The 56779-nt window shown below is 68.8% G+C and carries 61 protein-coding genes (2 of these 61 only partly in view); 39 read left to right on the forward strand and 22 right to left on the reverse strand.

What is annotated here, in order from left to right:
• Positions 1–177 carry the 3' end of a crotonase/enoyl-CoA hydratase family protein gene (locus tag HUN07_RS03430; RefSeq protein ID WP_114723453.1) on the forward strand. It extends 654 nt beyond the left edge of the window, so 177 of the gene's 831 nt are visible here — the last part of the coding sequence; its start codon lies beyond the left edge, outside the window; the stop codon is at positions 175–177.
• 52 nt (positions 178–229) lie between these two features.
• A complete protein-coding gene (locus HUN07_RS03435; RefSeq protein WP_174907939.1) occupies positions 230–1927 on the forward strand; it encodes an MDR family MFS transporter in 1698 nt (565 codons plus the stop codon).
• On the opposite strand, the gene HUN07_RS03440 is transcribed toward HUN07_RS03435, so the two are convergent.
• The 5 genes from HUN07_RS03440 to HUN07_RS03460 form a co-directional block, all read right to left on the reverse strand.
• Positions 1885–2385, reverse strand: a complete 501-nt coding sequence (locus tag HUN07_RS03440) for a hypothetical protein (protein WP_174907140.1) — start codon at positions 2383–2385, stop codon at positions 1885–1887. The two genes, HUN07_RS03435 and HUN07_RS03440, sit on opposite strands and share 43 nt — an antisense overlap.
• Positions 2386–2611: 226 nt before the next feature.
• Complete coding sequence (locus HUN07_RS03445) at positions 2612–3637, reverse strand: hypothetical protein (protein ID WP_254622778.1); 1026 nt, start codon at positions 3635–3637, stop codon at positions 2612–2614.
• Positions 3638–3847: 210 nt separating this feature from the next.
• Positions 3848–5047, reverse strand: coding sequence for an RCC1 domain-containing protein (locus HUN07_RS03450; protein ID WP_174907941.1), 1200 nt, complete (start codon positions 5045–5047; stop codon positions 3848–3850).
• 198 nt (positions 5048–5245) lie between these two features.
• Positions 5246–5908, reverse strand: a complete 663-nt coding sequence (lexA, locus tag HUN07_RS03455; protein ID WP_114723449.1) for a transcriptional repressor LexA — start codon at positions 5906–5908, stop codon at positions 5246–5248.
• A gap of 92 nt (positions 5909–6000) precedes the next feature.
• A complete protein-coding gene (locus HUN07_RS03460) occupies positions 6001–6492 on the reverse strand; it encodes an inorganic diphosphatase (protein ID WP_114723448.1) in 492 nt (163 codons plus the stop codon).
• Between the two features lie 166 nt (positions 6493–6658).
• Here HUN07_RS03460 and dacB point away from each other — a divergent pair, with 166 nt between their 5' ends.
• The 4 genes from dacB to hpt are packed head-to-tail and all read left to right on the forward strand — an operon-like array spanning position 6659 to position 10691.
• On the forward strand, positions 6659–8071 hold the full coding sequence (gene dacB / locus HUN07_RS03465; RefSeq protein WP_114723447.1) for a D-alanyl-D-alanine carboxypeptidase/D-alanyl-D-alanine endopeptidase: 1413 nt from the start codon (positions 6659–6661) through the stop codon (positions 8069–8071).
• 23 nt (positions 8072–8094) lie between these two features.
• Complete coding sequence (locus HUN07_RS03470) at positions 8095–9147, forward strand: zinc-dependent metalloprotease (protein ID WP_174907943.1); 1053 nt, start codon at positions 8095–8097, stop codon at positions 9145–9147.
• A 2-nt stretch (positions 9148–9149) separates the two neighbouring features.
• Positions 9150–10124, forward strand: a complete 975-nt coding sequence (gene tilS / locus HUN07_RS03475) for a tRNA lysidine(34) synthetase TilS (RefSeq protein WP_174914399.1) — start codon at positions 9150–9152, stop codon at positions 10122–10124.
• A 12-nt stretch (positions 10125–10136) separates the two neighbouring features.
• Positions 10137–10691 carry a hypoxanthine phosphoribosyltransferase gene (gene hpt / locus HUN07_RS03480; RefSeq protein WP_174907945.1) on the forward strand — a complete coding sequence of 185 codons (555 nt, stop codon included), beginning with the start codon at positions 10137–10139 and terminating at the stop codon, positions 10689–10691.
• Here hpt and HUN07_RS03485 read toward each other — a convergent pair.
• On the reverse strand, positions 10652–13000 hold the full coding sequence (locus HUN07_RS03485) for a serine/threonine-protein kinase (RefSeq protein ID WP_174907947.1): 2349 nt from the start codon (positions 12998–13000) through the stop codon (positions 10652–10654). The two genes, hpt and HUN07_RS03485, sit on opposite strands and share 40 nt — an antisense overlap.
• A gap of 101 nt (positions 13001–13101) precedes the next feature.
• Between HUN07_RS03485 and HUN07_RS03490 the strand changes: the two genes are divergently transcribed.
• The 14 genes from HUN07_RS03490 (at position 13102) to HUN07_RS03555 (ending at position 25649) form a co-directional block, all read left to right on the forward strand.
• Complete coding sequence (locus tag HUN07_RS03490) at positions 13102–14454, forward strand: amidase (protein ID WP_174907949.1); 1353 nt, start codon at positions 13102–13104, stop codon at positions 14452–14454.
• Between the two features lie 259 nt (positions 14455–14713).
• Positions 14714–17059, forward strand: coding sequence for an ATP-dependent zinc metalloprotease FtsH (gene ftsH / locus HUN07_RS03495; RefSeq protein WP_174907950.1), 2346 nt, complete (start codon positions 14714–14716; stop codon positions 17057–17059).
• Positions 17060–17144: 85 nt separating this feature from the next.
• Complete coding sequence (gene folE / locus HUN07_RS03500) at positions 17145–17762, forward strand: GTP cyclohydrolase I FolE (RefSeq protein ID WP_114723442.1); 618 nt, start codon at positions 17145–17147, stop codon at positions 17760–17762.
• Between the two features lie 32 nt (positions 17763–17794).
• Entirely contained in the window at positions 17795–18643 is an 849-nt protein-coding gene (folP, locus tag HUN07_RS03505) for a dihydropteroate synthase (RefSeq protein ID WP_114723441.1), read from the forward strand.
• A complete protein-coding gene (folB, locus tag HUN07_RS03510; RefSeq protein WP_254622779.1) occupies positions 18636–19037 on the forward strand; it encodes a dihydroneopterin aldolase in 402 nt (133 codons plus the stop codon). Before folP ends, folB begins: the two co-directional genes overlap by 8 nt.
• Complete coding sequence (gene folK, locus HUN07_RS03515; RefSeq protein ID WP_174907952.1) at positions 19034–19540, forward strand: 2-amino-4-hydroxy-6-hydroxymethyldihydropteridine diphosphokinase; 507 nt, start codon at positions 19034–19036, stop codon at positions 19538–19540. Before folB ends, folK begins: the two co-directional genes overlap by 4 nt.
• 5 nt (positions 19541–19545) lie before the next feature.
• Entirely contained in the window at positions 19546–20013 is a 468-nt protein-coding gene (locus HUN07_RS03520; protein WP_114723478.1) for a DUF3180 domain-containing protein, read from the forward strand.
• Positions 20014–20094: 81 nt separating this feature from the next.
• Positions 20095–21210 carry a DUF6779 domain-containing protein gene (locus HUN07_RS03525; protein WP_217487179.1) on the forward strand — a complete coding sequence of 372 codons (1116 nt, stop codon included), beginning with the start codon at positions 20095–20097 and terminating at the stop codon, positions 21208–21210.
• Between the two features lie 145 nt (positions 21211–21355).
• Entirely contained in the window at positions 21356–22282 is a 927-nt protein-coding gene (locus HUN07_RS03530) for a Rossmann-like and DUF2520 domain-containing protein (protein ID WP_174907954.1), read from the forward strand.
• Positions 22283–22289: 7 nt separating this feature from the next.
• A complete protein-coding gene (gene panC / locus HUN07_RS03535) occupies positions 22290–23240 on the forward strand; it encodes a pantoate--beta-alanine ligase (protein ID WP_114723436.1) in 951 nt (316 codons plus the stop codon).
• A 16-nt stretch (positions 23241–23256) separates the two neighbouring features.
• Complete coding sequence (gene panD / locus HUN07_RS03540) at positions 23257–23679, forward strand: aspartate 1-decarboxylase (protein WP_114723435.1); 423 nt, start codon at positions 23257–23259, stop codon at positions 23677–23679.
• Between the two features lie 3 nt (positions 23680–23682).
• The gene (locus HUN07_RS03545; RefSeq protein WP_174907956.1) at positions 23683–24492 is read left to right on the forward strand and encodes a type III pantothenate kinase; all 810 of its coding nucleotides are present in this window, start codon (positions 23683–23685) and stop codon (positions 24490–24492) included.
• 234 nt (positions 24493–24726) lie between these two features.
• Positions 24727–25230: a cysteine dioxygenase gene (locus tag HUN07_RS03550; RefSeq protein ID WP_254622939.1), complete on the forward strand. Its 504-nt coding sequence runs from the start codon at positions 24727–24729 to the stop codon at positions 25228–25230.
• Positions 25227–25649 carry a rhodanese-like domain-containing protein gene (locus HUN07_RS03555; protein WP_174907960.1) on the forward strand — a complete coding sequence of 141 codons (423 nt, stop codon included), beginning with the start codon at positions 25227–25229 and terminating at the stop codon, positions 25647–25649. Before HUN07_RS03550 ends, HUN07_RS03555 begins: the two co-directional genes overlap by 4 nt.
• A 34-nt stretch (positions 25650–25683) precedes the next feature.
• Here the strand turns inward: HUN07_RS03555 and HUN07_RS03560 are convergent, their stop codons facing one another.
• Positions 25684–26640: an AraC family transcriptional regulator gene (locus HUN07_RS03560; RefSeq protein WP_174907962.1), complete on the reverse strand. Its 957-nt coding sequence runs from the start codon at positions 26638–26640 to the stop codon at positions 25684–25686.
• Positions 26641–26721: 81 nt separating this feature from the next.
• On the opposite strand from HUN07_RS03560, the gene HUN07_RS03565 reads away from it, so the two are divergent.
• The 6 genes from HUN07_RS03565 to HUN07_RS03590 all read left to right on the forward strand — a co-directional run bounded on the left by HUN07_RS03565 (position 26722) and on the right by HUN07_RS03590 (position 35831).
• Entirely contained in the window at positions 26722–27249 is a 528-nt protein-coding gene (locus tag HUN07_RS03565; RefSeq protein ID WP_174907964.1) for an anthrone oxygenase family protein, read from the forward strand.
• A gap of 11 nt (positions 27250–27260) precedes the next feature.
• Positions 27261–28772, forward strand: coding sequence for a lysine--tRNA ligase (gene lysS, locus HUN07_RS03570; RefSeq protein WP_114723477.1), 1512 nt, complete (start codon positions 27261–27263; stop codon positions 28770–28772).
• A gap of 131 nt (positions 28773–28903) precedes the next feature.
• The gene (locus HUN07_RS03575) at positions 28904–29257 is read left to right on the forward strand and encodes a histone-like nucleoid-structuring protein Lsr2 (protein WP_114723429.1); all 354 of its coding nucleotides are present in this window, start codon (positions 28904–28906) and stop codon (positions 29255–29257) included.
• Positions 29258–29852: 595 nt separating this feature from the next.
• Positions 29853–31730: a hypothetical protein gene (locus tag HUN07_RS03580; protein WP_254622780.1), complete on the forward strand. Its 1878-nt coding sequence runs from the start codon at positions 29853–29855 to the stop codon at positions 31728–31730.
• A complete protein-coding gene (locus HUN07_RS03585) occupies positions 31727–32932 on the forward strand; it encodes an acyltransferase family protein (protein ID WP_254622781.1) in 1206 nt (401 codons plus the stop codon). Before HUN07_RS03580 ends, HUN07_RS03585 begins: the two co-directional genes overlap by 4 nt.
• Positions 32933–33278: 346 nt before the next feature.
• A complete protein-coding gene (locus tag HUN07_RS03590) occupies positions 33279–35831 on the forward strand; it encodes an ATP-dependent Clp protease ATP-binding subunit (protein ID WP_114723425.1) in 2553 nt (850 codons plus the stop codon).
• Positions 35832–35886: 55 nt separating this feature from the next.
• On the opposite strand, the gene HUN07_RS03595 is transcribed toward HUN07_RS03590, so the two are convergent.
• Positions 35887–36486, reverse strand: coding sequence for a TIGR03086 family metal-binding protein (locus tag HUN07_RS03595; RefSeq protein WP_174907966.1), 600 nt, complete (start codon positions 36484–36486; stop codon positions 35887–35889).
• Positions 36487–36583: 97 nt separating this feature from the next.
• Here HUN07_RS03595 and HUN07_RS03600 point away from each other — a divergent pair, with 97 nt between their 5' ends.
• Positions 36584–37555: a helix-turn-helix transcriptional regulator gene (locus HUN07_RS03600; protein WP_174907968.1), complete on the forward strand. Its 972-nt coding sequence runs from the start codon at positions 36584–36586 to the stop codon at positions 37553–37555.
• A gap of 5 nt (positions 37556–37560) precedes the next feature.
• Here the strand turns inward: HUN07_RS03600 and HUN07_RS03605 are convergent, their stop codons facing one another.
• Positions 37561–38166 (reverse strand): hypothetical protein, encoded by a 606-nt coding sequence (locus HUN07_RS03605; RefSeq protein ID WP_254622782.1) that lies wholly within the window; start codon positions 38164–38166, stop codon positions 37561–37563.
• Between the two features lie 165 nt (positions 38167–38331).
• Here HUN07_RS03605 and HUN07_RS03610 point away from each other — a divergent pair, with 165 nt between their 5' ends.
• Positions 38332–39918: an MFS transporter gene (locus tag HUN07_RS03610; RefSeq protein ID WP_174907972.1), complete on the forward strand. Its 1587-nt coding sequence runs from the start codon at positions 38332–38334 to the stop codon at positions 39916–39918.
• A gap of 82 nt (positions 39919–40000) precedes the next feature.
• Complete coding sequence (locus HUN07_RS03615) at positions 40001–40435, forward strand: OsmC family protein (protein ID WP_174907973.1); 435 nt, start codon at positions 40001–40003, stop codon at positions 40433–40435.
• A gap of 58 nt (positions 40436–40493) precedes the next feature.
• On the opposite strand, the gene HUN07_RS03620 is transcribed toward HUN07_RS03615, so the two are convergent.
• The 6 genes from HUN07_RS03620 to HUN07_RS03645 form a co-directional block, all read right to left on the reverse strand.
• On the reverse strand, positions 40494–40826 hold the full coding sequence (locus tag HUN07_RS03620; RefSeq protein ID WP_174907975.1) for an SH3-like domain-containing protein: 333 nt from the start codon (positions 40824–40826) through the stop codon (positions 40494–40496).
• Positions 40823–41530, reverse strand: coding sequence for a thiocyanate hydrolase subunit gamma (gene scnC, locus HUN07_RS03625; RefSeq protein WP_254622783.1), 708 nt, complete (start codon positions 41528–41530; stop codon positions 40823–40825). The genes HUN07_RS03620 and scnC overlap by 4 nt, the downstream gene beginning before the upstream one ends.
• 8 nt (positions 41531–41538) lie before the next feature.
• Positions 41539–41835: an SH3-like domain-containing protein gene (locus HUN07_RS27360; protein WP_368077029.1), complete on the reverse strand. Its 297-nt coding sequence runs from the start codon at positions 41833–41835 to the stop codon at positions 41539–41541.
• Positions 41835–42224, reverse strand: coding sequence for an SH3-like domain-containing protein (locus HUN07_RS27365; RefSeq protein WP_217487204.1), 390 nt, complete (start codon positions 42222–42224; stop codon positions 41835–41837). The genes HUN07_RS27360 and HUN07_RS27365 overlap by 1 nt, the downstream gene beginning before the upstream one ends.
• A 106-nt stretch (positions 42225–42330) precedes the next feature.
• On the reverse strand, positions 42331–42876 hold the full coding sequence (locus HUN07_RS03640; protein WP_174907980.1) for a CbtA family protein: 546 nt from the start codon (positions 42874–42876) through the stop codon (positions 42331–42333).
• Positions 42867–43061 (reverse strand): CbtB domain-containing protein, encoded by a 195-nt coding sequence (locus HUN07_RS03645; protein WP_107984711.1) that lies wholly within the window; start codon positions 43059–43061, stop codon positions 42867–42869. Before HUN07_RS03645 ends, HUN07_RS03640 begins: the two co-directional genes overlap by 10 nt.
• Positions 43062–43396: 335 nt before the next feature.
• Here HUN07_RS03645 and HUN07_RS03650 point away from each other — a divergent pair, with 335 nt between their 5' ends.
• From HUN07_RS03650 to HUN07_RS03660, 3 genes are all read left to right on the forward strand, one after another.
• On the forward strand, positions 43397–43870 hold the full coding sequence (locus HUN07_RS03650; RefSeq protein WP_174907982.1) for a winged helix-turn-helix transcriptional regulator: 474 nt from the start codon (positions 43397–43399) through the stop codon (positions 43868–43870).
• A gap of 269 nt (positions 43871–44139) precedes the next feature.
• Positions 44140–45627 (forward strand): class I adenylate-forming enzyme family protein, encoded by a 1488-nt coding sequence (locus tag HUN07_RS03655; RefSeq protein ID WP_254622784.1) that lies wholly within the window; start codon positions 44140–44142, stop codon positions 45625–45627.
• A 59-nt stretch (positions 45628–45686) separates the two neighbouring features.
• A complete protein-coding gene (locus tag HUN07_RS03660) occupies positions 45687–46424 on the forward strand; it encodes a DsbA family oxidoreductase (RefSeq protein ID WP_254622940.1) in 738 nt (245 codons plus the stop codon).
• A 1-nt stretch (position 46425) separates the two neighbouring features.
• On the opposite strand, the gene HUN07_RS03665 is transcribed toward HUN07_RS03660, so the two are convergent.
• The 3 genes from HUN07_RS03665 to mhuD all read right to left on the reverse strand — a co-directional run bounded on the left by HUN07_RS03665 (position 46426) and on the right by mhuD (position 47810).
• Positions 46426–47229 carry a CbtA family protein gene (locus HUN07_RS03665; protein ID WP_174907984.1) on the reverse strand — a complete coding sequence of 268 codons (804 nt, stop codon included), beginning with the start codon at positions 47227–47229 and terminating at the stop codon, positions 46426–46428.
• Complete coding sequence (locus HUN07_RS03670; RefSeq protein WP_254622941.1) at positions 47220–47369, reverse strand: CbtB domain-containing protein; 150 nt, start codon at positions 47367–47369, stop codon at positions 47220–47222. Before HUN07_RS03670 ends, HUN07_RS03665 begins: the two co-directional genes overlap by 10 nt.
• 126 nt (positions 47370–47495) lie before the next feature.
• Entirely contained in the window at positions 47496–47810 is a 315-nt protein-coding gene (mhuD, locus tag HUN07_RS03675; protein WP_114723411.1) for a mycobilin-forming heme oxygenase MhuD, read from the reverse strand.
• Positions 47811–47853: 43 nt separating this feature from the next.
• On the opposite strand from mhuD, the gene HUN07_RS03680 reads away from it, so the two are divergent.
• On the forward strand, positions 47854–48594 hold the full coding sequence (locus tag HUN07_RS03680) for an alpha/beta fold hydrolase (RefSeq protein WP_174907986.1): 741 nt from the start codon (positions 47854–47856) through the stop codon (positions 48592–48594).
• Positions 48595–48597: 3 nt separating this feature from the next.
• Here the strand turns inward: HUN07_RS03680 and HUN07_RS03685 are convergent, their stop codons facing one another.
• Positions 48598–49476, reverse strand: a complete 879-nt coding sequence (locus HUN07_RS03685) for an A/G-specific adenine glycosylase (RefSeq protein WP_174914412.1) — start codon at positions 49474–49476, stop codon at positions 48598–48600.
• Between the two features lie 99 nt (positions 49477–49575).
• Between HUN07_RS03685 and HUN07_RS03690 the strand changes: the two genes are divergently transcribed.
• Both HUN07_RS03690 and HUN07_RS03695 read left to right on the forward strand, forming a co-directional pair.
• Positions 49576–50202 (forward strand): carbonic anhydrase, encoded by a 627-nt coding sequence (locus HUN07_RS03690; RefSeq protein ID WP_114723408.1) that lies wholly within the window; start codon positions 49576–49578, stop codon positions 50200–50202.
• Positions 50203–50306: 104 nt separating this feature from the next.
• Positions 50307–50990 (forward strand): hypothetical protein, encoded by a 684-nt coding sequence (locus HUN07_RS03695; protein WP_174907987.1) that lies wholly within the window; start codon positions 50307–50309, stop codon positions 50988–50990.
• A gap of 9 nt (positions 50991–50999) precedes the next feature.
• On the opposite strand, the gene disA is transcribed toward HUN07_RS03695, so the two are convergent.
• A complete protein-coding gene (gene disA, locus HUN07_RS03700) occupies positions 51000–52085 on the reverse strand; it encodes a DNA integrity scanning diadenylate cyclase DisA (RefSeq protein ID WP_114723406.1) in 1086 nt (361 codons plus the stop codon).
• A 140-nt stretch (positions 52086–52225) separates the two neighbouring features.
• Here disA and HUN07_RS03705 point away from each other — a divergent pair, with 140 nt between their 5' ends.
• Positions 52226–52786: a PaaI family thioesterase gene (locus tag HUN07_RS03705; protein WP_174907989.1), complete on the forward strand. Its 561-nt coding sequence runs from the start codon at positions 52226–52228 to the stop codon at positions 52784–52786.
• 3 nt (positions 52787–52789) lie between these two features.
• On the opposite strand, the gene radA is transcribed toward HUN07_RS03705, so the two are convergent.
• Positions 52790–54178: a DNA repair protein RadA gene (gene radA, locus HUN07_RS03710; RefSeq protein ID WP_174907991.1), complete on the reverse strand. Its 1389-nt coding sequence runs from the start codon at positions 54176–54178 to the stop codon at positions 52790–52792.
• A gap of 87 nt (positions 54179–54265) precedes the next feature.
• Positions 54266–54865 (reverse strand): hypothetical protein, encoded by a 600-nt coding sequence (locus tag HUN07_RS03715; protein ID WP_174907993.1) that lies wholly within the window; start codon positions 54863–54865, stop codon positions 54266–54268.
• Between the two features lie 297 nt (positions 54866–55162).
• On the opposite strand from HUN07_RS03715, the gene carD reads away from it, so the two are divergent.
• The 3 genes in view from carD to ispF are tightly spaced (at most 47 nt apart) and all read left to right on the forward strand, a layout consistent with a single transcriptional unit that may run on beyond the window.
• Positions 55163–55651: an RNA polymerase-binding transcription factor CarD gene (gene carD / locus HUN07_RS03720; RefSeq protein WP_005515676.1), complete on the forward strand. Its 489-nt coding sequence runs from the start codon at positions 55163–55165 to the stop codon at positions 55649–55651.
• A 2-nt stretch (positions 55652–55653) separates the two neighbouring features.
• Positions 55654–56346 carry a 2-C-methyl-D-erythritol 4-phosphate cytidylyltransferase gene (gene ispD / locus HUN07_RS03725; RefSeq protein ID WP_174907995.1) on the forward strand — a complete coding sequence of 231 codons (693 nt, stop codon included), beginning with the start codon at positions 55654–55656 and terminating at the stop codon, positions 56344–56346.
• 47 nt (positions 56347–56393) lie between these two features.
• Positions 56394–56779 carry the 5' portion of a 2-C-methyl-D-erythritol 2,4-cyclodiphosphate synthase gene (ispF, locus tag HUN07_RS03730; protein WP_114723401.1) on the forward strand. It continues 91 nt past the right edge of the window, so only the first 386 of its 477 coding nucleotides appear in the window; the start codon lies at positions 56394–56396; its stop codon lies beyond the right edge, outside the window.

Genomic DNA, 56779 nt, shown 5'->3' on the forward strand with positions numbered 1-56779 from the left:
CCGCCGCTCGTGGTGCACGGCGTCAAGGACGTGCTCGACCACGGCCGTTCCGCGGCGGTGAACGACAGCCTGCGTTACGTGGCCGCGTGGAATGCGGCCTTCCTGCCGTCGGAAGACTTGACCGAGGCCATCACGGCGGTGTTCCAGAAGCGTCCGCCCGAGTTCAAGGGTCGCTAGGCTCGAAAGGCGTTTGCCACTGCAGTTGTGAGAGCGACGGCGAGGGACCGACATGGCCGAGGAACCTCAGGATTCTGATCGGGACGTCGAGTCCGCCGTCGCGCCGGAGGGTTCCGGGCAGCAGGTCACGTTCACGCACCGCCAGATCCTGGCGATCCTCAGTGGCCTGCTGCTCGGAATGTTCCTCGCGGCGCTCGACCAGACCGTGGTCGCCACCGCGATGCGCACCATCGCCGACGACCTCGACGGGTATGCGCTGCAGGCGTGGGTGACCACCGCCTATCTCATCACCGCGACCCTGGTCACCCCGCTGTACGGGAAGCTCTCCGACATCCACGGGCGCAAGCCGTACTTCATGGCCGCGATCGTTCTGTTCGTGATCGGGTCGATCCTGTGCACGTTCGCGCAGTCGATGTACATGCTGGCGGTGTTCCGGGCAATTCAGGGACTCGGTGCCGGCGGCCTGTTCTCGCTGGCGCTGGCCATCGTCGGCGACATCGTCCCACCGCGCGAACGCGCGAAATACCAGGGCTACTTCCTGGCGGTGTTCGGCACGTCGAGCGTGCTCGGGCCGGTGATCGGCGGCGTGCTCGCGGGGCAGGACGAGATCCTCGGGATCGCGGGCTGGCGGTGGGTGTTCCTGGTCAACGTGCCGATCGGACTGGTCGCGCTCGCGGTGGTGTGGCGGGTCCTGCACCTGCCACCCGTGCACCGCATGATGCGGATCGACTGGTGGGGTGCGCTGGTCCTCGCGATCGGGCTGGTGCCGCTGCTGGTGGTCGCCGAGCAGGGGCGCACCTGGGGCTGGAGCAGCGAGAAGGCCCTGATCTGTTACGGAATCGGCGTCGTCGGCGTACTCGGATTCGTCGCCGTCGAATACGCCATGCGCGACGCTGCGCTGTTCCCGCTGCACTTCTTTCGCGGCCAGACCTTCGCCCTCGGCGTGCTCATCAGCTTCCTGGTCGGTGCCGTGATGTTCGGTGCCATCACCGTGATCCCGCAGTTCCTGCAGGTGGTGAAGGGGTCGAGTCCGACGATGGCCGGCTTCCAGATGCTGCCCGCCGTGCTGGGCATAGCGCTCGGATCGATCCTGTCCGGTCAGCTGATCGCCAGAACCGGCCGCTACCGGATCTTCACGATCGTCGGCGCCGTGCTGATCGCCGTCGCAGCCCTGCTGCTGCACACCGTGACCGCGCAGACCAGCCTGCCGGTGTTCATGGTGTTCATCTTCGTGCTCGGCCTGGGCCTCGGTAATCTGCTGCAGCCGCTGACCCTCGCGATCCAGAATGCGTTGCCGCCCAAGGACATGGGCGTCTCGACCGCAGCCGCCACGTTCTTCCGACAGATCGGCGGCACACTGGGCGTCGCGCTGTTCCTGTCGATCCTGTTCGCCCAACTGACGCCGGCGATCACCACCCAACTGCACGACGCTGCCCAGTCGCCCGAGTTCCAGCAGGCCGTCGCGGCCGGGGTGAACAGTGCCAACCCCGTCGAAGCCGGGATCGCGCGCGGCCTCATGAGCGGAGACCCGACCGCCGCACAAGCCGCGATGAACGACACGTCGTTCATCGAGCAACTGAATCCGACGCTCGCCGCACCGTTCAAGGACGGCTTCGCGACCGCGTTCGAGACGGTCTACCCGCCGATCGTCGTCCTCGCCGTCGCGTCGCTGGTGCTGATCCTGATCTGGCGCGAGGTGCCGCTGCGTCAGAAGTCGGGCATCGACGAGGCACGATCCGACATCGGCTGACGTGTGCCCATGACGTCCGCGGCATCTGCATCCACCAGATCGCTGGACAGCAGGCCCGGCGACCGACAGGGACTTGTGCGTAATCGAGTTCGATACGGTTGGACCGATATCGGGCGTAACAACGAATTCGACTCGCCGACAAAGGGTTCTGCGCTCGACATGCCGACCGCAAGCTGGGCTGGATGGATGACCTCACCGTCGTCGTGGAAGTTGTGTGCGGTGCGTCCCAGAACTGATGCGTTCCAGTGAGAGCCGGCGAGATCACGGAAACCTGCCAGCACTCCTTCGTTCATGAACGCTGCAGGAATCTCAGATAGAACGCCGTGAACACCAGGACGATCCCGACATTCACCATCAACCGCCCCCAGAAATGGTGCCTGAAGAACAGGACGTCCACTAACAACCACTACGGCTACCAGCGCGAGCACGTAGAGCACGACGGTTGCCTGTCTTCCCACCTGTCCTTTCTACTCTCCGAGTTCTCCTGCACAGACTGTCGTGTTCGACGCTCGCTGACCGAGGTCGAAGAACGAACGATATCTTTAGCCTGCGGCGGCACTGGTCCGTTGAGCTGCGCTCTTGGGTCATGGACGATGTCCACAACGGGGTGTTGGCCAGGGATTCGCTGCTGATTTCGCGGAGCCCTTTGTTATCGAGTCGATACTGTGGGATGGCGAAGTCAGATCACTCATCGTCGAGGGAAGGTTCTTCCAGTTCGAGTAGTGCGGCATCGTCCGGGTGGAGGTTCTCGTTCGGTTGCACCGAGCGGGTCAGCGAATCGTCCCGCTCGACATCGTCGGGAGTCTGGACGATCTGCAATCCCCGTTCCAGGACGTTTATTCGCTCGAGATCGTCGCCGGACGAACCCGCGAAGAAGGCAGCGGCAACCGCGTCACGGACCAGCGCCTCCGCGAGGTCCCAGTCCTGGATGTAGTCCGCGACGGGAACCGACGGGTCCCGCCGCATCGCGGCATCGCTGCTGCACTCCTGGAAGTAGACCCCGACCAGTTCCTGGGACCGGTCCCATTGCTCCTTCAGACCGGACGCGACGGCCTTGACCCGCAACTGCGAACGGAGGTCGAGGGCAGCGGCGGACCTCATCGGCGGGGAGGCGCGAACCTGGTCGACGTAGTCGTCGAACCCGATAGCCGCGACATCCCCGACCGTGTTGACGATCGCCGGCCAGTTCTGCCCCAGATGGTCGAGGAGATCACCGTCCGTGATGGTCGTCGACTCGATGTGTCGAACGATCGTCTCAAGCGATCTGTTCGGGTCGTCGTACACACCGTCCCGCTGTGCTTGACGAAGCCATTCCATCTCCACGGCCGTTGCATCACCTGGAACCGATGCCGCGAGCTCGAACGCCTCGCTGGCGGACAATTGTGTACCGGTAGCGACCTGCCGTCCCCACGCGGCGCCGCGGACGCGCAGCAACTCTCCTGCGCGCTGCATGACGTCCGTCAATCGCTGCGCTGTGCCGGCGGCTGCGGGTCCATCGCCTTCGGAGGCGCCGGGGGCACATGCCCTGCGTGGTTCAGCGCTCGCCGCGGGGTGATTGATCTGCGCCGCGGGGTGGTTGATCTGTTTGTTGGTGGCGGTGGACGTGTCCTTGGACTGGTACTTCCACGCTCCGATCGTCACGGCGGTGAGGACCACGACTGCCGCAACGACCACGAGAGTTGTCAGCCCCTGCTTCCGTGGCGACTGCACGCTCACCGTCCCTTCAACACCGTCTCCGTGGATTGGTCTGGAGAAACTGGAAACCAATGCGAACGCTACCGGGCAGGCGGTTTCGCTGATCGGCCGATGGGAAGTTGCTTGTCGGTGAATGTCTTCGAGGTCACTCGCTGTTTGTGACACTCGTGGCCGCCCACCCCGCAGGGTGGGCGGCCACAGAGTTGGTGGTGTGGTGGGAGCCGGTCAGGATCCGAAGATCGGGCCGAGGGAGCCGGTTGCCGAGGATTCGGAGGTGACCGACGCGAGCGCGAGGGAATGGAAGCCGCCGGCGGCGACGGCGGTGTAGGTCTGCCCGATAGGCGGCGCCGGCACGACGGACACCTCGTAGGCGTTGTTTCCCCAGCCGATCACCTGTCCGGCGGAGGTCAACGCGACGGAATGGGCGCGGCCAGCGGCGATCGCGGTGTAGGTCTGCCCGGCCGGCGGGGCCGGCACGGCGGTCTGCTTGAATTCGTTGCTTCCCCAGGCGATCACCTGTCCGGCGGAGGTCAACGCGAGGGAATGGGAGCGGCCGGCGGCGATCGCGGTGTAGGTCTGCCCGGCCGGCGGCGCCGGCACGGCGGTCTGACCCTCGTAGTTGTATCCCCAGGCGATCACCTGCCCGGCGGAGGTCAGTGCCAGCGAATGGGAGTAGCCGGCGGCGATCGCGGTGTAGGTCTGCCCGGCCGGCGGCGCCGGCACGGCGGTCTGACCCTCGTTGGTGTATCCCCAGGCGATCACCTGTCCGGCGGAGGTCAGTGCGAGGGAATGGAAGCCGCCGGCGGCGATCGCGGTGTAGGTCTGCCCGGCCGGCGGGGCCGGCACGGCGGTCTGACCCTTGTAGTCTCCCCAGGCGATCACCTGACCGGCGGAGGTCAACGCGAGGGAATGGGAGCCGCCGGCGGCGACGGCGGTGTAGGTCTGCCCGGCCGGCGGGGCCGGCACGGCGTTCTGACCGTTGTCGCCCTCGGGGGCCACCTGCCCGTTGTCGTTGTTTCCCCAGGCGGCCACCTGCCCGGCGGAGGTCAACGCGAGGGAATGGTAGAGGCCGGCGGCGATCGCGGTGTAGGTCTGCCCGGTAGGCGGCGTCGGCACGGCGGTCTGCCCGTCGTAGTTGTATCCCCAGGCGATCACCTGGCCGCCGGGCGGGACCGGGACCCCGACCGGGGCCGCGGCCGCGGGAGCGGCCAGCGCCACGGCGATACCGGTCGCGGCGAGAGCCGTCAGGACCGTACGCCGGAATCGGGGCGCGCGGCGGCCGGTCGAGTGTCGGGGCGGAGCGTCCCCACCGTGTGGTGAGGCCGGGGCGGCGAGCAGCATCGAGATCGGTTCCTTCGTATGAGAGTGGTGAACGGTGACCACCAGCAGGCGGACGTAGCGGCGGCACCACTCGGAAGCAGGCAAAACCGGATAGTCGGCCCACTGCAAATTCGCACCATAACAGGGCAAATCGGAGGGCATAAGTGGCAATCAGGAGAGATAGCCGAAAGTGGCCAAATACCGAGGGCGCATCCGGGACGTCGGCCGCAACTCGCGGTCGAGATTTGCGAGCGCAGCGCGCGAAGTCGAGCCGAGGGACGTTCGTTCGCGTGCGTAGCGGGATCAGATCCGCCGCATCACCGACACCACCTTGCCGAGGATGACGGCCTCGTCGCCGTCGATGACCTCGTAGGCGGGGTTGCGGGGCTCGAGGTACACGTGGCCGTTCCGTCGGCGCAGCACTTTCACTGTGGCCTCGCCGTCGATCATCGCGGCGACGATCTCGCCGGAATGGGCCTCGTCCTGGCGGCGCACCACGACGGTGTCGCCGTCGCAGATCGCGGCGTCGACCATGGACTCGCCGCGCACCCGCAGCGCGAACACGGTGCCGGAGCCGACGAGCTCACGCGGCAGGGCCAGTACCTCGTCGGCGTGCTCCTCCGCGAGAATCGGTGCGCCGGCCGCGATGTCACCGACGACGGGAACCGCCACCGTGTTCTCCGTCGCCCGTCCCGGCGCGGAACCGGCGAGGAAGGGGCGCACGTCCAGCTGGCGGGTCATCGCCCCGCCGCGGCGCAGGAAACCGCTGTCCTCGAGGATCCGCAGATGCTTGGACACCGTCGACGTCGAACGCAGTCCCACCGCGTCCGCGATCTCACGGGTACTCGGCGGGCACCCGTACGCGTCGACCCAGTCCCGGATCGTCAGCAGGATCCGTTGCCGGCGGGGCGGCAGGGTGGAGGCGTCGAGGCCACCGAACATGTCGAGATCGTCGTAACCGGTCACCCGGCGAATGGTAGTGGGGGCCGGGGACACCCCCGGAAACAGCGAAGGTGTGGGACCACGAACGTGATCCCACACCTTCACCGGTGGTTACTTCAGTGTCCGCCGTTCGCCTTCAGACGCTCGACGGCCTCCGCGATGACCTTCTCCGCCTCGGCGCGACCGACCCAGTCGGCGCCCGTGACGTGCTTGTTCGGCTCGAGATCCTTGTAGTGCACGAAGAAGTGCTTGATCGCGTCCAGTTCGAACTGCGCGACGTCGGCCAGGTCCTGGATGTGATCCCAGCGCGGGTCACCCGCGGGGACACACAGCACCTTGTCGTCGCCGCCGGCCTCGTCGACCATCTTGAACATGCCGACCGGGCGAGCCTCGACGATGACGCCGGGGAACACGGACTCGGGCAGCAGCACCATCGCGTCCAGCGGATCGCCGTCCTCGCCAAGGGTGTTCTCGATGTAGCCGTAGTCGGCGGGGTAGCCGAAGGAGGTGTAGAGGTAGCGGTCCAGCTTCACGCGGCCGGTCTCGTGATCGACCTCGTACTTGTTGCGCTGGCCCTTGGGGATTTCGATGGTGACGTCGAACTCCACGTCTTGTCCTCACTGTCCTGTCTGCGGCTGCCGCCTCGGTAGACGGTTCGGGAAAAGGGTAGCGGGTCGGCGATACTGTGTTGTGCAGGTGCCGGGCACTTGGTCGGCCCCTCGCGCGAAACGGTCTGAGTAGTCCGAGAAGTCGGTGGAGCGAGAACCCGGAGGGATGTTGGCGGGCGAGGGAAAGAAGAAGATCGGCACCCTGGCGGGGCGTCGACGCCGAAATATCCGGATCCTGATGGCCTTGGCGGCTGTGCTCGTCCTCGCCGCCGCCGGCACCACGATCGTGGTGATGCAGCGCGGGACCGCCACCGCCGCCGAGGACGTGGTCGCCGCGCCCCCGGAGCCGTCGCCCATCAGCGCGACACCGCAGGTGGCGCCGCTGTCCGACGACGCCCCGATGCCGACGCCGCAGGCACTGGCGGCGGCCCTCGCGCCGGTCGTGGCCAACCCCGCGCTCGGCGCGTTCACCGGTTCCGTCGCCGACGCCCTCACCGGCAACGTGCTGTGGAGCCAGAACCCGGACACCCCGATGACGCCGGCATCGACCACCAAGATCCTCACCGCGGCCGCCGCGATGCTCGCGCTGCCCGCCGACCACCGGGTCGCGACGCAGGTGGTGCAGGGCTCGCGGCCCGGTGAGATCGTCCTCGTCGGCGACGGCGACCCGACGCTCACCGCGCAGCCGGCAGGGCAGCCGGGCTACTACCCGGGGGCACCGCGCATCGCGGACCTCGTCGAGCAGATCCAGCGCGCGGGCGCGCCGGTGGACAGCATCGTCGTCGACACCAGCGCGTACACCGGCCCGACGATGGCACAGGGCTGGATGCCCGACGACGTCGCCGCCGGCTACATCGCGCCCACCGAACCGCTCATGATCGACGGTGGCCGGATCTCGCCGCTCGCCGACGAGTCGCCGCGCAGCGCCACCCCCGCGCTCGACGCCGGCCGCGTCCTGGCGCAGGCCCTCGGCATCGACCCCGCCCGTGTCACCCTCGGCAAGGCCGAATCCGGTGCCGCCCCCGTCGCGAGCGTGCTGTCGGCGCCGCTGCGCGACCGGCTCGGTCAGATGATGCGCAAGTCGGACAACGTGCTCGCCGAGGCCATCGCCCGCGAGGTCGCGGGCGCGAAGAACGCCGAACGATCGTTCGCGGGTGCCACCGCGTCCATCTCGCAGACGCTGTACGACGCCGGTTTCGGGATGGACGGGCTCACCCTGCACGACGGCAGCGGCCTGTCCGTCGACAACCGCATTCCCGCCCGGCTCCTCAACGAGACGCTCACGGCCGCGGCCGGCGACACCAAGCCGCAGTTGCGGCCCATGCTCGACGACCTGCCCGTCGCCGGCGCCACCGGCACGCTCTCGGACCGGTACGCCTCGGGGGACCGGACCGGCGCGGGTTGGGTGCGGGCCAAGACGGGAACTCTCTCGGTCGCCAGCGTGTTGACCGGATATGTCGTCGACGTCGACGGCCGGGTCCTCACCTTCGCGCTGATGTCCAACAACAGTCCACCGGAGGCGAGCCGTCCCGCGCTGGACGCGGTCGCCGGGGCGCTGCGGCTGTGCGGATGCCGGTGAGTTGAGGGGAAGTGAGCGGTGAGGTGACGGAGCCGGAGAGCGGATTCGGGAATGCGGTGGACTGGAGTCTGGCCGCCCGGACGGGTGCGCGGCTGGCTCCGGCCGGGCCGTCGACGTCCCGGTACACCGCGCAGTCGGTGGTGGCGGAACTCGAGTCCGCGTCGATCCGGGCGGAGGGCCCGGTCCGGGAGGTCACCGGTCTCGCGGACGGGCTGCCGATCCCGACCGCGCAGGTCGTGGACCGGGCCGGCTGGATCCGTGCCGCCGCGCACTCGATGGCGCAGCTGACCGGGACCGACATCGATGCCGCGCAACGCACGCTGATCGCCGGCAAGCCCGGTGGTGTGCAGGCCGGAGCGATGCTGGCCTACCTGTCGTCCGCGATTCTCGGCCAGTACGACCCGTTCACCGGCGAACACGGCACCCTGCTGCTGGTGGCGCCCAACGTGCTGCAGGTCGAGCGCACCCTGAAGGTGCCGCCCAGCGACTTCCGGCTGTGGGTGTGCCTGCACGAGGTGACCCACCGGGTGCAGTTCTCGTCGGCGCCGTGGATGGGCGAGTACATGCGCCAGTCCGTCGCCACCCTCGGCGAGTCGACCGACGAGCCGATGGGCGAGTTCGTCGCCCGGCTGTCCGGGGCACTGCGCGACCGCCGCCGCGGCGAGGACCTGCCCGCCGACCAGCGCGGAGTCATCGGGCTCCTGCGGGCCACCCAGGCCGAACCGCAGCGCCGAGCGCTGGACCGGATGCTGATGCTCGGCACCATCCTCGAAGGGCACGCCGACCACGTGATGGACGCCGTCGGGCCCGAGGTCGTGCCGTCGGTGGTGCGGATCCGCAATGCGTTCGACGCGCGCCGCCGCCGCAAGAGCAACCCGGTGCAGCGACTGGTGCGGGCACTGCTCGGCATGGACGCCAAGATGGCGCAGTACGTGCGCGGCAAGAGCTTCGTCGACGCCGTCGTCGCGCGCGTGGGTATGGAGCAGTTCAACGCCGTCTGGTCCGGGGCCGAGGCCATGCCGACCGTCGACGAGATCGACAACCCCGACGCCTGGATCACCCGGGTGCTGGGGTGACGGTGCCCGCCGTCCTGCCCGAGGCCCCCGCGATCCTCGAGATCCGGCACGCGGTGCGTGCGTGGCTGGCGCGGCACGAACCGGCCGGTGGTGTCGTCGTCGCGCTCTCGGGCGGGGCGGACTCGCTCGCGCTGACCGCGGCCGCCGTCGCCGAGGCACCCGCGGTGCGGGCACTGGTCGTCGACCACCGCCTGCAGGACGGGTCCGGTGACGTCGCCGCCGTCGCGGCCTCCCGGGCACGCGCATTGGGCTGCGCCGGCGCCGACGTCGTGGCGGTGGACGTGACGGGCCCGGGAGGACTCGAGGCCGCCGCCCGCGCCGCCCGGTACGCCGCTCTCGATGCGGGCCGGAGCGGTCGGCCCGTCCTGCTCGGGCACACCCTCGACGACCAGGCCGAGACGGTGCTGCTCGGTCTGGCCCGGGGTTCCGGGGGACGCTCGATCCGTGGCATGGCCGAGTACGACGTGCCGTGGGGGCGTCCGTTGCTCGGGGTGCGCCGCGCGACGACACGGACCGCGTGCGCCGAACTGGGGCTCGAACCGCACGAGGACCCACACAACTCCGATCCCGGGTTCACCCGGGTGCGGCTGCGCACCGAGGTGCTGCCGCTGCTCGAGGACGTCCTCGGGGGCGGTGTCGCCCCGGCCCTGGCCCGCACCGCCGAGCAGCTCCGCGAGGACGGCGAGGTGCTCGACACACTTTCCCGACAGGCGCTGGCGGCGGCCCGCGACGGCGACGACCTCGTAGTCGAGCGGCTGATCGATGTCCCGGTCGCGGTGCGGCGCCGTGTCCTGCGGTTGTGGCTCCACGACCGCGGTGCGAAGGCGTTGACCGACCGGCAGTTACGTGCCGTGGACGAACTGGTCGGGCGGTGGCGGGGGCAGGGTGGTGTCGCAGTCGGGGGCGGAAGACCGGGAGTCAGGTTGGTTGCATCCCGGCGGCGTGGCAGGCTGTCGGCGGGGTTCGTGAACGACTGAAGGGAATGCTCCGTGTACGAGGGCGACATCGCATCGGTACTCATCTCCGAGGAGCAGATCAAGGAGCGCACGGCCGAACTGGCCGAGGCCATCGCCGAGCGCTATCCGGTGGGCGCGCCGGAAGGTGACCTGCTGCTGGTGGGTGTCCTCAAGGGCGCCATCTTCTTCATGACCGACTTCGCGCGGGCACTGTCGATCCCCACCCAGATGGAGTTCATGGCCGTCAGCTCGTACGGCTCGTCGACGTCGTCGTCCGGTGTCGTGCGGATCCTCAAGGACCTCGACAAGGACATCGCCGGTCGCCACGTGCTGATCGTCGAGGACATCATCGACTCCGGTCTGACGCTGTCGTGGCTGATGCGCAACCTCAAGACCCGCAACCCGGCGTCGCTCGAGGTCGTGACGCTGCTGCGCAAGCCCGAGGCGTGCAAGGTCGACATCGAGGTCGCGCACGTCGGCTTCGACATCCCCAACGAGTTCGTCGTCGGCTACGGCCTGGACTACGCCGAGCGCTACCGCGACCTGCCCTACATCGGCACCCTCGAACCCAAGGTGTACGGCGGATAGTTCCCCTGCGACACCACGCGCTCGAGGGCGCGTAGGTCCTCTTCGAGCAGGCGGAACAGCCAGTACACCAGCACGAAGGCAACCACACCACCGACGCACAGCACCCGCACCGCGTAGATGACGACGGAGATTTCGTCGGGGGACAGGAACGTCACCCCGGCGACTCCGACCAACGGCACTGATGCGGCCACCGCCAGATACAGGGTGCTGCGGCGGTCCAGTCCGCGTAGCCGGCGCTCGTCGCTGCTGCTGGTGATGCCGTGCGGCAGCAGCGACGGATACAGGCAGCGGACGGCGTAGAAGCTGACGACGAAGAACGGGTACGCGACGGCGACCGCGCCGCACACGATCTGCGATCCCAGGAAGTGCACGTACGCGCCATGCGGGATGCTGCCCGCCGCGAACTGCAGCGAGACTGGGAAGACGATCCCCGCGACCAGCCACAGCGTGAACACCACGGCCACGATCCGGTCGCCCATCAGCAGCGTGTCGGCGCGGGCCCGCGCGAGGGTGGCGGTGTCGTAGGACTTGCCCTTGCGCAGGCCACGGGGCACCGAGATGACGTGCCGGCAGAAGTACACGATCAGCAGGAACCCGAGAGGGAACAGGGTGCTGTTGATCACCTGCGAGATCTCGACGAACCGCTGCTGCGCCTCCGGGGAGAGTTCCTCGATGATCAGCGTCTGGTTGTGGTGGTAGTTGTACATCGCGGCCAGCGCGTTCGGCACGCCCACCCCGACCGCGACGATGGGGATCATCCACGGCCGCAGCCGGGCCCGCCAGCTGTTCGGCGGCGGATCGACGAGGTCGCGGGCGCGCGCGTCCAGGCACAGGTCGAACTGCTGCGCCAGTTCGGCGCCGGTCGCCCAGCGCCCCTCGGGATCGGGGGCCAGGCACGTCAGCAGTACGCGTCGCAGCGCGGCGGGACAGTCGTCGGGCAGATCGGACTGGAACTGCGGGTCGATGTCGCGTCGGCGCAGCGCGAGCATCCGCTCGAGGGATGTCGCCGACTCGCCGGCGCCCTGCTCGTCCGCGAAGGGCCGGCGACCTGTGAGCAGCTCCCACAGCATCACACCGAGCGCGTAGACATCGCTGCGGACGTCGAGGTCGGCCGCCGATCCGGCCATGTCGGGATGGCAGGCCTCCAACTGCTCCGGCGACATGTAGGCCAGCGAGCCGCCGAAGTACGCGACCGGGCTGGTGCCGGCGACGCAGTCGCTGAAGCTGATGTTGAAGTCCGCGAGCTTCGGGACGCCCTCCGACGTCAGGAGCACGTTCGCGGGCTTGATGTCCCGGTGCAGGACGCCGCGGCTGTCGGCGTAGTCGAGGGCGTCGGCGAGCCGTCGGCCCAGCCATGCCACCGTCTCGGGCCACGTCAGCCCGGCGATCTCGTCCCGCACGCTCGAGTCGCTGGGACGGATCTCGCCCTTGCGTTCGAGGGTCTCGTCGATCGCGTCGAGCAGCAGCCGGCCGGTGCGCGGGTGCTCGGGATCGTCCGGCTCCTCGCGCACGCGGCGCAGCACACCGAGCAGCGTGCCGCCCGGCACGTACTGCATGTACAGCAGCTTCAGCTCGCGGTCCGTGAGGAGCCGCTGGTCGAACACCCGCACGATGTAGTCGTGGTCCAGCTGGGCGAGGGTCTGCGGCTCGGTGCCGTGGTCGTGCGAGATCTTCACCGCGACCAGTCGTTGCATCGACCGCTGCCGCGCCAGGAACACGCGTGCGAACGACCCGCGGCCGAGCCCGGTCAGCAGATCGAAGTCGTCGATGCAGTCGCCGACGTCCACCTGGTCGAGGGCGTGCTGCGCGCCGGGCTGTGCGATCAGCGTGCTGCGGTAGTCGCCCGCGCCGTTGCCGACCCGGGCCAGCTGCTCGGCGAGTGCGGGGAACTCGCGCGCGTACGCCTCCGCGTCGGCGACCCGGCCGCAGCGTCGGCGCAGGTGGAAGTCCTCGTAGATCAGGTCGAGGGGCAGCGGCTTCGCGTGCAGGTCCGGGAACTCGGAGTGATAGTCCGTCAGCGGCTTCGGCCGGTCGGTCCGCAACAGCCGGTAGTCGAGATCGACCTTGATCAACTCCACCAGCGCGGCACGGCGCAACGCGTCGCCCACGGCCAGCCCGCCGGGCAGGAACGTCTCGATGTCGGGCGGCTCGCCGGTGGTCTCCCACTCGGCCGCGAACCGGGCCACCACGTCCGCCAGGAACGAGACGGTCTGCGCGCCGAGATCCGGCGGCGCTCCGGCTGCGGCCGTGGGAGCCGTCGTCGCAGCGAGGTCCGCCGAACCAGCGCTTGCCGAACCTGGGCCATCCATCACTCGTCACCGTTCGGGAGAGGGCAGCGGCCGGAAGGGTGGGGTGGACTCACCCCTCGGGGTACTCGAAATGATATCGCCGTCGGCGGCATACTCGGCAGGTGCAGGATCACCTGATCGAGGAGTTCACCGCAGTTTCCATCGCTGCCCGCGTGCGTTCCGGTGCGCTGTCGCCGGTAGATGTCGTCGCGGACGCGCTCCGCCGCATCGAGCAACGCAACCCGCGGATCAACGCGTTCGTGCGAGTGCTGGGGGAGCGGGCTCGCGCCGAGGCCCAGGCCCTGGCGTCGCGCGCCGACCTGTCGAGCCTGCCGCTGGCCGGGGTGCCGGTCGCGATCAAGGACAACGTCGAGGTCGAAGGCGAGCCGATGCGTGACGGGTCGGCGGCGACCGATCCGGGCCCGTCCACCCACGACCACCCCACGGTGGCCAGGCTGCGCGCGGCCGGGGCGATCCCGGTGGGGCTGACGGCGGTGCCCGAGCTGTGCGTCTGGGGTGCCGTCGACTCACCTGGCGTGATCACGCGCAATCCCTGGAATCCGGACCGGGTCCCCGGCGGCTCGTCCGGTGGTTCCGCCGCCGCCGTCGCCGACGGCATGGTGCCGATCGCGCTGGCGGCCGACGGCATGGGCTCGATCCGGATCCCGTCGGCCGCGTGCGGAGTGTTCGGCATCAAGCCGGGCCGTGGTCTGGTGCCGGCCGAGCTGGGCGCGCACTCGTGGTTCGGGATGTCGGAGAACGGGCCGATCGCGACCACCGTGGAGGATGCGGCGCTGATGCTGTCGGTGCTGGCCGATGATCCGTCGCTGGCGGAGATCCCAGTGTCGCGACCCCTGCGCGTCGGTGTCGCGGTCAACACGGCGTCGCCGATCCTGCGCGTCGACGCGGACTGGGCGCGCGGTGTCGAGCAGACCAGGCTTGTCCTCGCGGAGGCCGGACACCGGACCAGCGAGACGAGGGTGCCGTACCCGCCGAACATGTCGGCGGCGTTCCTGCGCTGGTTCGCCGGCACCGCCGACGACGCCGCCGACCTCGATCCCGCGCTGCTGCAGCCGCGGACCCGGTGGCACGCCGCGATCGGGCGGGCCGTCAACCGGGCGGGGCTGGTGCGGTCGTCGCAGGTGGACCGTCTCGATGCGCGCATGCGGTCCTTCTTCACCGCGTACGACGTGGTGTTGACGCCGTCGCTGGCCCAACCGCCGATCGAGGCGCTCCCGTGGAGCGAGAAGTCGTGGGCGGCCAACCTTGTCGCAAATGTACGATATGCCCCGTTCAGCGCGATGTGGAACGTGCTCGGCTGGCCGGCTGCCAGCGTGCCGGTCGGTATGCACCCCACGTCGGGTACGCCGATCGCGGTCCAGATCGTCGCACCGCCGGGCGGGGAATCGACGGTGCTCGCGGTCGCGGCCGAACTCGAGCGGCGACAGGCCTGGCCTCGCCACGCACCCGTGTGACTTGCGGCACGTATCGTCCTGTGTCGAGTGATTTCGGCGGCCAGCGGGAACCGGCGGGGGGCCGGCGTGCGTTGAACGGATTGACTCCACTTCTCGGAGTGGATGGCTGCTACCAGGCGTCGAGCATCATCGTTCGCGGTAATCTGAGGTGTCCGAGCAGCCCGAACGCCGACTGTCCGGGGATCCGGACGGTCGACCCCGTACCTGCACGAGCGTAGCCCGCACTATCGAAAGGACCGGCCGCCGTGGCCGAACCTGTATGAACCGCAAGACTGTGTTCCGCAACCTGGCGATAGTCGCTGGAATCCTGTTGGTGATCTACGCCTTCAGTTACTTCGGTAACGACACGCGCGGGTTCAAGTCGGTCGACACCTCGGTGGCGATCTCGCAGCTCGACTCCAAGAACGTCGAGAAGGCGCAGATCGACGACCGCGAGCAGCAGGTGCGCCTGTGGCTCAAGGACGGCAACGAGGCGACCCAGGATTCGAAGCAGATCATCGCCAAGTACCCGAACGCGGCGTCCGAGCAGATCTTCGACAAGGTCTCCGGATCCGGGGCGCAGGAGTTCAACACCAGCGTCACGCAGGAGAGCTGGCTGACGTCGCTCCTGCTGTTCGTGCTGCCGATGATCATCCTGCTGGGCATCTTCTTCTTCGTCATGAACCGCATGCAGGGCGGCGGGCGCGGCGGAATGATGGGCTTCGGCAAGTCCAAGGCCAAGCAGCTGTCGAAGGACATGCCCAAGACCACCTTCGCGGACGTCGCAGGCGCCGACGAGGCGGTCGAGGAGCTCTACGAGATCAAGGACTTCCTCCAGAATCCGGCTCGCTACCAGGCGTTGGGCGCGAAGATCCCGAAGGGCGTGCTGCTCTACGGTCCTCCCGGTACCGGCAAGACGCTGCTGGCGCGCGCCGTCGCCGGTGAGGCCGGCGTGCCGTTCTTCACGATCTCCGGTTCGGATTTCGTCGAGATGTTCGTCGGTGTCGGCGCCTCGCGTGTCCGCGACCTGTTCGAGCAGGCCAAGCAGAACAGCCCGTGCATCATCTTCGTCGACGAGATCGACGCGGTCGGCCGCCAGCGTGGCGCCGGCCTCGGCGGTGGCCACGACGAGCGCGAGCAGACGCTCAACCAGCTGCTGGTCGAGATGGACGGCTTCGGCGACCGCACCGGCATCATCCTGATCGCCGCGACCAACCGCCCCGACATCCTCGATCCCGCACTGCTGCGTCCCGGACGTTTCGACCGGCAGATCCCGGTCGGCGCGCCCGACCTGGCCGGCCGCCGCGCGATCCTCAAGGTCCACTCGCAGGGCAAGCCGATCGCGCAGGACGCCGACCTCGAGGGTCTGGCCAAGCGCACCGTCGGCATGTCCGGTGCGGACCTGGCGAACGTCATCAACGAGGCCGCGCTGCTCACCGCGCGCGAGAACGGCACCGTGATCACCGAGGCGGCGCTCGAGGAGTCCGTCGACCGCGTGATCGGTGGTCCGCGCCGCAAGAGCCGGATCATCTCCGAGCACGAGAAGAAGATCACCGCGTACCACGAGGGCGGTCACACGCTCGCGGCGTGGGCGATGCCGGACATCGAGCCGATCTACAAGGTCACGATCCTGGCCCGCGGCCGCACGGGCGGTCACGCGATGACCGTGCCCGAGGACGACAAGGGCCTGATGACGCGGTCCGAGATGATCGCTCGACTGGTGATGGCGATGGGCGGTCGTGCCGCCGAGGAGCTCGTGTTCCACGAGCCCACGACGGGCGCGTCCTCCGACATCGACCAGGCCACCAAGATTGCGCGCGCGATGGTCACCGAATACGGCATGAGCGCCAAGCTCGGTGCGGTCCGCTACGGCCAGGAACAGGGCGATCCGTTCCTGGGTCGGTCGATGGGCATGAACTCCGACTACTCGCACGAGGTCGCCCGCGAGATCGACGAGGAGGTGCGCAACCTGATCGAGGCCGCGCACACCGAGGCGTGGTCCATCCTCAACGAGTACCGCGACGTCCTCGACATCCTGGCGCGCGAGCTGCTCGAGCGGGAGACGCTCACCCGGAAGGATCTCGAGCAGATCTTCACGAGCGTCGAGAAGCGTCCGCGGATCACCGCGTTCAACGTCTTCGGTGAGCGCACGCCGTCGGACAAGCCGCCGATCAAGACGCCGCGCGAACTCGCGGTGGAGCGCGGCGAGACGTGGCCGCCGACCGTCGAGCCCGAGCCGACGCCGGAGGTGCCGCAGCCGACCTTCGTCAAGCGCGATACGGTGCCGACCCCGCCCGCCAACGGGCACGCGGCACCCGATCCGTCACGGCACCAGAAGCAGGCGCACCCGCAGCAGCCGGCCGCGCCGGTGCAGGGCACGAGACCGGACTACGGCGCCCCCGCGGGCTGGTCGGCCCCGGGCTGGCCTCCGCAGGAACCGGACGGCCGGGGTCGCCCGCAGAACCCGAGCGGCTGGCAGCCGTATCCGCAGTGGGAGCCGCCGCAGCAGCAGCGGCCCACCGATCCCGAGGGACGTCCGGTCCACCGACCTGGCGATCAGGGGACCGGACGGTCTGATGACGATGCGCGGACGCAGGCATGGGAGGGGCCGAGCGGCCCGCAGTAGTCGGCTCGGAACTAGGCTTAGCCCTGGCTCACCCCGTTTCGGTGTGGGTCAGGGCATTCAGCCCCGATACTGGAGGTGCGGTCGGTTGTCGGTGAATCAGCTGGGGAGTGAGCCGGTCGCGCTCATGACGGGAAGGCCTTTCGATCAGGCACGGGCCGAGGCCGCGGTTCGTGAACTCCTGATTGCGGTCGGTGAGGATCCCGACCGCCCGGGTCTGCTCGATACTCCGGCGCGCGTTGCGCGCGCATACCGTGAGGTGTTCGCGGGTCTCTACACCGACCCGGACGACGTACTGAACACGACGTTCGACGAGGGCCACCAGGAACTGGTGCTGGTCCGCGACATCCCCATGTACTCGACCTGCGAGCACCACCTGGTCTCGTTCCACGGCGTCGCGCACGTCGGCTACATCCCCGGTCCGACCGGTCGGGTGACGGGCCTGTCGAAGCTGGCACGTCTGGTCGATCTCTACGCGAAGCGCCCGCAGGTGCAGGAGCGGCTCACGAGCCAGATCGCCGACGCGATGATGCGCAAGCTCGATCCCCGCGGCGTGATCGTCGTGGTCGAGGCCGAGCACCTGTGCATGGCGATGCGCGGCATCCGCAAGCCCGGTGCCAGCACTACGACGTCGGCGGTGCGGGGGCTGTTCCAGTCGAACTCCGCCTCCCGTGCCGAGGCTCTGGATCTGATCCTCCGCAAGTGATCGCCTTACCGAACCCGGGCCGCCCCGTCGTGATGGGCGTCCTCAACGTGACCGCCGATTCGTTTTCCGACGGGGGCCGATTCCTCGACCGGGACGCCGCCGTCGCACACGGAGTGCACCTGCACGATCTCGGCGTCGACATCGTCGACGTCGGGGGTGAGTCCACCCGGCCCGGGGCCGCCCGCGTCGACCCGGAGGTCGAGGCGGCCCGGGTGGCGCCGGTGATCGCCGCGCTCGTCGCGGAGGGTGTCACAGTCAGCGTCGACACGATGAGGGCATCGGTGGCGCAGGCCGCGATCGAGGCCGGTGTCACCATCGTCAACGACGTGTCGGGTGGACGCGCTGACGCGGACATGGCCAGGGTCGTCGCCGACGCCGGTGTGCCCTGGATCCTCATGCACTGGCGGCCCACCGGCGGGTTCGTCCACGCCGGCGGGTCGACCCACTACGACGACGTGGTCCGCGACGTCCGGGACGAGCTGATGGTCCAGGTGGACGCGGCCGTCGCGGCCGGGGTGGACCCGAAGGCGATCGCCCTCGATCCGGGCCTCGGTTTCGTCAAGGATCCGCACCACAACTGGCAGCTGCTCAATCGGCTCCCGGAACTGGTCGATCTGGGTTTCCCGGTCCTGATCGGCGCGTCCCGCAAGCGTTTCCTCGGCTCGCTGCTCGCGGACGCCGACGGCACCGTGCGCCCACCGGCCGGCCGCGAGGTCGCGACGGCGGTCGTGTCCGCGCTCGCGGTGACCCACGGTGCGTGGGGCGTGCGGGTGCACGACGCGCAGGCCTCGCTCGACGCGATCGCGGTCGCGGGGGCGTGGGCGCGGGGTTCCCAGAGCCCGAGTCCCAGCGGTGATGTGCCAGGAGGCGGCGGTGAGTGATGGCAGTGATGTCTCGGGCGATCGCATCGAGTTGCGGGGACTGAAGGTCCGTGGCAACCACGGTGTGTTCGATCACGAGAAGCGGGACGGTCAGGACTTCTTCGTCGACGTGACGCTGTGGATGGATCTGGCGCCGGCTGCCGCGTCGGACGATCTGAAGGACACCTTCGACTACGGCGACCTCGCTCAGCGTGCGGCGACGATCGTCGGGGGACCTGCGCGGGACCTGATCGAGACGGTGGCCGCGGAGATCGCGGACGACGTGATGCGCGACGCCCGCGTCCGGCGCGTCGAGGTGGTGCTGCACAAGCCGTCCGCGCCGATCCCGTTGACATTCGCCGATGTCGCGGTGGTCGCGAGTCGATCGCGCGTGGCCGCCGAGGGCTCCCGGTGAGTCGGGCGGTCCTGTCGATCGGCTCCAACATCGGGGACAGCCTCGCGCATCTGCAGGGTGTCGTCGACGGGCTCCGCGAGTGGATCGTGGCGGTGTCGCCGGTCTACGCGACCGCTCCGTGGGGCGGTGTCGAGCAGCAGGACTTTCTGAACGCGACGGTGATCGTCGATGATCCCGGCACCGACTGCCGGGGCTGGCTTCGACGCGGACAGCAACTCGAGGCTGCGGCCGATCGGATTCGTGAGCAGCGGTGGGGACCGCGCACGTTGGACGTCGACGTCGTCACGTGTGACGGGGTGCGCAGCGACGATCCGGAGCTGACTCTTCCGCATCCCCGCGCGCACGAACGCGCCTTCGTATTGGTGCCCTGGCTGGATGTGGACCCGGATGCGACGCTCGATGTGGGCGGGATCACCGTCCGCGTCGATGAGCTGGTCACGGGCCTCGACGCGGCCGAAAGAGCCGGAGTTCGCCGGACGGCGCTGCAACTGGAACTACGGTAGCCGTGATGAAGCCGACCCGGATCTGGGACCTGCTGTCGCTGGCACTGCTGGCCGCAGTCGCGACATGGTTGCTGGTGCGTGTCTCGTATGGCTCGCTGCCCCCGATTCCCATCTACGCCGGGGCATCGCTGTACCCGGTGGCGCTCATCGAGGTGGTGTTGGCGTTCGTGATCCGAGCCCGGGTTCGCGGGCACGCGATCGGCCCGGGGCCGCGTCAGCTGCACCCGATCACCGCGGCCCGAGCGGCGGCGCTGGCGAAGGCGTCGGCACTGGTCGGTGCGGCGAGTGCCGGCGTGTGGGCGGGTTTCCTGGTGTTCCTGTGGCCGCAGCGTTCGGAGTTGCGGGCGGCGGTGTCGGACAGTCCCGGCGCGATCGTCGGGCTGGTTGCCGCGGTCTTGCTGGTGGTGGCCGCGATGTGGCTCGAGCACTGTTGCCGGACTCCGGACGAGCCGCCGGACGAACCCGCGCACTGATCTGCGCAACCGGACAAACGGGATTGGCGCCCGGATGTGTCCGGGCGGAGGTTCCCTCTGAGTGCGGCTACCCTGATCTGCATGACGGTTCCGGGTCGCGCCAAGTCAGTACGCCGCAACCGGCGCAGTGCGAGCCAGATGATCATTGCAGGTCTCGTTGTGCTCGCCGTCGCCGCCTCTTTGTTCATGATCTTCAGCGAAAGCGTCCAGCTGCTGCGGGTCGGTTTGGTGATCGCGCTGTGGGCCGCGACGCTCGGTGCAATCGCGATGACGAAGTACCGGCGCGAATCCGCCCTCGACAAGGCGAAGGTTCGCGACCTGCAGAAGGTGTACGAGCTGCAGTTGGAGCGCGAGATCGGCGCTCGCCGCGAGTACGAGTTGGGCGTCGAGGCCCGGGTTCGTGGAGAACTGGGCGCCGAGGCCGAGAACATCGCCGCGTTGCGCGAAGAGCTTGCGGCGCTGCGCAAGAACCTCGAGGTCCTGTTCGACGGACGCCTGCCCGAGGAGCGGGTGGCGTTGCGCGCGGAGTCGATGCGGGTCCAGGAGCTGGCAGGTGGCCCTCAGCCGGCGGCGCCGGGCCTGTTCCGGCCGGGCGCTCAGGCACCGGCGCGGAACAACGCCCCGCGGCCGGCACCGAACAGGCCGTCGTTCGCGTCGCCGTACGACGATCCGGTGACCGCCGAAACGTCGGTCGTTCCACCCGAGCCGATCGACGTCGAGGTCGACGAGGTTGCCGAGCCGGTGGTGCCGCAGCCGGTCGTGCGGGCCGAGAAGGTCGAGCAGGTCAAGCCGGTCGAGCAGGTCAAGCCGGTCGAGCGGGTCAAGCCGGTCGAGCAGGTCAAGCCGGTCGAGCGGGTCAAGCCGGTCGAGCGGGTCAAGCCGGTCGAGCGGGCCACGCCCGTCGAGCGAGTCACGCGAGAAGAGCGCAAGCCGGCCCCCGCCGTCCAGGAGCGCGTTCAGGAGAAGAAGCCCGCACCCGTTCCCACTCCCGTTCCGGATCCCGACACCGGGGCCGACGCCGATGCGGACGCGGCCGGCGAAGTGCCCGCGTCGCGGCGGTCGCGTCGCCGGGCCGAGGACGCCGGGGACGCCGGGGGCGCGCACTCGAATGGGCTGTCGGTCGCCGAGATCATGGCGAACATGAAGTCGGCGGATTCGGGTGACGCCGAGCCGCGTCGCCGTCGCCGCGCCGAGTGATCGTCGAGGTCCCGCGGCTGTCGGTCGTGAAGTGAGCTGTAGATCACGTCACTGGCCCGTGGCGGCGTGTCTTCGCGCGGGGCTATTCTCTCCGCAGAACGTCTGGTACCCGCCGAGCGGGACTGGAACGAACGAGAGGACAAGTGTGACCTCTTTCGGGATCACCAACGGGCCTGCGCCTGCACGATTGACGGTAGGAATCGTCTCGGCGGGCCGGGTCGGAACTGCCGTAGGCGCCGCGCTCGAGCGGGTCGGTCATATCGTCGTCGCCTGTTCCGCGGTGTCCGACGCGTCCGTCCTCCGTGCCGAGACCCGGCTTCCCGACACCGAGATCCTGCCGGTGCCCGACGTCGCGGCCCGCGCCGAACTACTGATTCTTGCCGTCCCCGACGATGAGCTCGCGGGCCTGATCAACGGCCTGGCCGCCACCGGAGCGGTGCGCCCCGGCACGATCGTCGTGCACACCTCCGGTGCCAACGGCATCGGGATTCTCGAACCGCTCACCGCGCAGGGCGTCGTCCCGCTCGCGATTCATCCCGCGATGACCTTCACTGGTCACGCCGAGGACACCGCGCGTCTGTCCGACGCCTGCTTCGGCATCACTGCGGCCGACGACATCGGCTACGCGATCGGGCAGTCCCTCGTGTTGGAGATCGGCGGCGAGCCGGTGCGGGTCCGCGAGGACGTCCGCCCGCTCTATCACGCGGCCCTCGCGCACGGCAGCAATCACCTCGTGACGCTCGTCGTCGACGCGGTCGCGGCGCTGCGGGTGGCCCTCGAGGGGCAGGAACTGATGGGTCAGGAACTCGTCGGCGACGAGCCCAACGGGTTGCCCGAGCGGGTGCTGCAGCCGCTGCTGTCGGCGGCGCTGGACAACGCGCTGCGGCGCGGGCAGTCGGCACTGACCGGGCCCGTGGCGCGTGGGGACGCGGCGGCCGTCGCGAAGCACCTCGAGGTGCTCGAGGACGTCGACCCGCAACTGGCCGCCGGATATCGGGCCCTGTCGCTGCGGACGGCGCAGCGCACGGGGGCCAAGCCGGAACTGATGGAAGTACTCGATGATCGGGAATGAGCAGGGAATGGGCACTGTGACCGAAGCTTCTGCACTGCAGGGCGGATACAAGCGCGGCGAACTGACCGTGCACCACGACCCCGCGATCGTGACGCGGGTGTCGAAGGCGCTGCGGGGCGTGGGCCGTCAGGTCGCGCTCGTCCCGACGATGGGTGCTCTGCATTCGGGGCACATCGAGCTGGTCCGCCAGGCGAAGCTGACCGGTGCGGTCGTGATCGTGTCGATCTTCGTCAATCCGCTGCAGTTCGGTGCGAACGAGGATCTCGACGCCTACCCGCGCACCCTCGACGCGGACCTGGAGTTGCTGCGCGCGGAGGGCGTCGAGCTGGTATTCGCGCCCAGCGCGAAGGCGATGTACCCGGAGGGCCCGCGCACCACGGTGCTGCCGGGTCCGCTCGGCGCCGAGCTCGAGGGTGCGAGCCGCCCGACGCACTTCGCCGGCATGCTCACCGTCGTCGCGAAGCTGCTGCAGATCGCGGCGCCCAATGCCGCGTACTTCGGTGAGAAGGACTACCAGCAGCTGACGCTGATCCGGCAGATGGTGCGCGACCTCAACTTCGACGTCCGGATCGTCGGCGTGCCGACCGTCCGCGAGCAGGACGGCCTGGCGCTGTCCTCCCGCAATCGCTACCTGGACGCGGAGCAGCGCGAATTGGCGACCGTCCTGTCGGCTGCGCTCGTCGCGGGGGCCCACGCGGCCGCCGGCGGTGCGGAGGGGATCCTGGCCGTCGCCCGCGACGTGCTCGCGTCCGTTCCCGGCGTCGAGGTCGACTACCTCGAGGTGCGCGGCGTGGACCTCGGCCCGGCTCCCGAGCGCGGTGACGGCAGATTGCTCGTCGCCGCCCGCATCGGTACCACTCGACTGATCGACAACGTCGGCGTCGCGGTGGGAACCGGATTCCTCGAGCGCGACCCCCAGCCCGGCGATCCGGCCACTGACGACCTCCTCTCCCACTGAAACCGAAGGGCCGAAGATGCTGCGCACCATGATGAAGTCGAAGATCCACCGTGCCACGGTCACGCACGCGGACCTGCACTACGTGGGTTCGGTGACCGTCGATCAGGATCTGATGGAGGCGGCCGACCTGCTCGAGGGTGAGCAGGTCACGATCGTCGACATCGACAACGGCGCCCGCCTCGAGACGTACGTAATCACCGGCGAGCGCGGTTCGGGTGTCATCGGGATCAACGGTGCCGCAGCGCATCTGGTGAACCCGGGCGACCTGGTGATCCTCATCGCGTACGGCGTGATGGACGAGCAGGAGATTCGCGAGTACGCGCCGCGCGTGGTGTTCGTCGATGCCGACAACAAGCCGGTGGAACTCGGTTCGGATCCGGCGCACGCGCCCGAGGGCTCCGGACTGATCACCCCGCGGATGCTCTCCAGTCTGGTGTAGACGGTGCTCCTCACCGTCGACGTCCGAAACACCAATATCGTTCTCGGGCTGTTCACCGGCAGCGGTTCGCACTCGAAGCTGGTGCAGGACTGGCGGATGCGTACCGATCCCCGGTTGACCGCCGACGAGTTGGCGCTCAAGATCCGGGGACTGCTCGCCGTGAACGCGGAACAGGTCACGGGGGTCTCCGCGCTCTCGACGGTGCCGTCGGTGCTGCGCGAGATCCGGGTGATGCTCGGCCGGTACTGGGATCACGTGCCGCACGTCGTGGTGGAACCCGGTGTCCGGACCGGTGTCCCGCTGCTGGTCGACAATCCCAAGGAAGTGGGCGCCGACCGTATCGTCAACAGTCTGGCGGCGCACCACCTCTACGACAGCGCGTGCATCGTCGTCGACTTCGGCACCTCCACGTGTGTCGACGTCGTTTCCGCGAAGGGGGAGTTCCTCGGCGGGGCGATCGCGCCGGGGATCGAGATCTCCACGGACGCACTGGCTTCCCAGTCGGCGGCCCTCCGCAAGGTGGAACTGGTGCGGCCGCGCTCGGTGGTCGGCAAGAACACGGTCGAGTGCATGCAGTCGGGGGCGATCTTCGGGTTCGCCGGCCTGGTCGACGGTCTGGTCAGCCGAGTGCGTTCGGAACTCACGGCGTTCGGTGGCTCGAACGTGGCCGTGATCGCGACCGGGGACAGCGCGCCGCTCATCATGCCGGAGTGCGCCACCGTGGAGCATCACGAGCCGGATCTGACGCTCGAGGGTCTGCGGCTGGTGTACGAGCGCAACCTCGCCCGGCGGGCACGGCGCACCGAGGTCTGAGCGCCGGAGTAACCGGCGTCACTGCGCGTCCGGGGTTCCGCAGGCTTCCGTCGTCGCTGATGTTGTGTCACACTGTTCGACGTGTCCCATTGCATGAGTGCCCAGGAGTGTTGTCGAGGCTGAACGCTGCCTTGACCAATTTCACTTCCTGGAGCTCTACTCATGCTTTCTGCATATTCTTTTGACGTCTTCACGTCTGCTTCCGACCGCGGTGCCCGCCGCTTCGATGCCGCGCTGCCCTCGCGTCTGCGTCCCGCCGATCTGCTGCGCATCACCGACCAGGGTGCCGCCGATGTCCTCGAGGGCCGTCACGACCACCTGCTTCCGGGCGCGTTCCCGACGCGGGAGCGGTGGTCGACCCGCCTCTACGCCGACGACGACGTCGACGTCTGGTTGATCAGCTGGGTACCCGACAGGTCCACCGAATTACATGACCACGCAGGCTCTTTCGGGGCTCTGACGGTGCTCAGCGGCAACCTCGCGGAGTGCCGCTGGACCGGTGGCGAGCTGCGTCGCCGCACCCTCGAGGCCGGCGACCAGGCGTCGTTCCCGCTGGGATGGGTGCACGACGTGATGCGGGCTCCGGGCCCGGTCACCGTCACCACCGAACCCACGCTGAGCGTGCACGCGTACTCGCCGCCGCTCACCGCCATGTCCTATTACGAGGTCACCGATCGCGGGGCGTTGCGCCGCACCCGCACCGAGCTGACCGATCTGCCCGAAGGGGGCTCCAAGTGACCATCGACCAGATGCTCGACGACGCTCGTTCGCAGATCGACCGCATGTACGTCTTCGAACTCACCGAGGCCTGCCGGCGCGGCGCCATCTTCGTGGACATCCGCCCGCAGGCGCAGCGCGCGCTCGAGGGCACGCTGCCCGGCGCGTTGGCGATCGAACGCAACGTCCTCGAATGGCGACTCGACCCCACCAGCAGCGCGCACCTGGCGCTCGCCGTCGACCACGACGTCGAATGGGTGATCGTGTGCTCCGAGGGGTACACCTCCAGCCTGGCTGCAGCGTCGCTGCGGCAGCTCGGGCTGAACAAGGCCACCGACCTCGTCGGCGGCTACAAGGCGATCAAGTCGGCCGGTCTGCTCGGCGCGCTGATGGGGGAGCGTCACTGCACCCGCGAGCTGGCGACGGTCTCCGCCCACTGAGGTCACCGGCCGCCCGGCCGAATGTCACATACGTTCAGTTGGACTGAACGCGTGTGACATTCGGCCGGCGGCGGAACTCGCGTGGGCTCACACCGTGGTGTCTGGTGAACGCTGCGGTGAGCGCGAACGGACTGGAGTAACCCACCGCGGCGGCTATCGACGACACCGTCCGCCCGGGATCCGACAGCAGGTCCGCGGCGACGGACAGGCGCCATCCGGTCAGGTAGCCGACCGGCCCGACGCCCATGCGCGCCGAGAACCGTCGTGCGAAAGCGGCTCGGGAACAGTTGCATTCGCGGGCCAGGCCCTCGACGGTCCACGGCTGCTCCGGCTGGTTGTGGATCAGCCGCAGCGCGTTCCCGATGATCGGGTCGTCGTAGGCCGCGATCCAGTTCGGTGACCGTGATGAGTTGTGGGCCAACCATTCCCGCAGCGATGCGATCAGGACGAGGTCCAGTAGCCGATCGAGCAGAACGCTCTGGCCGGGACTGTCCAAGGTGATCTGTTGCGCCAGCAGGGCGGTCATCGGTTCGGTGTCGGTGCTGCGCGGTACCACCGCGATCGGGGTGAGGCAGTCGAGCAGTTGCCGGCTGAGGTAGCTGTCGAACCGGTACGTGCCGGTCAGCATCACGGTCCGGCCGTCGAGCGCGTTGCCCCAGGTTCGGACGCCGAGGTCGGTCATCCTCATGGCCGGTGCTCCGGCGGCAGTGTGGCAGGCCTGGTTCTCGTCGATGATCACGTGCGGCGGCGTGTCCGGGCGGTCGGCGACCGTGTAGGCGTCGGGTCCGCGCACGAGTGCGATGTCGCCCGGTGTGAGAGTCGCGCCGGCGCCGGTATCCGAGACGACGACCGCGGATCCCCGGAGCAGTGCCACTACCGTCACCGGCGCGTGGTCCTCGATGCGCAGCGACCACGGCGGAGCGAGCACCGAGCGCAGTAGGAATGCCCCCTCCGCCCGAGAGTCGGAGAGCACCATCGACAGTGCGTCCATGCCCGCGACGGTAGACGCTCGAGTATGTTTCTGCGACGCTGCGCCATGGATCGTCTCGCATTGTTGCGGTGGTATCGATTCATGACCACAACAGCGGACGGCACGTCGTCGTCGGGAGCAGTCGCCTTCGAGATCCTCGTCGGAGTGACCGCGCTGGGCGCCGTGATCGCCGGCGGGGCCCTGTTCGCGTTCTCCGCGTTCGTGATGCCCGCACTGAGTTCGATTCCCGCACACTCGGCGATCGAGTCGATGCAGGCGATCAACGTCGCGGCGCCGCGCAGTGCGCTGATGATTCCGCTGATGGGATCCGCGCTCACCGCCGCGGTCTGCGGCGTGTGGGCGGTCGTCGTCCGCCCCACCGGATGGGTCCTGGTGCTGGTGGGTGTCGTCGGGACGATCGCGGCCTTCGCCGTCACCGCGATTTACCACGTTCCGCGCAACGACGCGTTCGCGTCGGCGGACCTGGCCGACGCGAACGCCTGGCAGAGCTACCGAACCGGATGGACGCTCTGGAATCACGTCCGGGTCGGCCTCTACTTCGCATCCGGCGTGGTGCTCGCGATCGCTGCCGCGCTACCGGCCACACGCTCGGCAGATGCCGCCCTATAGTCTTGTATCCCGTGAGTGAAGCACCCGCCCAGCCAGTAGACGACACCCCCGAGCAGCTCCGGATCCGCCGCGAGAAGCGGGAGCGTCTGCTTGCCCAGGGGCAGGAGCCGTACCCGGTGTCCGTTCCCCGCACTCACAGCCTCGCGGAGGTGCGCGCGAAGTACCCCGATCTGGAGCCCGACACCGCTACCGGTGAGCAGGCCGGCGTCGTGGGCCGTGTCATCTTCGTGCGCAACACGGGCAAGCTCTGCTTCGCGACGCTGCAGGAGGGCGACGGCACCCAGCTGCAGGCGATGCTGAGCCTGGCCAACGTCGGCGAAGAGGCCCTGGCCGCGTGGAAGTCCGACGTCGACCTCGGCGACTTCGTGTTCGTGCAGGGTGAGGTCATCAGCTCCCGTCGCGGTGAGCTCAGCGTCATGGCCGACTCGTGGCAGATGGCGGCCAAGTCGCTGCGTCCGCTGCCCGTCGCGCACAAGGAGATGAGTGAGGAGTCCCGCGTGCGTCAGCGCTACGCGGACCTCATCGTCCGCCCCGAGGCCCGGGAGAACGCCCGCAAGCGTGTTGCCGTCGTTCGTGAGCTGCGCAATGCCCTCGAGCGGCGCGGGTTCCTCGAGGTCGAGACGCCGATGCTGCAGACGCTGCACGGCGGCGCCGCGGCCCGCCCGTTCGTGACGCATTCCAACGCGCTCGACATCGACCTGTACCTGCGTATCGCGCCCGAACTGTTCCTCAAGCGCTGCGTGGTCGGCGGCATCGAGAAGGTCTTCGAGATCAATCGCAACTTCCGCAACGAGGGCGTCGACTCGACGCATTCGCCGGAGTTCGCGATGCTCGAGACGTACGAGGCCTACGGCACCTACGACGATTCCGCGAAGATGATCCGCGAGCTGGTCCAGGAGGTCGCGCAGGCGGCGTTCGGTACGCAGGTGGTCACGCTCGCGGACGGCACCGAGTACGACCTCAGTGGCGAGTGGAAGACGATGGACATGTATCCGTCGCTGTCCGAGGCCATCGGCGTGCAGGTCACCCCGGACACCACGGTCGAGGAGCTGCTGGCGCTGGCCGCCAAGGTGGGTCTCGAGGTCCCGAAGGACAAGGGATACGGCCACGGCAAGCTCGTCGAGGAACTGTGGGAGCACCAGTGCGGTGACCAGTTGTACGCGCCGACGTTCGTGCGGAACTTCCCGGTCGAGACGTCGCCGCTGACCCGCCAGCACCGCACCCTGCCGGGTGTCACGGAGAAGTGGGATCTGTACATCCGCGGATTCGAACTCGCCACCGGATATTCGGAGTTGGTCGATCCGATCATTCAGCGTGAGCGTTTCGTCGATCAGGCGCGTCTCGCCTCGGCCGGCGACGACGAGGCGATGGCTCTCGACGAGGAGTTCCTGGCGGCGATGGAGCAGGGTATGCCGCCGACGACCGGAACCGGCATGGGAATCGACCGTCTGCTGATGGCACTCACCGGATTGGGAATCAGGGAAACCATCTTGTTCCCAATTGTCCGACCGAGCGCGCGCTGACCGGGAGTTTCAATTCGCTCCTATTGCCGAGTCATCACTTTTGGTGATTCAGGGGTACGATTGCATTCGTGTTACCGGCTGGGGCGCATCGCGTCTGAGCAACGTCGCGTCATTCGGAAGGAATTGACCCCATGGCAAAGAAGGTCACTGTAACGCTCATCGACGACGTCGATCAGGACGCCACTGCCGATGAAACGGTCGAGTTCGGCCTGGATGGGGTTCTGTACGAGATCGATCTGTCTTCGGAGAATGCTGCGAAGCTTCGTGAACAGTTGGATGTTTGGGTTTCGCATGCCCGCAAGGCGACGGCTCGTCGTCGTGGCGGCAAGGGTACTTCCAGTAGCAGTGCGACCTCGTCGCGTGTTTCGGTAGACCGCGAGCAGAGTGCGGCGATTCGCGAATGGGCACGCCGGAACGGTTATCCGGTGTCCTCTCGCGGTCGAATCTCGGCGGAAATCACCGAGGCGTACAACAAGGCGCACTGATTACGGCCGGACGTCGCCTCCGCCGATTCGGCCCCGCGTGTAAAGGCGCGCTGCTAGTGTCCGCGATGTGCGGCTGAGGCGATTGTTTACCGACGCAGTGCCTTCGATATTGGACAATCCGGGTGGGTCCGGGCCGAGATCGAACCACTCGTCGCGTAATCCGCTCGACAGTTATCCGAATCCGGTTGTGCCGGTACACGGCACCGGGGGGAACCGGCCCGGACAATGGGGCCACGTATGCCCCGCCCCCGGCGACCGAGGAATATTGCGTCTTCTCGCTTCCTCCCGTTCCATTCGCCGATCGCTCCTGGTCGATTCCGGCGTTCGACGGAATGAAGCCGATCGAGCAGAGGACACGCCGGCGGGGCACCGATTACGGTGGGCATGCGGCGATCGCCGCGGAGTCGATGGCGGCGCGCATGCTCAATGCGCTGGACCGCGGCCGCCCGCGTCCGATTCCGTGCCAGTTCGTCGCACCGATCACAGGAGGCTGAAGCACCTCGCACAGCACTCCGGCGGCTCCTCAGACTCGCATTAATTTGCGTCAGTAAGGTTCCGCTCCGGCGATCGGGCCGACGGGAAGGAGCGTGTGCGGGTGCGAGCAGTTCCGGAGGCGGGCCTCGGCGACGAGATCGACTTGCCCACACCGACGCGGAATCCCTGGTGGCTGCTCGATTCCCGACGAGTCCTTGCGGTGGCCGCCGCAATGGTCGCCCTGCAGATGGTGGTGCGGGGCATCGTCGCCTTCTCGGGCGACTTCTACTGGGACGACCTGATCCTCATCAGCCGCTCGGGGCAGTACCCGGCGTTGTCGGGTGAGTTCCTGTTCTACGACCACGACGGTCACTTCATGCCTGCCGCGTTCCTGGCGGCCTGGTTCGCGACCACGGTGGCACCGCTGACCTGGGCGGTCCCTGCGTTGATGTTGCTGTTACTGCAACTGCTGGCGTCGCTCGCGGTCCTTCGCGTCCTGCGGTTGCTGCTCGGGATGCGCCCGATCGTGCTGCTGCCGCTCGCGTTCTACCTGTTCTCTCCGCTGACCCTGCCGTCGTTCGCGTGGTGGGCCGCGGGACTGAACTCGCTGCCGATGCAGATCGCCCTCGCCTGGGTGGCGGGCGACGCGATCCGGCTCTGTCGGACCGGACGCGTCCGGTTCGCGGTGTCCGGTTCCGTGGTGACCGCGCTGTCGCTGGCGTTCTTCGAGAAATCGGTGCTGGTGCCGATCGTCGCGTTCGCGACCGTGGTGCTGCTGTTCCGGCTGGACGGAATCGAGCGGCCGCTGCGTTCGGCGTGGCGGCGGGGTCGGGTGCTGTGGATTCCGCTGGTCGCCGTCACCGCGCTGTGGGCGGCGGCGTACCTGTACTTCACCGAGTCGAGGTTCGTCGTCCCGAGTCCGGCGCAGACCGTCGGCCTCGCCCACCACGGCACGTCGCTGGGCCTGGTGCCGACACTGCTCGGCGGACCGTGGGCGTGGGATCGGTGGCCGCCGAGCCCGCCTTGGGCGACGCCGCCGACCGTCCTGGTCGTGCTCGCCTGGGCGGTGCTGCTGGCGGCGCTGGCGTGGTCGCTGCTGTGCCGGAAGCGCACGGGTGCGGTGTGGCTGGCGCTGGTGGCCTACGTCGCGGCGTCGGAGGCGGCGATGGTGCTGACCCGGTCCGGTCCCGGTACCGCCTACGAGCTGGCGCAGACGCTCCGTTACGTCGCCGACAGTGCCGTCGTCATCGCGATCGGCTGGGCGTTGATCGTCCGCGCACCGCGTCGCGAGAATCCTCGGCTGCGCACCCCGGCTGCGCTCCAGAAGCCGGAGAGACGAGCGGTCGTCGCGCTGGCCCTGACCGTCCTGTTCGTCGTGAGCAGTGTGTGGTCGACGTTCACGTTCGTCCAGCGGTGGCGCGACAACCCCACTGTCGACTACCTCGCGAACGCCCGCGCCTCGCTGGCCGCGAATCAGGGCTCGCCGCTGCTGGATCAGCCGGTGTCCATCTGGGTGCTGCTGCCCGTCGCGTACCCGCACAACACGACCAGCCACATCTTCGCCCCGTTGGACGAGCGCCCCGAGTTCGGCCGGTCCACCAACTACCTGCAACTCCTCGACGACTCCGGCCGGCTGATCCCCGCCGCCGTGACGTCGATCCGCAACATCGGTCAGGGGCCGGTGCCGGGCTGTGGCTACCGCGTCGAGGACGGCGCCACCGACATCCCGCTCGACGGCCCGCTGATCGACTGGGAGTGGACCGCCCAGCTCAACTACTTCGCGAGCGCCGACGGGACGATTGAGGTCGGGCTCAGCGGCAGCGGCCCGGCTACCGACGCTGTGACTGTCCCCGTCCAGGCCGGGCTGAACCAGGTGTTCGTGCGGCTTTTCGGCCCCGGCACCGCGGTGCGCGTGCAACCGGTGACTCCTGGACTGGCGCTGTGCGTCGGAGCCGGTCCGGTCGGTGCCGTCGTCCCGGCTGCGGGGTCCGGCTCGTGAGAACGGACGGGGACGCCGGGTATCTGGCGTCGCTCACCGGCCTGCGCGCGGTCGCCGCGCTGCTCGTGGTCGGCGCGCACGCCGCGTTCTGGACCGGCCGGTACACGAACGACCTGGCGGGCGGCGCGTTCTCCCGCCTCGAGATCGGCGTCGCGGTGTTCTTCGCGCTGTCGGGCTTTCTGCTCTTCCGTCCGTGGCTACGGGCGGCGGCCGGGCAGCAGGAGTTGCCGTCGGCGCGCACGTACCTGTGGCATCGGGTCCGACGGATCCTGCCGGCGTACTGGATCACCGTCGTCGCGACCTACGTGATCTATCTGTTCCGGGAGCCGGGGGAGACGGGTCTGGGCTGGTCGGGGTTCGCGCGGAACATGACGCTCACCCAGATCTACGGGACCGGGCACCTGCACACCGGGCTCACCCAGATGTGGAGCCTGGCGGTGGAGGCCACGTTCTATCTGCTGCTGCCAGTGCTCGGGTGGTTCCTCGTCGTGGTCGTCTGCCGCCGCTCGTGGCATCCGGTCCGGCTCGCGATCGCGCTGCTCGTGGTCGTCGCGATCACGCCGTTGTGGACGCTGATCACGCACAACACCGACCTCACGTACACCGCACGGCTGTGGCTGCCGGGATTCATCGCGTGGTTCGCGGGCGGCATGCTGCTCGCGGTGGCGTCGCTGACGGTGAAGCGGTGCAATCCGTACGCGATGGGTCTGCTGGCGCTGTACTTCCTGCTGCTGGCATGCACGCCGCTGGCGGGCGAGGCGACGATCATCCCGATGGACGTCACCGAGGCCGTCACCAAATCGACGCTCTACCTGCTGTTCGCGATGTCGCTGATGGCACCACTGGTGATCGGCGACTGGCCCGGTCCCCTCGGCAAGCTGTGCGCGTCCGGACCGATGGTGTGGCTGGGCGAGATCTCGTACGAACTGTTCCTGGTGCACCTCGTGGTGATGGAGTTCGTGATGGAGATGCTCGGCTACCGCACCTTCCAGGGCTCGACCGTGGGCGTCTTCATCGTCACCGTCGCCTTCTCCGTCCCCATCGCGTGGGTGTTGCACCGGACGCTGGAACGCGTGCTGCCCACCGGCCCGCGGGCGGAGCGGCGGGCGATGACCGTCACCCGGCGCGCATCCGTCGTGGACTCGGCGGTGCCCGACGTCGACGCGGCGGCGACCCGGGCTACTCCCAGTCGAGTCGATTGACGGTGCCGCGACGCGCCGTCCAGCGGGATCACCGTTACGAACCTCGCCGATTCCCTGTGTCGGCGGTCATTGCGGAAGTGTTCGCTTCAGGCGTACAGCCGGCGGGAAACGATTCCGCCACCTGCGGCGTTGAAGACTTCGAGCAGGTTGACTCCGCACGTTTGACGGGTGGAGGAGCGGCGGGTCGAATGGCAGCCCACTAGAGTATGAGGTGGGGTCGTGGAACCTTCGTCGGTTCCGGAGGCCGTCAGCCTGTTGTGCCGGAGCGAAACGCGGCGGGCGGGTACGAGACACTGTGACAAGCGGGGCCTCGGACCTGGACCGCCGGAGAGTGTGAGGGAGAGCGATGTTCGAGAGGTTCACCGATCGCGCGCGGCGCGTTGTTGTCCTGGCGCAAGAAGAAGCCAGGATGCTCAACCACAACTACATCGGCACGGAACACATCCTGCTCGGTCTCATCCACGAGGGTGAGGGCGTGGCGGCGAAGTCGCTGGAGTCGTTGGGTATCTCCCTCGAAGGTGTCCGTAGCCAGGTCGAGGAGATCATCGGCCAGGGCCAGCAGGCCCCGTCCGGCCACATTCCGTTCACCCCCCGTGCCAAGAAGGTCCTCGAGCTCAGCCTGCGCGAGGCGCTGCAGCTCGGCCACAACTACATCGGCACCGAGCACATCCTGCTCGGCCTGATCCGCGAGGGCGAGGGTGTCGCGGCCCAGGTGCTCGTCAAGCTGGGCGCCGACCTCAACCGTGTCCGTCAGCAGGTCATCCAGCTGCTCTCGGGCTACCAGGGCAAGGAGCCGGCCGAGGCCGGCGGCAGCCGTGGCGAGGCGGGCACCCCGTCGACGTCGCTGGTCCTCGACCAGTTCGGCCGCAACCTCACCCAGGCCGCCCTCGAAGGCAAACTCGACCCGGTCATCGGCCGCTCGAAGGAAATCGAGCGCGTCATGCAGGTGCTGAGCCGCCGCACCAAGAACAACCCTGTCCTCATCGGTGAGCCGGGCGTCGGTAAGACCGCCGTGGTCGAGGGCCTCGCACAGGCCATCGTCAACGGCGAGGTCCCGGAGACCCTCAAGGACAAGCAGCTCTACACGCTGGACCTGGGCTCCCTGGTGGCCGGCAGCCGTTATCGCGGTGACTTCGAGGAACGCCTCAAGAAGGTGCTCAAGGAGATCAACACCCGCGGCGACATCATCCTGTTCATCGACGAGCTGCACACCCTCGTCGGTGCCGGCGCGGCCGAGGGCGCCATCGATGCGGCCTCGATCCTCAAGCCGAAGCTGGCCCGCGGCGAGCTGCAGACCATCGGTGCCACCACGCTCGACGAGTACCGCAAGTACATCGAGAAGGACGCCGCCCTCGAGCGCCGGTTCCAGCCGGTCCAGGTCGGCGAGCCGACGGTCGAGCACACCATCGAGATCCTCAAGGGTCTGCGTGATCGCTACGAGGCGCACCACCGTGTCTCGATCACCGACAGCGCGCTGGTCGCGGCGGCCACCCTGGCCGACCGCTACATCAACGACCGCTTCCTGCCGGACAAGGCCATCGACCTCATCGACGAGGCGGGCGCCCGGATGCGCATCCGTCGGATGACCGCACCGCCGGACCTGCGCGAGTTCGACGACAAGATCGCCGACGCCCGTCGCGAGAAGGAGTCCGCGATCGACGCGCAGGACTTCGAGAAGGCCGCGAACCTGCGCGACAAGGAGAAGACCCTCGTCGCACAGCGTGCCGAGCGCGAGAAGCAGTGGCGTTCGGGTGACCTTGACGTCATCGCCGAGGTCGACGACGAGCAGATCGCCGAGGTGCTGGGCAACTGGACCGGTATCCCGGTCTTCAAGCTCACCGAGGAGGAGACCACGCGTCTGCTCCGCATGGAGGAGGAGCTGCACAAGCGGATCATCGGCCAGGAGGACGCCGTCAAGGCCGTCTCCAAGGCGATCCGCCGCACCCGCGCCGGCCTGAAGGATCCGAAGCGTCCGTCCGGTTCGTTCATCTTCGCCGGCCCGTCCGGTGTCGGTAAGACCGAGCTGTCCAAGGCGCTCGCGAACTTCCTGTTCGGCGACGACGACGCGCTCATCCAGATCGACATGGGCGAGTTCCACGACCGGTTCACCGCGTCGCGTCTGTTCGGTGCCCCTCCCGGCTACGTCGGCTACGAAGAGGGCGGCCAGCTCACCGAGAAGGTGCGCCGCAAGCCGTTCTCGGTGGTCCTGTTCGACGAGATCGAGAAGGCTCACCAGGAGATCTACAACACCCTCCTGCAGGTGCTCGAGGACGGCCGTCTCACCGACGGTCAGGGTCGTACGGTCGACTTCAAGAACACCGTGCTGATCTTCACCTCGAACCTGGGCACCTCCGACATCTCGAAGGCCGTGGGTCTGGGCTTCTCCGCCGGAACGGGCAGCGAGTCGAACTACGAGCGGATGAAGCTCAAGGTCAACGACGAGCTCAAGAAGCACTTCCGCCCCGAGTTCCTCAACCGCATCGACGACATCATCGTCTTCCACCAGCTGACCAAGGATCAGATCATCCAGATGGTGGACCTGATGATCGGCCGCGTCGAGAAGCAGCTGAAGAACAAGGACATGGACATCGAGCTGACCGAGCAGGCCAAGTCGCTGCTCGCCAAGCGCGGGTTCGATCCGGTGCTCGGCGCGCGGCCGCTGCGTCGCACCATCCAGCGCGAGATCGAGGACCAGCTGTCGGAGAAGATCCTCTTCAACGAGGTCGGCCCCGGTCAGATCGTGCTCGTCGACGTCGAGGGTTGGGACGGCGAGAGCGCGGGCGAGGACGCGAAGTTCACGTTCACGCCCAACCCGAAGCCGGTCAAGGTGCCGGACTCGCCCGCCGAGGCGCTGGCCGGTGCCGGCGACGCCCCGTCCGAGGGTGGCTCCGCCGAGTAGGTTCACAGGCACGACGACGCCCCGCACGCAGCAGCGTGCGGGGCGTCGTCGTGTGTCAGGCGGAGATCGCGGGCCGGCCGATGCCGGTCCGGCCGGACCAGTTGGCGAGGCGTTCCGTCGGTCCCGCTCCCTCGGCCGGCTCGACCACCGCGCCGAACGGCACGTGCCCACCGCGGGGGCTGGCGGGGATCGCGCGGCGGGCCACCGCGAGTGCCGATTCGGCGAGTGCGGAGTCGGTCTCGGTGGGTTGCCCGGTCGCGGCGGCCAGATCCCAGCCGTGGACCAGCGTCTCGTTGAGGTATCCCCAGATCGCGGCGCGGCCGGGTACGCGGCCCCACGGCGCGGTGACGGTGACGTCGAGCAGCGCGTCGTCGCTCCAGACGGCCCACATCCTCTCGCCGGCGATCCGGTACGCGGCGCACCGATCGCCGTCGACGGCGATCGCGACCAACGGCACGGTGGTCGGGTCGCCGCCCTCCCCGATGACACGCGCCCGGTCGACGGTGGCGACCAGGTGGCCCATCAGGGTCGCGACGTCGAACTCGTCGCACGGCGTCGGATCCGTCAGCTGGTCCGGCCGCACCTCGGCCATCAAGGCGGTCACCCAGGCCAGGGCCTCGCGGTATAGGGGGCGGGGATCGGTGATGTCGGTCATGGTGGGGCCTTTCGATCGAGTGCACGTGTGCGGACCGCGCCCACTCTCGTCCCTAATCACGACATCTCCTGTCATGTATTGCTGAGAGGATGGGGCAATGCGCGCCGACCGCCTCCTCTCGCTGGTATTGCTGCTGCGGAACAGGGGACGGATGTCCGCACCGGCCCTCGCCCGGGAGCTCGAGGTGTCCACTCGCACGGTGCTGCGTGACGTCGAGGCCCTGTCGACGGCCGGGATCCCCGTCTACGCGGAACGCGGCCGGGACGGCGGGTTCGCCCTGCTGCCGGGGTTCACCACCGACCTCACCGGGCTGACGGTGGAGGAGGCTAAGGCGCTGCTCGCGGCCGGCGCCGCGACCACCCCTGCGGCGCTGGGGATGGCGCCCGCCTTCGCGTCCGCGATGCGGAAGGTGTCGGCCGCCATGCCCGACACGCATCGCTCGGCCGCCACACGAGTTGCGGAACGGGTGCTCGTGCGCCAGGGCGGTTGGCTCACCGACCCGTCCCACGAGGCGTATCTCGGCCTGATCCAGCAGGTGGTGTTCGCGGGACGCCGGCTTCGGCTCCGGTACGCCGCCCGCGGCAGCGAATCACGCTGGCGCACAGTTGATCCGATCGGCCTGGTCAATGCCGGCGGCAGGTGGTACCTGGTGGCAACGCATCGCGGTTCGGAGCGCACGTACCGGCTGTCCCGCATCCAGGACGCCGTGGAGCTCGACGAGCCGGCGCGGCGCGACCCCGTCGTCGACCTGGCCGGGATCTGGGACCGGCGGCGGTCCGAGTTCCGTGCGCTGCACGAGTCCGTGGCGGCCACCGTTCGGGTGCGGGCCGAGCGGCGGGAGGACCTTCTCGACTCGGTGCTCTCCGCCGCCTCGGAGACTCGCGCGGACGGCTGGATCACGGCCGAGGTCGAGTTCGGCGACGCCGCTCACGCCGGGGGAGTGTTGTGGATGCTCGGCGAGGATGCCGAACTTCTCGGGCCCGAGAGTCTGCGCGAGGGGATCAGGCTCCGGGCGTCGGGCATGGCCGATCGGCACCGGGCCGCCCGTCCGGTGCCGGAACCGGGCTGACCCACTCAGGTGCAGGGGCCCGTCGACCCCGTCATCACCACGACGTGCGCGGCGCGGCGCGTCCGGTCCGGCCCGAACAACGCCACTTCCTGCCGGGCCCAGCGGTCCCAGTGCGGCCGGAATATGTCGCCGTCGCGCCGCAGGGCGCGACGCATCCGCTCGTCCGGGGAGGCGTCGACGAACACCCGGACCGCGAAGTACCCGCGCGCGATGCCACAGGTCGATCCGGCACCCTCGACGATCAGGTAGCGGTGGCGGCGGACCGCGCGCCACTCCGCGTATCCGCCGCGATACCAGTCGTAGCGCCGGTAGCGCGGGATCCGGCCGTGCTCGGCGGGAGAGAGGACCCACCGGACGAGTAGCGGCACGGACGCCGCAAGACCGTCCCAGCCGGGGTAGAGGTCGTCCATCCGGACGATCGGCGCGTCGCCCAGCGCCGCGGCGACCCGATCGGCGAGGGTCGATTTTCCGCCGCCCGCGGGACCGTCGATGCCTACCAGGATCGGCCGGCGTCCTCGACGCCGCCGTCGGTGGGCGGCACGGGCCAGAGCCGCGGTCCGAGCTGCCCCCCCGGCCTGCGCCCGGCCGGTCTGATCGTCGTCGGTGGTCACGATCAGCACGCTATGCCGATCGTCGCCCCGGTCGGTATTCGCCGAGGCGGTCGAGTGGGCTCCGGGGGGCTGCCGGGGGCCTGCCACCAGATCACCGCGGGGTTCGTCCCGGTCGTGTCGGCCTGTCGGTGAGCGGGACGGACCTCGATGGTGTGAACTGGCCGCATGACGTCCGCTGCGGTCGGGACACGCCCCGCCCGGGCCTCGTTGGTCCTGACGGCCCTGATCCTCGTCGCCGCCGTGGCGAACCTGAACCTGGCGGTGGCCAATGTCGCGCTGCCCGACATCGGTCGGGCCTTCGACGCGAGCCAGACGCAGCTGAACCTGATCGCCGTCGGGTACTCCGTCGGGCTCGCGGGTTCGGTGCTCTACCTCGGTGCCCTCGGTGACCGGTTCGGCCGCAAGATGATGCTGGTGCTCGGCATGGTGCTGTCGCCGCCCGCGTGCATCATCGCCGCGTTCGCGCCGACCGTCGAGGTGCTGATCCTCGCGCGCCTGCTCGGGGGTGTCGCGGCCGGGATGGCCTTCCCGACCACCCTCGCGCTGATCACCGCGCTCTGGTCGGGGGCCGGCCGGACCAAGGCGATCGCTCTGTGGTCCGCGATCGGGGGCGGCATCTCCTCGCTCGGCCCGCTCGTGTCCGGTGCCCTGTTGCAGTCGTTCGACTGGGGTTCGGTGTTCCTGGTGACGGTGCCGCTCGCGCTGGTCGCACTGGGGTTCGCCGTGTTCTTCGTGCCGAGCCACGTCAACGAGTCGACCGATCCGGTGGACCATCTGGGCGGGATCGTTTCCGTGGTCCTGGTGGCTGCACTGGTGTTGGGGATCAACTTCGCTCCCGTCGACGGTATGCGCATGACCGCGTTGTCGATGCTGCTGGTCGCGGCCGCCGCGGGCATTGCGTTCGGAATACGGCAGTTGCGGGCGAAGTACCCGCTGTTCGACCTGCGGGTGGCCCGCAGGCGGATCTTCTGGGTGGCGGCGGTCGCGGGCATCGTCGTGTTCGGCACGCTGATGGGGACGTTGTACATCGGTCAGCAGTTCATGCAGAACGTGCTCGGCTACTCCACGCTGGCCGCGGGCTCCGCGGGTCTGCCCGCGGCGGCCGTCATGGTGGTGGTGGCGCCGCAGTCGGCCAAGCTGGTCGAGTCGCACGGCGCGCGGTTCACCCTCTTGCTGGGATACACGGCGATCGTGCTGGGACTGTTGGTGGCCCTGCTGCTGTGGAAGGAGGACGCGCAGTACTGGAAGATCGCGCTCGGCTACATGTTCCTCGGCGCGGGCGTCGGACTCGCCGGCACGCCCGCCTCGCATTCGCTGACCGGGTCGGTGCCGGTGTGGCGGGCGGGAATGGCGTCGGGCACCGCGGACCTGCAGCGCGACCTGGGTGGCGCCATCGTGCAGTCGGTGCTCGGCGCGCTGCTCACCGCCGGATACGCGGCCTCGTTCGCTGCCTCGATCGCCGCCAGTCCGGACTCCGGCGCCGTCAGTGATCAGACCGAGGCCGCGTTGGAGAAGTCGTTCGCCGGTGCCGAGAACGTCGCGGAGCGGTACCCGCAGTACGCGGACGCGATCACCGCCGCCGCCCGTGCGGCCTTCCTCGACGGTGACACCCGCGCGTACAGCGCGGCGATCGTGATCGTCCTGGTCGGTGCGGCGCTCGTCTTCTTCGCCTACCCGCACCGCGATCGGGAACGGGAACTGTTCGCGCAGTATCACGAGACCGACGAGGCGACCGAGCGCGCCGACCGGTGATCCTGAGCAAATCGCGAGTACCGGACGAGGTGTCGGTGAACACTGGTGGATGTCACCCGCACACTCCGACGGAAGGACTCCCATGCCCACACGTACCGCACGCACCGCCTGGAAAGGGACGCTCGAAAAGGGTTCGGGCCAGGTCGAACTCACCAGTTCGGGGGCGGGCACCTTCGAGGTGTCGTTCCCGAAGCGGGCCGCCGAGGACGCCGGGGGCACCACCAGTCCGGAGGAACTGATCGCGGCCGCGCACTCGTCCTGCTACGCGATGCAGTTGTCCGCCCTGATCGGCGAGGCGGGTGGGGTCCCGCAGAGTCTCGACATCCGCGCCGACGTATCGCTCGGCCCCGACGATCCGGGCTTCAAGCTCACCGGGATCACGCTCACTGTCCGCGGTGAGGTGGACGGCCTGGACGCTGCGGGGTTCGCCCGTGTGGCCCAGGCGGCCAAGGAGTCCTGCCCTGTGAGCAAGGCCCTCACCGGCGTCACGGTCACGCTGGATGCCGCGCTCGAGTAGTCCGTATGGCGGGTGCTCGAACGTTACTGTGGCGGAATCGCTTCCGGTGACCTTGCGGTCAGGCTCGTTCGAGCCTCGCCCGGATCCGGTCCATCTTCGCCTTCAGTTCGTCCTGCGTGACGATGCCGCGGTCGAGCAGCGTGTGCGCGGTGGTGATCGCGGACCGGGAGTGGACCGGGAACTCGCTGTAGATGGTTTCGCCCAGTTCGTCCTCGGTGTGCCGGCGCTCGAGGTTGTCCCACGCGCCGCGCCACGACAGGCATTCGACCGTGGCCTGCATTGCCGACTCCCACGGGTCCGGCTTGCGGTCGGTGTCGGGGAGGGCTCCGCCGCGCTCGGAGCCTTCTTTCAGTGTGCCGAGGATGACCTCGTATCCCTGTGCCGTGGTCACTTGCCACCTCCCGAAGACGGCGCGGACGGCGCCTCGGATGCGTCCCAGTCGGCGGACGGCAGTGCCACACCGATCATCGTGTCGCGGGTGACGATCTTCTCGAGCTGTTCCTCGGTCCAGCCCTCGGTGCCCCCGGGGCGCATCGGCATGACCATGAACCGCGACTTCTGGTTCGAATCATGCACGCGCACTTCCACATCGGACGGGAAGTGTAGTCCGAACTCGGCGAGAACCTCGCGGGGGCGCCGCACCATGCGTCGACGGTAGTTCGGCGTCCAGTACCAGTCCGGCGACATTCCCAGCACGGGGCGCGGGTAGCACGAGCACAGCGTGCACACGATCACGTTGTGCACCGTCGGGGTGTTCTCGAGGACGTAGAAGTAGGTGTAGTCACTCGGTGTTCCGGAGCCGGTGGGGTCCCTCCAGTCGATGCCCACCTCCTTACAGGTCTCGGTCCCGTCCTCGAGCAGGCGCTTTTTGAACTCGGGATCGGTCCAAGCCTTGACCACGAGTTTCGACCCGCCGGAGGGTCCGATCGACTCGGCCCACTCGGAGAAGCGGCGGTGATCCTCGGCGGAGAACAGACCCTTCTCGATCGCGAGTTCGCGCAGCGCGAGTTCCAGGACCTCGAACTCGCTGACCTCCTCGGAGGCCTGGATGGGCGCGTGTGCATCCTTGCCGGAATGGCTGTGTGAGTCGCTCACTTCTCCTCCTACTGGTCCTTCTCGGGAGCCCGGAGCCAGCCCTCCGCGCATTCGGTCTCGAGCGTGTCGATGTCGTACCCGGTGTAGCGGGGCCACAGATCGGTCTGCTTGAACGAGACGACGTAGAACGGTTCCTTGCGGCCGGTCTCGAGCTTGTCGAAGGCCTCGTCCTCCGGAATCACCCATTCGGGTCGGTGCGCGACGACGGTGCCGGTCTGGTTGCGCACGTAAGCCTGTGTGCGCGTGTGGAAGAGGCTGGTCTGGTCCTTGACGACCACGCGGTCGCCGACTTTGAACTTCGGCATCACTTCCTCGCCTCCTGCAGCCGTGCCCGCACCTCGTCGATCTTGTCGGAGAGTTCGTCGAGGGGAATCAGCCCCTTGTCGACCATCACCTTCGCGGCGACGGTGATCCATCGTGCGTAGTACGGGAGCCCGAAGTACTGGGTCTCACCGAGGTCGACCTCGGCCCGACGGCGCATCTCGGAGTTCCACGAACCGCGCCACGTGAGGCATTCGCACGTGAGGTACGTGTTCATCTCCCAGTCCTCTTCCGGCTTCTCCTTGTACTCGACCGGGAGTGCCGGCTGCCCGCCGACGTCGTGCAGGACGTGCCGCAGGATGTCGTACTGCGCGTTGGTGATCGAGTACGGCGAGTCCTGCGCGTCGTGGACTGCGGGGGTGATCTGTGCCAGACCGTCGGTGAGGGTCTGGAATTGTGCCTGGGTGGTGCTCACGGAGGTCTCCCTTCCATGTGGGTCCGGTGGTTCGTGGTGCTCCGAATCCTCGTCAGGTCCCCTCCTACGGTCGTGAGGTGCCGGTCGGCGCCTGCCCCGGCGTGGATGCGGGTGCCGTGGTGGGGGAGGCCGGGCCGCGCTGTGCCCGTTCGGTGAGGTAGGCGTAGACCAGTCCCAGGCTCAGCCACAGCGTGGCCTGCGTCGCCAGCGACGACACCCGGAACTGCCACAGCAGAGTTGCGGGGAAGTCCTCTCCCACCTCGTTCACGGTCGGCAGCAGGAGATAGCCGACGGTGACGATCGCGAGGAAGGTGACGATCGCGGAGGCGGTCCGTACCGTCCAGTAGTGTTGCGACGCAAGCGCCTTGGCGACGTAGACGGCGGCCCCCACGGCCGCGAGCCCGAGTACGAGCGCGGCCAGCCACAGCAGCGTCCGCTCGTTGATGGTGTCCGGATCGCCGACTGCGGGCGCGGATTCCTCGATCGTGACGGCAGTCGTGACGTGCGGTTCACCGAGCGCGAAGGCGACTGCGCCGGTGAGGAGTCCGGCGATCAGCCCGGCGAGAAGGCCTCGCAGCAGCAGGCTCTTCAACGATCCTGCTAGTGGCACGGGAGCCCCAGGAGGTGGCGGCCGTCGTGCATCAGTTCGTGCATGTACATCCCGGTGCGGGAGATCGCGCCCTGGTCGAAGCCGACGAGATAGAGCGTGAGCAGGGCGAGGAGAACCACACCCACCGCGACGAGCGCGATGCCGAGTGATTCGATCGCCCGATTCGGGCTGTGGACGAGAGTCATGGTTCCTCCTGGGGTGCGTCCGAACACCGCTGGCTTGTCATGCGCTGCGATCGAAGCGGCCGGAGAACTCGATTCGGCCGGGCGGCCGAAGCCGTGGGCGACCGCCGACTGTGGGAGCGGCCGCCGGCCGGGCGGAAGGCGTCACTGACGCTACGCGGCCGATGCGGTGGATCTCGCGGACTTGTGGACTTCAGACAACCGCGAATGCATCGTCGGACGCGACGGAACGAGACGGGATGTCGGACAAACGGGTACGACCCCGGAAACCGCACTTTCGGCCGATTCGCCGACGTGGTCTGTGCAATACTCCGGCCACTGACGACGGGGAGCTGGTCATGCGTGGGGGCGGCTACGTAGTGGATCCGGGTGGCGACAACGCGCTCGCAATCGCATTCGGTCTGCTCGGCGACGAATGGAATCTGTGGATCCTCGACCATGCCCTGCGCGGGGCGCGACAGTACAGCGACTGGGCGGGTAGGGGGAAGATCTCGAACTCGGTCCTGACCGGACGGCTCGCCTGGCTGACCGACGCGGGCCTGCTCGACAAGGTCGTGTTCCCGATCGCTTCGGCGCGGCCCGAGTATCTGCTCACCGATCGCGGCCGCGCGGTGTGGCCGATCCTGGCGGCGATGTGGTCGTGGGAGCGTGAGTGGGCGCCGGACGGTCCGGCCGGTCTGTTGCGGGTGCGGCACGTCGACTGCGGGGCCGAGTTCACCCCGGTGATGGTGTGCGCGCGGTGCCGGGAGCCGGCCGGGTTGGACGACGTGACTGCGAGTCTCGGTCCGGGCGCCCAGGTCGCGCGTGGATAACAGTCCGTGGTAAATCTAGTGACCTAGATCACACCTCTAACTGAAGTGACGACGGTCGGGGCGTCGGATCGACGGAAGGGAAGGCATATGGGGAGCCTGAAGATTCACCCTCAGATCCGGATCACCGAGTACACCGCTTCCGGCGCGTGGACTCCGGAGACAGTCCGACAACTCTTCGCCGATCGGGTGCGGGACCGTGGATCCCAGCTTGCGGTGGTCGATCCCGTGAACAAGGCCGAGCAGGTCGACGCGCTGCCGCGTCGGGTCACGTGGGCGAACTCGATGTCGAGGTCGACCGGTTGGCGGCGGTGCTGCTCGAGGCCGGGATCAGGGCCGGCGAGGTGATCGCCGTCCAGTTGCCGAACACCGTCGAACAGGTCGTCGTCTTCCTCGCATCCTGGCGGATCGGTGCGATCGTGTCGCCGCTGCCGGTGCATTCGACCGATGCGGAGATCGTCGAGACGTGCAACGAGTCGTGTGCCAGTGCCTTCGTCACCGCGGGTCGGATCGGATCGAGTCCCGTCGCCGGTCGGGTGATGTCCGTGCGGTCGCAGATCCCCACGCTTCGGGTCGTCCTCAGCTACGGGGTGGGTGTGCCCGACGGCGTCGTGCGGATCGGGCACACGGTGCCGACGGCAGCCGACATCGAAAGGGTTGCCGAGTACGCGACAACGCACGTCGTCGACCCCAACGACTGCATCGCCATCTGCTGGACGGCAGGAACGGAGGGCGAACCCAAGGGGGTGCCGCACGCCCACTACGAGTCGCTCGCCCAGGCTCGGGCCCTCGTCCGATACGCGTCGCTGACCGTCGACGACGTGATCCTCAACCCGTTCCCGATGATGACGGCCGCGGGGATCGTCGGAACGCTGCTGCCGTGGCTCTCCGTCGGATGTGTGCTGGTGCAGCATCAGCCGCCCGACCTCGATGTCTTTCTGCGTCAGATCGCGGAGGAGAAGGTCACCTACACCGCGGGGCGGCCGGCGGTACTCGCTGAGATCGAACGGCGTGAGGGGCCCACGGTCGACCTGTCGACCCTCACCCGGATCGGCGTAGGCGCCGGACCGATGTCGCCCGACACGGTGCGGAAGTGGAAGGAGAGTTACGGGGTCGAGTTGATCAACTTCTTCGGCAGCGTCGAGGGCGTGAGCCTGCGCTCGGCGCCGACGGGCGTGGCGCGGGGACAGCGGACTCTGCTGTATCCGCGGGCAGGCGACGCCACGGGAGCCGAGGTCGATCTGGTGGACGGCCGCACCGGAGACGAGATCGTCGTCCCGGGCGTTCCCGGGGAACTCCGGGTCAAGGGGCCGACGGTGTTCGCGGGGTACCTCAACCCGGCGCGGGACCGGGATCCGTTCGACGAGGACGGCTTCCTCCGGACCGGCGACCTGTTCGTGATCGACGGTCCGGGCGACGGGTACCTCAGGTTCGTCGACCGGGCTGCCGACCTCATCGTGCGCGACGGCGTCCCGATCGGATCGGCCGAGTTGGAGATGCTGATCGCGGAGCATCCCTCTGTCGCGGAGGTGGCGGTCGTCGGATGCCCCGACGGCGGGACGGGCGAACGCGTCGTCGCGGTCGTGGGATGTCGGCCCGGATCGATCCTCGATCTCGACGAGTTGGTCGAGCACCTCGAGAGCCGGGGTGTCGGCGCCGACGAGGCGCCGCAGCGCCTGGTCGTCTCCAAAGCCCTGCCGCGCAACCGGTCCGGCAAGATCCTCAAGCGGGAGTTACGGGAGCAGTTGAGTCGCGGCTGACCGCCCCCGGTGGGCGCGGAACAGGATGCGGGCGGCATGTGTTCGAATGGCTCGTGACCATCGAGAACAATGCCGCCGTATCCGAATCCGATCAGCCGACCGTTTTGGTCGAGGTGTGGTCGGACATCGCCTGCCCGTGGTGCTACATCGGTAAGCGCCGCTTCGCGGCGGCCCTCGCCGACTTCCCGCACCGCGACCGTGTCGAGGTGGTGTGGCGGTCGTACCAGCTCGCTCCCGACACCCCGGTGGGTGCCCGGCGCAGTCAGCTCGAGGTCGTCGCGGAGCGTCGGGGCGTGCCGGTCGAGCAGGCGCGGGAGTTGTACGAGCACGTCGCCCGTACGGCTGCAGTCGACGGTTTGGTGATGGATCTCGACACCCTGACCGCGTCCAACACGTTCGACGCCCATCGCCTGCTGCATCTGGCCGGCGATCGGCAGGACGAGCTGCTCGAGGCGTTGTTCCGGGGATACTTCACGGACGGCAAGGTGATCGACGACCGGACCGTGCTCGTCGAGCTCGCCGCGAGCGCCGGCCTGGACGCCGACGAGGTCACAGCGGCGCTCGACGGCGACGCCGGCGCCGACCTGGTGCGGGCCGACATCGAGACGGCCCGCCAGCTGCAGGTGTCGGGGGTGCCGTTCTTCGTGGCGAATCGGCGTCTCGCGGTGTCGGGCGCGCAGCCGGCGGACGTGTTCGCGGAGCTGCTCCGTCAGGCGTACGACCAGACGGCAGGCGAAACCAGTGCAGCCCCCGGCGGTGATGCCGAGGGCTGCACTGACGATACGTGCGCGATCTGATCTAGCGGGTCACGCGGCGGTGGGCGCGTTCCGTGAGGAACGCGAACGCCAGCCCCAGCGCGAGCCACAGCATGGCCTGCGTTGCGAGCGAAGAGACCCGGAACTCCCACAGCAGCGTGGCCGGGAAGTCCTCGCCGACCTCGTTGATGCCGGGAAGCGCGATGTACCCGATTGCAGCCACGACGAGGAACGCGGCCACCTGGCCGATGACGCGCAGCGTCACCAGTTGCTGGTTGCGCAGTGCGCGCCCCACGTACACGGCCACGGCCACGGCGGCCAGTCCCAGGATCACCGACGCGAGCCACAGCAGGGTGCGCTCGTTGATGGTGTCCGGGTCGCCGACGGCCGGCGGATTCGCCGGGTACTTGAAGAACGGCACGGCTTCGATTGCGAGCCAACCGCATCCGGCGACGGCGATTGCCAGTAGCGGCCCGTTCACGGCGGTGAAACGGCGTGCGTAGTGCACGACGACCGCGAAGATCGCACCGAGCGCCAGCCCGGCCAGCGCGGTTGCGAGGAACAGGCCTGCGCGCTGGCCGGTGCGGCTGACGAGGGGTTCTTCGTCACCGTGGGAGTGTCCCGCGGACTCTTCCGCGGCGCCGGGATCCGTGGTGGCCTCGCCCGCGTGATGGTCCGCTCCAGGCGCCTCGGCGGCTGCTGCCGACTCCTCGATGTTGATCGCGGCCTGCACGTGCGGCTCGCCGAGCGTGAACGCGACGGCACCGGCGAGCAAGCCCGCGATCAGGCCGGCCAGCAGCCCGCGGAGGAGGGTCTTGAAACTGTCCGTGAGCGTGGTCAGTGGCACGGCAGGCCCAGCAGGTGCCGACCGTCATGCATGAGCTTGTGCATGTACATGCCGCTGCGGGAGATTGCCCCCTGGTCGAATCCGACCAGGTAGAGGGCCAGCATTGCGTGGAGAACTACTGCGACGGTGATGGCTCCGATCGCTGCCGGTTCCGTCGATCCATCGCTCTGTCGAGCGCACTTTTGCACCCAGGGGGTCACGGTGTCAATCGAGCGATGGGCACCGTGACCGAACCGGACGATTTGTCCGATGTGGAGGGGGATTCGTCAGGAACCGGACGCCGCTGCGACGTCGAGCACCACGTCGAACTCGAGCAGCGACGCACCGCTGGCGACCGGCTTCGCGCGCTCGCCGGCATGGGCTTCGCGGGCCGGGCCGCTGGCCCACGCCTGGAACGCCTCGTCGGACTCCCACTGCGTGACGACGAAGTAGCGGTTCTCGCCCTTCACCGGACGCAGGAGCTGGAATCCGAGGAACCCGGGGGAGTTCTCGACGGCGTGGGCGCGAGCGGCGAACCGCTTCTCCAGCTCGGGGCCGGCGCCCTCGGGGATCTCGATTGCGTTGATCTTCACGACTGCCATGACGTGAGGGTACTCCGGACGTCGGTGGGTTACCGTCGGTCTTGTGTTGCACGACGAGGGTGGGACGGGCCGGCCGATACTGCTGCTCCACGGGCTGATGGGCAGCTCGCGGACGTGGGTGCGGCACGTGCCCTGGCTGCGGGACCACGGCCGTGTCTACACATTCGACGCCGCCGGGCACGGACGCCCCATCGCGTCGGCTCCCACGACCGAACTCTTCGTGGCCGACCTCGCGGACGCGCTCGCCGCCGTCGACGAGCCGATCACCGTCATCGGCCATTCCATGGGCGCGCTGCACGCGTGGTGCTTCGCGGCCGCCCATCCCGGGCGGGTTCGCGCGCTGGTGCTCGAGGACATGGCGCCGGACTTCCGTGGTCGGACGGCAAACGATTGGGCGGCAATGGTTTCCGCGTGGCCGCAGCCGTTCCCCACCGAGGAGTCCGTCCTGGACTACTTCGGAGAGGTGGCCGGCCGCTACTTCCTCGACTCGTTCGAGCGCCGCGCCGACGGTTGGTACCTGCACGGTGACGTCGAGACGTTCCGCGACATCTCCGAGGAGTGGGGCACCCGCGACTTCTGGGCGCAGTGGGAGTCCGTGACGGCCCCCGCGCTGCTGATCGAGGGCGAGTTCACGATCACCCCGGAGGGACAGATGCGCCGCATGCTCGACGGCCACGACGACGCCCGCTACGTGTGGGTCGCTCAAGCCGGGCACCTCGTCCACGACGATCAGCCCCAGCGGTACCGTGACGCCGTCGAAGAGTTCCTGAAGACGTTGGACTGATCCTCAACTGCCCTCGCCGGCGAGGGCGAACAGTCCGTCCTCGGTCTGCTCGATCAACCCGTCGACGAGGAGCGAATCGAGTGCGCGGTCGCGCTGCCCGGGGTCGCTGAGCCACACGAGGTCGAGTCGCGCGCGCTCCACCGGGTGGGAGCTGTCGCGCAGCACGTCCATCAGCTTCCCGCGGACCTGGCGATCCGTTCCCGCGAACTTCTGCACCTTGCGGGGCTCGCCGACGTGCGCGGGCCGCCCGGCCTCCACCCATGCGCAGGTCGCCAGTGGGCAGCTCGCACAGTCGGGGGTCCGGGCGGTGCACACCGTGGCGCCGAGCTCCATCAGTGCGGCGGAGAACCGTGCGGCGCGGGCCCGGGTGCGCGGCAGGAGCGCATCGACGTCCGCCATGTCGCGCTTCGCGGACGGATTGCCCTGATCCGCCCGGCCGTGAACGGCACGCGCGACGACGCGTCGAACATTGGTGTCCACTACGGGAACTCGCTGCCCGTATGCGAAACATGCCACGGCACGGGCGGTGTAGTCGCCGATCCCCGGCAGGCCCAGCAGGACGTCGACGTCGGTGGGCACCTGGTCGCCGTGCCGGTCGGCCAGCACGCCCGCGCACTCGTGCAGGCGCAGTGCCCGGCGCGGGTAGCCGAGCTTTCCCCACGCGCGCAGCACGTCCGCCTGGCTCGACGCGGCCATCAGCGACGGCACCGGCCAGCGCCGCACCCATTCCTCCCAGATCGGCGCGACGCGGACGACGGGGGTCTGCTGCAGCATGATCTCGCTCATCAGAATGTGCCAGGCCGTCACGCCGTCGCGACGCCACGGCAGGTCCCGGGCCTGCTCGTCGTACCAGCGCAGCAGTGCTGAACCGTCCACCGACATCGAAACTCTCACCCTTCTCCGCACACTGCCGGGCGCTCGTCGCGCCGTCGCCATCGGTCCAACCGAGACGGCGGCCACGCGAAGGTGCACAATTGCCGCATGCCCAATTCCAACCCGATCTCCGCTTGGAAAGCCCTCAAGCAGGGTAACGAGCGCTTCGTCAGTGGCACCCCGCTGCATCCGAGTCAGGGTATTGCCGACCGCGCGAAACTGGTCGACGCCCAGCACCCGACGGCAGTGCTCTTCGGTTGCGGCGACTCCCGCGTCGCCGCCGAGATCATCTTCGACGTCGGTCTCGGCGACATGTTCGTCGTCCGCACGGCCGGTCACGTCATCGACAGTTCGGTGCTCGGGTCCATCGAGTACGCCGTCGAGATCCTCAACGTGCCGCTCATCGTCGTGTTCGGCCACGACGGCTGCGGCGCGGTCAAGGCCACGCTCGACGCCCTCGACAAGGGCCGGATCCCCAACGGCTTCATCCGCGACGTCGTCGAACGCGTGGCTCCGTCGATCCTGATGGGTCGGCAGGAGGGCCTCACAACCGTCGACGAGCTCGAGGGCCGGCACGTGGTCGAGACCGGTTCGCTGCTGATGCAGCGTTCGCGCATCATCGCCGACCGGGTGGAGAAGGGCACGTGCGCAATCGTCGGCGTCACCTACAAGCTCTCCGACGGCGACATCAAGCTGCAGGGTGTGGTGGGTGACATCGGCGAGTCGGTGGACTGAGGCCGAGCCGAACGTGTCCACTCGGCCACCCCGGCCGTCTTCGCAGACGCGACACGCCGGGACCGAAGAAGCGAGGGCAGGTCGTATGGAATTACGGTTGAGTCGTGCTTGAACCGAACGGACCGTTGCCCCCTGAGATCTACTGGCGTCGACGGGCGCTCGCCATCGGTGGTGTCGTCGTGGTCGTCGCGCTGCTGGTGTGGATCATCGCGTCGGTCCGTGGTGGCGGAGACGACCCGGAGTCGGCGGCCGCGGCGGCCACCTCCGAGCTCACCGAGCCGAGTACCACCGCTGGGGCCGGGCCCTCGGACGGGTCGGGGTCCTCGACGGCCGACGCCTCGGGCACCAGCGTGTCCGGAACGACTGCGGCCTCCACGAGTGCCGGCCCCGAGGTGGCCCCGTGTGCCGACCAGTCGTTGGCGTTGAAGGTGTCGCCCGACCGTCCCCAGTACAAAGCGGGTGACGAGCCGAGCTTCTCGATCGCGATCACGAACATCGGCACCAGCAAGTGCGAGCGGGACCTGGGCTCGGGACTGCAGCAGGCGCTCGTGTACTCGCTGAACGGCAGCAACCGGCTGTGGTCCAACGTCGACTGCTACCCCGATGCGGATCCGGCGATGCAGGTCCTCGAGCCGGGTGGGCAGGCACGATTCACCGTCAAGTGGTCGGGCACCACCTCGGAGCCGGGATGCAAGGCCCCGCGCGTTCAGGTCGCGCCGGGCGCCTACACGGTGGTCGCGCAACTCGGCGAGCTGCGTAGCTCCCCGGAGCCGTTCAATTTCTCCTGACGCGGCGAACTAGTCGTACGGTCCGCTGATCGAGGCCTCCGCGAGCCGTGAGAGGCCCTCGCGGATGTGCCGGGCCCACAGGCCACCGATGCCGTCGACGGACTGCAGGTCCGCGGCCGTGGCCGCGAGCAGCCCCTGCAGGGTCCCGAACGAGCTCACCAGCCGGTGGATCTGCAGGAACTGCAGCCGGGGCACCCGGGTGAGCACCCGGTAACCGCGCGGGCTCATCGGTGCGTCGAGCGCCTCGATGGTGCCCGGGTAACCGAAGGCGCGGGCCAGGGTGGTGAGGTCGAGCAGATCCACGTCGGTGAGCTTGTCGAGCGCGGACAGCGTGCTCTCCACCGCCGTCGTCGAGGCGGGCTCGGATCCGGCCAGGTAATCGCGCACCATGAGCTGGCGGACCGTGTCGTTGTCGCCGACCAGTTCCTCGAGCTGCAGCGCGAGCTGCCGGCCGTCGGTGCCCAGCTCGAGCACGTCCTGTTCGATCTCGACGGACACCCGGCGCACCATCTCGAGGCGCTGCACCACGGTCAGCGCGTCGCGCAGCGTGACGAAGTCCTCGATCTCGACGACCGACAGCTGACGGGTGACCCCGTCGAGCCGGGCCTTGTACCGCTCGAGGGTCGCGACGGCCTGGTTCGCGCGGGACAGGATGGTCGCCGACCCGTTGATGACGTGTCGGATTCCGCCGACGTACACGCTCACGATGCTCATCGACTGGCTCACCGACACGACGGGGTAGCCGGTCTCGATCGCGGTGCGCTCGGCCGCGCGGTGGCGCGTTCCGGACTCCACGGTGGGGATCTTGTGGTTCGGCACCAGTTGTACGTTGGCGCGGACGATGCGGGTGCCGTCGGTGGAGAGGACGACGGCACCGTCCATCTTCGACAGCTCGCGCAGGCGGGTGGGCGCGAACTCGACGTCGAGCTCGAATCCGCCGTCGCACAGCTCCTCGACCTGGTCGTCGTAGCCGAGCACGATCAGGGCGCCGGTGCGCCCGCGCAGGATGCGCTCGAGTCCGTCGCGCAGCGCGGTTCCGGGGGCCAGGCGCGCGATCGTTTCGCGGAGCACCGCGGACGGCGTGGCATCGTTCATCGCGAAATCCCCCCTCGTGCGGTCGGCGCTTTCCGGTCGGCGCCTCGGGTCCGATCGGACGGAATCCCGAGTGCGTTAGACGTCACATCTGGCCGAGCCGCATTCCGGCCGCGGTCGGGCCGCCTCTACATTACCTAGTTGTGAGCAGTACTTGGACCTTGCCCGATGACCTTGTCCTTCCCGAGCTGCCGGATTTCTTCCCGGCGCCGGGAGAGCCGCTTCCCCAGCACTGGTCCAAGTGCTTCGGCTGCGGTGACGACCAGCCCGCCGGTATGGCGATGACCTTTCTCGCGGGAGAGAACCTGTCCGTCACCGGGCGCCTCGAGGTTGCCAAGCGTTACCAGGGTGGCCCCGGCGTGATCCACGGCGGCATCCTCTCCACCGCGTTCGACGAGGTGCAGGGCATGGCGTGCATGGTTCTCGGCGGCCCCGTCGTCACTGCGCACCTCGAGATCGACTTCGCGCGTCCGATCCCGCTGGGTTCGGTGCTCGAGTTCCGTGCCCGCATCGAGGGCACGGTCCGCCGCAAGGCGTACACGACCTCGGAGGCGTTCATCGTGGAGGGGCCCGGCGTCGACCCGAAGACGCCCGTCGCGACCTCGCGCGGCCTGTTCCTGACCGTCAACCCCGAGCACTTCGCTCCGACGGCGGCCTTCGTCGACGGCGAACCGACGTCGCCGTTCGGCACGTCGGCGGTCTGACTCTCACCGAAGATTCAAGGCCCGCAGGGCATCTCCGACGTTTCCCACTTCGACGGGACGGATGCCCTTCGGGAGTTCGCCGGAGTCGAGCGGAACGACGGCGCGGGTGAATCCCAGCCGGGCGGCCTCCGCGACGCGGCGGCCCACACCCGCCACGCGTCGGACCTCACCAGCCAGGCCGACCTCGCCGAGCACCACGGTGCCGGCGGGGATCGACCGGTCCTTGCCGGCCGACGCGACCGCGACCGCGAGCGCCAGATCGCACGACGGGTCGGTCATCCGCATGCCGCCGACCGTCGCGGCGTAGACCTCGCGGTCGGACAGTTTGATGCCGTGGCGGCGTTCCAGGACGGCCAGCACCATCGACACCCGCGCCGAGTCGAGTCCGCTCACGGCGCGACGCGGCGACGGGTTGTTGGTGGGCGCGACCAGTGCCTGGACCTCGCCGAGCAGGGGACGCTTGCCGTCCATCGTGACCGTGACGGCGGTGCCCGGCACCTCCTCGGCCCGGTGGTGCAGGAACAGCCCGGACGGGTCGCTCACCCCGACGATGCCGTCCTCGCGCAGTTCGAAGCAGCCCACCTCGTCGGCCGCGCCGAACCGGTTCTTGATGCCGCGGATCATCCGCAGCGTCGAGTGCTTGTCGCCCTCGAAGTGCAGGACCACGTCCACCAGGTGTTCGAGCGATCGGGGACCGGCCACCGCGCCGTCCTTGGTGACGTGGCCGATCAGCAGCACCGGAACCCCGCTGGCCTTCGCGAGCGACGTGAGCGCACTGGTGATGGCCCGCACCTGCGTGACTCCGCCGACGACGCCGTCGACGTCGGCGGCGAGCATCGTCTGCACGGAGTCGACGATCAGCAGCGTCGGGCGGACCTGCTCGACGTGTCCCAGTACCGTCGCGAGATCCGACTCGGCGGCCAGATACACCCGTTCGTGCACCGACCCGGTGCGATCTGCGCGCAGCCGGACCTGACCCGCGGATTCCTCGCCTGTGACGTACAGCGCGCGGTCGTCGGGTCCGCGGCACGCCCACCGGTGCACGACCTCGAGCAGCAGCGTCGACTTGCCGACGCCGGGCTCGCCGGCCAGCAGCACCACCGAGCCGGGAACGACGCCACCGCCGAGGACCCGATCGAGTTCGTCGACGCCCGTCGGCTTGGCGCGAGTGGCGGTGCCGTCGATCTGGGTGATGGGGGACGCCGGCGTGGTCGGCAGCAGCGCGGCGGCACCGGCGCGTGCCAGTGACGCGCCCGGGCGGGACGCGACCGCCGCGAGGACCGGAGCCTCGTCCATCGAGCCCCACGTGCCGCACTCCGGGCAGCGGCCGACCCACTTGGCCACAGTGTGCTGACACGACGAACACCGGAAGCTCGATTTAGCTTTTGCCACGCGCGCAGCCTAGTGGTCCCGACCGACAGAGGAGCCCGGGCGACGGTGTCGCCCGGGCTCCTCCGGAAGTACGTCCGATCCGACGGATCAGTGATGACCCTCGGCCACGTCGGGGGACTTCTCCGACTCGTGGCGCTCGGTCTTCGGGCCGGCGTCGACCGGCACCTGCACGACGACGTCGCCGGCGTTCTCGAAGGAGAAGGTGACCGGGAACGTCAGGCCGGGCCGGACGCCCTCGCGGACGTCCTCGAGCGTGACGTCGATCAGGCTGACGTGCTCGGGGGCCTGCTCGGGCACCGAGACGTCGGGGTTGCCCGCACCGAGAGCGGCCTGCGGCTTGATGTCGCGGCCGCCCTCCTTGTCGTCGATGGTGACGGCGCCGGCGAAGTCGGTCTTGATGCCCTTCAGGCGGTCGGACTCGTGCTCGCTGAGGTTGATCGCGGTGAACGCGAGCTGCGCGTTGCCGCCCGGTTCGATGCTGAACTCCTCGGAGTTCGGGTACACGACGTGCACGTTGCGCAGTGCGATGTCGCCGCTGGTCGCCTTGTTGCCGTTCACCGCAGCAACCTGGGTGGCGGTCTGCGAGACCTGACCTGCGCCGCACGCGGACAGCACGAGCGTCGCGCCGGCAGCGAGAGCGACAGCGGCCATGACTCGGCGAGTCGGCGACGCATTGAGAGCAGTCACGGGTTGTCCTCCATGGGTCAGGTTCACAATCCACTAGGCAGAGTAGTAGTCGGCTCGGAGCGGCTGTGCGCTGGGTACTCGTTACGAGGTCGTGTCGGGCGCACAACGGTTGTCCGCGTGCAGGTTCGGTGGCGCCCCACGGGTCGCTCCGCAGGCGGTTCGCGCGGCCCGAAATGCACGGTTGGTGCGGCCTGTCAAGCCCTAAGATCAGGTAAGGACGCCCCTGACCTGCGCCGTTGATGGGACGATCGATTGGTCACGTGTTAAACTCGAAAGATCGAAAGGGGCACGGGACAGATGATTTTTAAGGTCGGAGACACCGTCGTATACCCCCATCACGGAGCGGCGCTGATCGAGGCAATCGAAACCCGCACCATCAAGGGTGAACAGAAGGAATACCTCGTTCTGAAGGTCGCGCAGGGCGATCTCACCGTCCGCGTTCCCGCGGAGAACGCCGAGTACGTCGGCGTGCGTGACGTGGTCGGCCAGGAGGGTCTCGACAAGGTGTTCCAGGTGCTTCGTGCGCCGCACACCGAGGAGCCGACGAACTGGTCTCGCCGGTACAAGGCGAACCTCGAGAAGCTGGCCTCGGGTGATGTGAACAAGGTCGCAGAGGTCGTTCGTGACCTGTGGCGGCGTGAGCAGGACCGCGGCCTGTCCGCGGGTGAGAAGCGGATGCTGGCCAAGGCGCGGCAGATCCTCGTGGGTGAGCTCGCTCTGGCGGAAGGCACCGACGACGCCAAGGCTGAGATCATTCTCGACGAGGTCCTCGCCGCCGCGTCCTGACAGTGGGTGAGAACCGAGGACCGGTCGTAGCGCTGGTCCCTGCAGCCGGACGTGGAGTCCGGCTGGGCGAGTCCGTCCCGAAGGCGTTCGTCGAGTTGGGCGGGCGCAGCATGCTGCGCCGAGCCGTCGACGGACTCCTCGAGTCGGGCGTCGTGGACACGGTCGTCGTGATCGTGCCCGAGGCGCTCGTGGACGAGGCGCGGGCGGATCTGCCCGGCGGCGTCGTCGTGGTTGTCGGGGGCGAGGAGCGGACCGACTCGGTCCGCGCCGGACTCGCGGCAGCCACGGGCGCCGAATTGGTGCTGGTGCACGACGCGGCGCGCGCTCTGACGCCGCCGTCGCTGATCGCTCGAGTGGTCGCGGAACTTCAGGCGGGACGCAAAGCGGTCATTCCGGTGCTGCCCGTCAGCGACACCATCAAGACGGTCGACGTGCTCGGTGCCGTCACCGGAACACCACCACGCTCGGAGTTGCGCGCCGTCCAGACGCCGCAGGGCTTCGAGGCGTCGCTACTGCGCCGCGCCTACCTGGACGTCGACGGCGACGCGACGGATGACGCCGGCCTCGTCGAGCGACTTGGCGAGCGGGTGCGCACCATCGTCGGTGAGCCCGAAGCATTCAAGATCACCACACCGTGGGATCTCGCTCTGGCCCGGATTCTGCTGGGGCAGGCGGGACCGGCGGAGTCCGAGTAAGTCTGAGTAAGTCTGAGTTTCTTTTTCGAGCACAGGGAGCCCTACGCGTGCGAGTCGGAATCGGCACCGACGTCCATCCGATCGAGCCCGGCCGTCCGTGCTGGATGGCAGGGTTGCTGTTCGAGGACGCCGACGGATGCTCCGGGCATTCCGACGGCGACGTCGCGTCGCACGCGCTGTGTGACGCGTTGTTGTCGGCCGCGGGCCTGGGCGATCTCGGTTCGGTGTTCGGCACCGGTCGTCCGGAGTGGGACGGCGTGAGCGGTGTGCGGATGCTCACCGAGGTCCGGAGCCTGCTGTCCGACGCCGGATACGTCGTCGGAAATGCGTCGGTGCAGGTCATCGGCAACCGGCCCAAGATCGGTCCGCGTCGGGAGGAGGCGCAGCGCGTCCTCGGGGACGTGCTCGGCGCACCGGTGTCGGTGTCGGCGAC

The sequence above is a fragment of the Rhodococcus sp. W8901 genome (assembly GCF_013348805.1).
In the GTDB taxonomy this organism is placed as follows: domain Bacteria; phylum Actinomycetota; class Actinomycetes; order Mycobacteriales; family Mycobacteriaceae; genus Prescottella.

Excerpts from the sequence above, each read along its gene's own strand:
- HUN07_RS03575 (WP_114723429.1), top strand. The coding sequence starts at position 28,904 with ATGGCAAAGAAGGTCACTGTAACGCTCATCGACGACGTCGATCAGGAC.
- HUN07_RS03435 (WP_174907939.1), top strand. The coding sequence starts at position 230 with ATGGCCGAGGAACCTCAGGATTCTGATCGGGACGTCGAGTCCGCCGTC.
- dacB (WP_114723447.1), top strand. The coding sequence starts at position 6,659 with ATGTTGGCGGGCGAGGGAAAGAAGAAGATCGGCACCCTGGCGGGGCGT.
- HUN07_RS03685 (WP_174914412.1), bottom strand. The coding sequence starts at position 49,476 with ATGTCGGTGGACGGTTCAGCACTGCTGCGCTGGTACGACGAGCAGGCC.
- carD (WP_005515676.1), top strand. The coding sequence starts at position 55,163 with ATGATTTTTAAGGTCGGAGACACCGTCGTATACCCCCATCACGGAGCG.
- HUN07_RS03610 (WP_174907972.1), top strand. The coding sequence starts at position 38,332 with ATGACGTCCGCTGCGGTCGGGACACGCCCCGCCCGGGCCTCGTTGGTC.
- HUN07_RS03560 (WP_174907962.1), bottom strand. The coding sequence starts at position 26,640 with ATGGACGCACTGTCGATGGTGCTCTCCGACTCTCGGGCGGAGGGGGCA.
- ftsH (WP_174907950.1), top strand. The coding sequence starts at position 14,714 with ATGAACCGCAAGACTGTGTTCCGCAACCTGGCGATAGTCGCTGGAATC.
- HUN07_RS03690 (WP_114723408.1), top strand. The coding sequence starts at position 49,576 with ATGCCCAATTCCAACCCGATCTCCGCTTGGAAAGCCCTCAAGCAGGGT.
- HUN07_RS03595 (WP_174907966.1), bottom strand. The coding sequence starts at position 36,486 with ATGACCGACATCACCGATCCCCGCCCCCTATACCGCGAGGCCCTGGCC.
- HUN07_RS03590 (WP_114723425.1), top strand. The coding sequence starts at position 33,279 with ATGTTCGAGAGGTTCACCGATCGCGCGCGGCGCGTTGTTGTCCTGGCG.
- mhuD (WP_114723411.1), bottom strand. The coding sequence starts at position 47,810 with ATGGCAGTCGTGAAGATCAACGCAATCGAGATCCCCGAGGGCGCCGGC.
- HUN07_RS03565 (WP_174907964.1), top strand. The coding sequence starts at position 26,722 with ATGACCACAACAGCGGACGGCACGTCGTCGTCGGGAGCAGTCGCCTTC.
- folP (WP_114723441.1), top strand. The coding sequence starts at position 17,795 with ATGGGCGTCCTCAACGTGACCGCCGATTCGTTTTCCGACGGGGGCCGA.
- HUN07_RS03485 (WP_174907947.1), bottom strand. The coding sequence starts at position 13,000 with ATGGATGGCCCAGGTTCGGCAAGCGCTGGTTCGGCGGACCTCGCTGCG.
- HUN07_RS03645 (WP_107984711.1), bottom strand. The coding sequence starts at position 43,061 with ATGACTCTCGTCCACAGCCCGAATCGGGCGATCGAATCACTCGGCATC.
- HUN07_RS03520 (WP_114723478.1), top strand. The coding sequence starts at position 19,546 with ATGAAGCCGACCCGGATCTGGGACCTGCTGTCGCTGGCACTGCTGGCC.
- HUN07_RS03615 (WP_174907973.1), top strand. The coding sequence starts at position 40,001 with ATGCCCACACGTACCGCACGCACCGCCTGGAAAGGGACGCTCGAAAAG.
- disA (WP_114723406.1), bottom strand. The coding sequence starts at position 52,085 with ATGAACGATGCCACGCCGTCCGCGGTGCTCCGCGAAACGATCGCGCGC.
- HUN07_RS27360 (WP_368077029.1), bottom strand. The coding sequence starts at position 41,835 with ATGCCGAAGTTCAAAGTCGGCGACCGCGTGGTCGTCAAGGACCAGACC.
- HUN07_RS03525 (WP_217487179.1), top strand. The coding sequence starts at position 20,095 with ATGACGGTTCCGGGTCGCGCCAAGTCAGTACGCCGCAACCGGCGCAGT.
- panC (WP_114723436.1), top strand. The coding sequence starts at position 22,290 with ATGGGCACTGTGACCGAAGCTTCTGCACTGCAGGGCGGATACAAGCGC.
- HUN07_RS03650 (WP_174907982.1), top strand. The coding sequence starts at position 43,397 with ATGCGTGGGGGCGGCTACGTAGTGGATCCGGGTGGCGACAACGCGCTC.
- HUN07_RS03600 (WP_174907968.1), top strand. The coding sequence starts at position 36,584 with ATGCGCGCCGACCGCCTCCTCTCGCTGGTATTGCTGCTGCGGAACAGG.
- panD (WP_114723435.1), top strand. The coding sequence starts at position 23,257 with ATGCTGCGCACCATGATGAAGTCGAAGATCCACCGTGCCACGGTCACG.